The organism is Acinetobacter sp. 8I-beige, from assembly GCF_902505955.1.
Taxonomy (GTDB): domain Bacteria; phylum Pseudomonadota; class Gammaproteobacteria; order Pseudomonadales; family Moraxellaceae; genus Acinetobacter; species Acinetobacter johnsonii.
This window is the reverse complement of the sequence record NZ_LR732790.1, coordinates 1,610,499-1,663,611: the sequence shown is the minus strand read 5'-3', so window position 1 is coordinate 1,663,611 and position 53,113 is coordinate 1,610,499. Positions and strand designations below refer to the sequence as shown.

73 protein-coding genes (2 of these 73 only partly in view) are annotated in these 53,113 nt (G+C 41.1%); 41 read left to right on the top strand and 32 right to left on the bottom strand.

Features of this window, described 5'->3' with window-relative positions; genetic code table 11:
- Both purL and GVX98_RS16985 read left to right on the top strand, forming a co-directional pair.
- On the top strand, positions 1-1,030 hold the final stretch of the coding sequence (gene purL, locus GVX98_RS07970; RefSeq protein WP_159127756.1) for a phosphoribosylformylglycinamidine synthase. 2,807 nt of this gene lie to the left of the window's left edge; only the last 1,030 of its 3,837 coding nucleotides appear in the window; its start codon lies beyond the left edge, outside the window; the stop codon is at positions 1,028-1,030.
- A 223-nt stretch (positions 1,031-1,253) separates the two neighbouring features.
- Positions 1,254-1,382: a KGW motif small protein gene (locus GVX98_RS16985; RefSeq protein ID WP_004693854.1), complete on the top strand. Its 129-nt coding sequence runs from the start codon at positions 1,254-1,256 to the stop codon at positions 1,380-1,382.
- Between the two features lie 282 nt (positions 1,383-1,664).
- Here GVX98_RS16985 and GVX98_RS07965 read toward each other — a convergent pair whose 3' ends face one another.
- On the bottom strand, positions 1,665-2,297 hold the full coding sequence (locus GVX98_RS07965; RefSeq protein ID WP_159127755.1) for a hypothetical protein: 633 nt from the start codon (positions 2,295-2,297) through the stop codon (positions 1,665-1,667).
- Between the two features lie 57 nt (positions 2,298-2,354).
- Here GVX98_RS07965 and GVX98_RS07960 point away from each other — a divergent pair, with 57 nt between their 5' ends.
- Positions 2,355-2,669, top strand: coding sequence for an NGG1p interacting factor NIF3 (locus GVX98_RS07960; protein ID WP_159127754.1), 315 nt, complete (start codon positions 2,355-2,357; stop codon positions 2,667-2,669).
- Positions 2,670-2,901: 232 nt separating this feature from the next.
- Here GVX98_RS07960 and GVX98_RS07955 read toward each other — a convergent pair whose 3' ends face one another.
- Together GVX98_RS07955 and GVX98_RS07950 are read right to left on the bottom strand one after the other, a co-directional pair.
- Entirely contained in the window at positions 2,902-3,657 is a 756-nt protein-coding gene (locus GVX98_RS07955) for a nitroreductase family protein (protein ID WP_159127753.1), read from the bottom strand.
- A 103-nt stretch (positions 3,658-3,760) separates the two neighbouring features.
- A complete protein-coding gene (locus GVX98_RS07950) occupies positions 3,761-4,561 on the bottom strand; it encodes an enoyl-CoA hydratase-related protein (protein WP_159127752.1) in 801 nt (266 codons plus the stop codon).
- A gap of 104 nt (positions 4,562-4,665) precedes the next feature.
- Between GVX98_RS07950 and GVX98_RS07945 the strand changes: the two genes are divergently transcribed.
- Complete coding sequence (locus tag GVX98_RS07945; RefSeq protein ID WP_159127751.1) at positions 4,666-5,235, top strand: nicotinate-nicotinamide nucleotide adenylyltransferase; 570 nt, start codon at positions 4,666-4,668, stop codon at positions 5,233-5,235.
- A 43-nt stretch (positions 5,236-5,278) separates the two neighbouring features.
- Positions 5,279-5,875, top strand: a complete 597-nt coding sequence (locus GVX98_RS07940) for a YceI family protein (protein ID WP_159127750.1) — start codon at positions 5,279-5,281, stop codon at positions 5,873-5,875.
- 38 nt (positions 5,876-5,913) lie between these two features.
- Here GVX98_RS07940 and GVX98_RS07935 read toward each other — a convergent pair whose 3' ends face one another.
- Positions 5,914-6,804: a LysR family transcriptional regulator ArgP gene (locus GVX98_RS07935; RefSeq protein WP_159127749.1), complete on the bottom strand. Its 891-nt coding sequence runs from the start codon at positions 6,802-6,804 to the stop codon at positions 5,914-5,916.
- 118 nt (positions 6,805-6,922) lie between these two features.
- Between GVX98_RS07935 and GVX98_RS07930 the strand changes: the two genes are divergently transcribed.
- A complete protein-coding gene (locus GVX98_RS07930) occupies positions 6,923-7,522 on the top strand; it encodes a LysE/ArgO family amino acid transporter (RefSeq protein WP_004980584.1) in 600 nt (199 codons plus the stop codon).
- A gap of 72 nt (positions 7,523-7,594) precedes the next feature.
- Here the strand turns inward: GVX98_RS07930 and GVX98_RS07925 are convergent, their stop codons facing one another.
- The 6 genes from GVX98_RS07925 to dapD all read right to left on the bottom strand — a co-directional run bounded on the left by GVX98_RS07925 (position 7,595) and on the right by dapD (position 11,591).
- On the bottom strand, positions 7,595-8,053 hold the full coding sequence (locus GVX98_RS07925) for a peroxiredoxin (protein ID WP_004693838.1): 459 nt from the start codon (positions 8,051-8,053) through the stop codon (positions 7,595-7,597).
- 9 nt (positions 8,054-8,062) lie between these two features.
- Positions 8,063-8,755, bottom strand: coding sequence for a diphthine--ammonia ligase (locus GVX98_RS07920; RefSeq protein WP_159127748.1), 693 nt, complete (start codon positions 8,753-8,755; stop codon positions 8,063-8,065).
- 72 nt (positions 8,756-8,827) lie between these two features.
- Positions 8,828-9,235 (bottom strand): hypothetical protein, encoded by a 408-nt coding sequence (locus GVX98_RS07915; protein ID WP_004980581.1) that lies wholly within the window; start codon positions 9,233-9,235, stop codon positions 8,828-8,830.
- A 16-nt stretch (positions 9,236-9,251) separates the two neighbouring features.
- Positions 9,252-9,920, bottom strand: a complete 669-nt coding sequence (queC, locus tag GVX98_RS07910; protein ID WP_004980579.1) for a 7-cyano-7-deazaguanine synthase QueC — start codon at positions 9,918-9,920, stop codon at positions 9,252-9,254.
- 43 nt (positions 9,921-9,963) lie between these two features.
- Entirely contained in the window at positions 9,964-10,674 is a 711-nt protein-coding gene (queE, locus tag GVX98_RS07905; protein ID WP_004980577.1) for a 7-carboxy-7-deazaguanine synthase QueE, read from the bottom strand.
- Positions 10,675-10,769: 95 nt separating this feature from the next.
- Positions 10,770-11,591 carry a 2,3,4,5-tetrahydropyridine-2,6-dicarboxylate N-succinyltransferase gene (gene dapD / locus GVX98_RS07900; RefSeq protein WP_159127747.1) on the bottom strand — a complete coding sequence of 274 codons (822 nt, stop codon included), beginning with the start codon at positions 11,589-11,591 and terminating at the stop codon, positions 10,770-10,772.
- Positions 11,592-11,893: 302 nt separating this feature from the next.
- Here dapD and carO point away from each other — a divergent pair, with 302 nt between their 5' ends.
- Positions 11,894-12,625 carry an ornithine uptake porin CarO type 4 gene (gene carO / locus GVX98_RS07895; RefSeq protein WP_159127746.1) on the top strand — a complete coding sequence of 244 codons (732 nt, stop codon included), beginning with the start codon at positions 11,894-11,896 and terminating at the stop codon, positions 12,623-12,625.
- A gap of 62 nt (positions 12,626-12,687) precedes the next feature.
- Here the strand turns inward: carO and GVX98_RS07890 are convergent, their stop codons facing one another.
- The 7 genes from GVX98_RS07890 to GVX98_RS07860 form a co-directional block, all read right to left on the bottom strand.
- Positions 12,688-13,896 (bottom strand): outer membrane protein transport protein, encoded by a 1,209-nt coding sequence (locus tag GVX98_RS07890; RefSeq protein WP_159127745.1) that lies wholly within the window; start codon positions 13,894-13,896, stop codon positions 12,688-12,690.
- A 119-nt stretch (positions 13,897-14,015) separates the two neighbouring features.
- On the bottom strand, positions 14,016-14,939 hold the full coding sequence (locus GVX98_RS07885) for a CysB family HTH-type transcriptional regulator (protein ID WP_159127744.1): 924 nt from the start codon (positions 14,937-14,939) through the stop codon (positions 14,016-14,018).
- 57 nt (positions 14,940-14,996) lie between these two features.
- Positions 14,997-16,058, bottom strand: coding sequence for a sulfate/molybdate ABC transporter ATP-binding protein (locus GVX98_RS07880; protein ID WP_004693820.1), 1,062 nt, complete (start codon positions 16,056-16,058; stop codon positions 14,997-14,999).
- 12 nt (positions 16,059-16,070) lie between these two features.
- Complete coding sequence (gene cysW / locus GVX98_RS07875) at positions 16,071-16,952, bottom strand: sulfate ABC transporter permease subunit CysW (protein WP_159127743.1); 882 nt, start codon at positions 16,950-16,952, stop codon at positions 16,071-16,073.
- Positions 16,949-17,782 carry a sulfate ABC transporter permease subunit CysT gene (gene cysT / locus GVX98_RS07870; protein WP_004693816.1) on the bottom strand — a complete coding sequence of 278 codons (834 nt, stop codon included), beginning with the start codon at positions 17,780-17,782 and terminating at the stop codon, positions 16,949-16,951. The genes cysW and cysT overlap by 4 nt, the downstream gene beginning before the upstream one ends.
- An 85-nt stretch (positions 17,783-17,867) precedes the next feature.
- Positions 17,868-18,473, bottom strand: a complete 606-nt coding sequence (locus GVX98_RS07865) for an alpha/beta hydrolase (protein ID WP_159127742.1) — start codon at positions 18,471-18,473, stop codon at positions 17,868-17,870.
- 37 nt (positions 18,474-18,510) lie between these two features.
- Complete coding sequence (locus GVX98_RS07860; protein WP_159127741.1) at positions 18,511-19,521, bottom strand: sulfate ABC transporter substrate-binding protein; 1,011 nt, start codon at positions 19,519-19,521, stop codon at positions 18,511-18,513.
- Between the two features lie 164 nt (positions 19,522-19,685).
- On the opposite strand from GVX98_RS07860, the gene pabC reads away from it, so the two are divergent.
- The 4 genes from pabC to GVX98_RS07840 all read left to right on the top strand — a co-directional run bounded on the left by pabC (position 19,686) and on the right by GVX98_RS07840 (position 22,659).
- Positions 19,686-20,498 (top strand): aminodeoxychorismate lyase, encoded by an 813-nt coding sequence (gene pabC, locus GVX98_RS07855; protein ID WP_159127740.1) that lies wholly within the window; start codon positions 19,686-19,688, stop codon positions 20,496-20,498.
- Position 20,499: 1 nt separating this feature from the next.
- Positions 20,500-21,555, top strand: coding sequence for an endolytic transglycosylase MltG (mltG, locus tag GVX98_RS07850; protein ID WP_159127739.1), 1,056 nt, complete (start codon positions 20,500-20,502; stop codon positions 21,553-21,555).
- Positions 21,556-22,155: a dTMP kinase gene (gene tmk / locus GVX98_RS07845; protein WP_159127738.1), complete on the top strand. Its 600-nt coding sequence runs from the start codon at positions 21,556-21,558 to the stop codon at positions 22,153-22,155.
- Between the two features lie 87 nt (positions 22,156-22,242).
- Positions 22,243-22,659 carry a PaaI family thioesterase gene (locus tag GVX98_RS07840; RefSeq protein WP_159127737.1) on the top strand — a complete coding sequence of 139 codons (417 nt, stop codon included), beginning with the start codon at positions 22,243-22,245 and terminating at the stop codon, positions 22,657-22,659.
- A 47-nt stretch (positions 22,660-22,706) separates the two neighbouring features.
- On the opposite strand, the gene nadB is transcribed toward GVX98_RS07840, so the two are convergent.
- Complete coding sequence (gene nadB, locus GVX98_RS07835) at positions 22,707-24,341, bottom strand: L-aspartate oxidase (protein ID WP_080543904.1); 1,635 nt, start codon at positions 24,339-24,341, stop codon at positions 22,707-22,709.
- A 229-nt stretch (positions 24,342-24,570) separates the two neighbouring features.
- On the opposite strand from nadB, the gene GVX98_RS07830 reads away from it, so the two are divergent.
- The 3 genes from GVX98_RS07830 to GVX98_RS07820 all read left to right on the top strand — a co-directional run bounded on the left by GVX98_RS07830 (position 24,571) and on the right by GVX98_RS07820 (position 28,186).
- Entirely contained in the window at positions 24,571-25,950 is a 1,380-nt protein-coding gene (locus GVX98_RS07830) for a Do family serine endopeptidase (protein ID WP_159127736.1), read from the top strand.
- 112 nt (positions 25,951-26,062) lie between these two features.
- Positions 26,063-26,539: a thioesterase family protein gene (locus GVX98_RS07825; protein WP_010326440.1), complete on the top strand. Its 477-nt coding sequence runs from the start codon at positions 26,063-26,065 to the stop codon at positions 26,537-26,539.
- A 423-nt stretch (positions 26,540-26,962) separates the two neighbouring features.
- Positions 26,963-28,186, top strand: a complete 1,224-nt coding sequence (locus tag GVX98_RS07820; protein WP_159127735.1) for a site-specific integrase — start codon at positions 26,963-26,965, stop codon at positions 28,184-28,186.
- Here the strand turns inward: GVX98_RS07820 and GVX98_RS07815 are convergent.
- The 9 genes from GVX98_RS07815 to GVX98_RS07770 all read right to left on the bottom strand — a co-directional run bounded on the left by GVX98_RS07815 (position 28,175) and on the right by GVX98_RS07770 (position 32,731).
- Positions 28,175-28,426 (bottom strand): hypothetical protein, encoded by a 252-nt coding sequence (locus tag GVX98_RS07815; protein WP_087010847.1) that lies wholly within the window; start codon positions 28,424-28,426, stop codon positions 28,175-28,177. The two genes, GVX98_RS07820 and GVX98_RS07815, sit on opposite strands and share 12 nt — an antisense overlap.
- Before the next feature lie 181 nt (positions 28,427-28,607).
- Positions 28,608-29,207, bottom strand: a complete 600-nt coding sequence (locus tag GVX98_RS07805; RefSeq protein WP_159127733.1) for an HNH endonuclease signature motif containing protein — start codon at positions 29,205-29,207, stop codon at positions 28,608-28,610.
- Between the two features lie 3 nt (positions 29,208-29,210).
- Positions 29,211-29,453: a hypothetical protein gene (locus GVX98_RS07800; protein WP_148826331.1), complete on the bottom strand. Its 243-nt coding sequence runs from the start codon at positions 29,451-29,453 to the stop codon at positions 29,211-29,213.
- Positions 29,450-29,692 (bottom strand): hypothetical protein, encoded by a 243-nt coding sequence (locus GVX98_RS07795; protein WP_159127732.1) that lies wholly within the window; start codon positions 29,690-29,692, stop codon positions 29,450-29,452. The genes GVX98_RS07800 and GVX98_RS07795 overlap by 4 nt, the downstream gene beginning before the upstream one ends.
- Before the next feature lie 130 nt (positions 29,693-29,822).
- Entirely contained in the window at positions 29,823-30,995 is a 1,173-nt protein-coding gene (locus GVX98_RS07790) for a hypothetical protein (RefSeq protein ID WP_159127731.1), read from the bottom strand.
- 18 nt (positions 30,996-31,013) lie between these two features.
- Entirely contained in the window at positions 31,014-31,709 is a 696-nt protein-coding gene (locus GVX98_RS07785; RefSeq protein ID WP_159127730.1) for an ERF family protein, read from the bottom strand.
- A 13-nt stretch (positions 31,710-31,722) separates the two neighbouring features.
- Positions 31,723-32,028 (bottom strand): hypothetical protein, encoded by a 306-nt coding sequence (locus GVX98_RS07780; protein ID WP_159127729.1) that lies wholly within the window; start codon positions 32,026-32,028, stop codon positions 31,723-31,725.
- Positions 32,025-32,303 carry a hypothetical protein gene (locus tag GVX98_RS07775; protein ID WP_159127728.1) on the bottom strand — a complete coding sequence of 93 codons (279 nt, stop codon included), beginning with the start codon at positions 32,301-32,303 and terminating at the stop codon, positions 32,025-32,027. Before GVX98_RS07775 ends, GVX98_RS07780 begins: the two co-directional genes overlap by 4 nt.
- Entirely contained in the window at positions 32,303-32,731 is a 429-nt protein-coding gene (locus GVX98_RS07770) for a hypothetical protein (protein WP_159127727.1), read from the bottom strand. The genes GVX98_RS07775 and GVX98_RS07770 overlap by 1 nt, the downstream gene beginning before the upstream one ends.
- A 185-nt stretch (positions 32,732-32,916) precedes the next feature.
- Here GVX98_RS07770 and GVX98_RS07765 point away from each other — a divergent pair, with 185 nt between their 5' ends.
- Positions 32,917-33,093, top strand: coding sequence for a hypothetical protein (locus GVX98_RS07765; RefSeq protein WP_159127726.1), 177 nt, complete (start codon positions 32,917-32,919; stop codon positions 33,091-33,093).
- Here the strand turns inward: GVX98_RS07765 and GVX98_RS07760 are convergent.
- The 5 genes from GVX98_RS07760 to GVX98_RS07745 form a co-directional block, all read right to left on the bottom strand.
- A complete protein-coding gene (locus GVX98_RS07760; protein ID WP_159127725.1) occupies positions 33,090-33,740 on the bottom strand; it encodes a hypothetical protein in 651 nt (216 codons plus the stop codon). The two genes, GVX98_RS07765 and GVX98_RS07760, sit on opposite strands and share 4 nt — an antisense overlap.
- Positions 33,741-33,821: 81 nt before the next feature.
- Positions 33,822-34,214: a putative four-helix membrane protein gene (locus GVX98_RS17035; RefSeq protein ID WP_369412401.1), complete on the bottom strand. Its 393-nt coding sequence runs from the start codon at positions 34,212-34,214 to the stop codon at positions 33,822-33,824.
- A 59-nt stretch (positions 34,215-34,273) separates the two neighbouring features.
- Positions 34,274-34,453, bottom strand: a complete 180-nt coding sequence (locus GVX98_RS07755) for a hypothetical protein (protein ID WP_159127724.1) — start codon at positions 34,451-34,453, stop codon at positions 34,274-34,276.
- Positions 34,454-34,606: 153 nt separating this feature from the next.
- Entirely contained in the window at positions 34,607-34,915 is a 309-nt protein-coding gene (locus GVX98_RS07750) for a hypothetical protein (protein WP_159127723.1), read from the bottom strand.
- 80 nt (positions 34,916-34,995) lie between these two features.
- The gene (locus GVX98_RS07745) at positions 34,996-35,751 is read right to left on the bottom strand and encodes a S24 family peptidase (protein ID WP_159127722.1); all 756 of its coding nucleotides are present in this window, start codon (positions 35,749-35,751) and stop codon (positions 34,996-34,998) included.
- A gap of 116 nt (positions 35,752-35,867) precedes the next feature.
- Between GVX98_RS07745 and GVX98_RS07740 the strand changes: the two genes are divergently transcribed.
- The 26 genes from GVX98_RS07740 to GVX98_RS07620 form a co-directional block, all read left to right on the top strand.
- Positions 35,868-36,068 carry a Cro/CI family transcriptional regulator gene (locus GVX98_RS07740; protein WP_159127721.1) on the top strand — a complete coding sequence of 67 codons (201 nt, stop codon included), beginning with the start codon at positions 35,868-35,870 and terminating at the stop codon, positions 36,066-36,068.
- A complete protein-coding gene (locus GVX98_RS07735; protein WP_159127720.1) occupies positions 36,065-36,340 on the top strand; it encodes a hypothetical protein in 276 nt (91 codons plus the stop codon). The genes GVX98_RS07740 and GVX98_RS07735 overlap by 4 nt, the downstream gene beginning before the upstream one ends.
- 320 nt (positions 36,341-36,660) lie before the next feature.
- A complete protein-coding gene (locus GVX98_RS07730) occupies positions 36,661-36,924 on the top strand; it encodes a hypothetical protein (protein ID WP_159127719.1) in 264 nt (87 codons plus the stop codon).
- Positions 36,921-37,229 (top strand): hypothetical protein, encoded by a 309-nt coding sequence (locus tag GVX98_RS07725; RefSeq protein ID WP_159127718.1) that lies wholly within the window; start codon positions 36,921-36,923, stop codon positions 37,227-37,229. Before GVX98_RS07730 ends, GVX98_RS07725 begins: the two co-directional genes overlap by 4 nt.
- Positions 37,226-37,516 (top strand): hypothetical protein, encoded by a 291-nt coding sequence (locus GVX98_RS07720; protein WP_159127717.1) that lies wholly within the window; start codon positions 37,226-37,228, stop codon positions 37,514-37,516. The genes GVX98_RS07725 and GVX98_RS07720 overlap by 4 nt, the downstream gene beginning before the upstream one ends.
- Entirely contained in the window at positions 37,513-37,869 is a 357-nt protein-coding gene (locus GVX98_RS07715) for a hypothetical protein (RefSeq protein WP_159127716.1), read from the top strand. The genes GVX98_RS07720 and GVX98_RS07715 overlap by 4 nt, the downstream gene beginning before the upstream one ends.
- Positions 37,866-38,789, top strand: a complete 924-nt coding sequence (locus tag GVX98_RS07710; protein WP_159127715.1) for a hypothetical protein — start codon at positions 37,866-37,868, stop codon at positions 38,787-38,789. Before GVX98_RS07715 ends, GVX98_RS07710 begins: the two co-directional genes overlap by 4 nt.
- On the top strand, positions 38,786-39,532 hold the full coding sequence (locus GVX98_RS07705; protein WP_159127714.1) for an ATP-binding protein: 747 nt from the start codon (positions 38,786-38,788) through the stop codon (positions 39,530-39,532). The genes GVX98_RS07710 and GVX98_RS07705 overlap by 4 nt, the downstream gene beginning before the upstream one ends.
- A complete protein-coding gene (locus GVX98_RS07700) occupies positions 39,529-39,876 on the top strand; it encodes a hypothetical protein (RefSeq protein ID WP_159127713.1) in 348 nt (115 codons plus the stop codon). Before GVX98_RS07705 ends, GVX98_RS07700 begins: the two co-directional genes overlap by 4 nt.
- On the top strand, positions 39,873-40,139 hold the full coding sequence (locus GVX98_RS07695; RefSeq protein WP_005400124.1) for a hypothetical protein: 267 nt from the start codon (positions 39,873-39,875) through the stop codon (positions 40,137-40,139). The genes GVX98_RS07700 and GVX98_RS07695 overlap by 4 nt, the downstream gene beginning before the upstream one ends.
- A gap of 254 nt (positions 40,140-40,393) precedes the next feature.
- Complete coding sequence (locus GVX98_RS07690) at positions 40,394-40,774, top strand: hypothetical protein (protein ID WP_159127712.1); 381 nt, start codon at positions 40,394-40,396, stop codon at positions 40,772-40,774.
- Complete coding sequence (locus GVX98_RS07685) at positions 40,771-40,974, top strand: hypothetical protein (RefSeq protein ID WP_159127711.1); 204 nt, start codon at positions 40,771-40,773, stop codon at positions 40,972-40,974. The genes GVX98_RS07690 and GVX98_RS07685 overlap by 4 nt, the downstream gene beginning before the upstream one ends.
- Positions 40,974-41,378, top strand: a complete 405-nt coding sequence (locus GVX98_RS07680; RefSeq protein ID WP_159127710.1) for a DUF559 domain-containing protein — start codon at positions 40,974-40,976, stop codon at positions 41,376-41,378. Before GVX98_RS07685 ends, GVX98_RS07680 begins: the two co-directional genes overlap by 1 nt.
- A 4-nt stretch (positions 41,379-41,382) precedes the next feature.
- The gene (locus tag GVX98_RS07675) at positions 41,383-42,054 is read left to right on the top strand and encodes a metallophosphoesterase (RefSeq protein ID WP_159127709.1); all 672 of its coding nucleotides are present in this window, start codon (positions 41,383-41,385) and stop codon (positions 42,052-42,054) included.
- 11 nt (positions 42,055-42,065) lie between these two features.
- Positions 42,066-42,620, top strand: a complete 555-nt coding sequence (locus tag GVX98_RS07670; protein WP_159127708.1) for a hypothetical protein — start codon at positions 42,066-42,068, stop codon at positions 42,618-42,620.
- 1,474 nt (positions 42,621-44,094) lie between these two features.
- Positions 44,095-44,268 (top strand): hypothetical protein, encoded by a 174-nt coding sequence (locus tag GVX98_RS16760; RefSeq protein ID WP_171503308.1) that lies wholly within the window; start codon positions 44,095-44,097, stop codon positions 44,266-44,268.
- A 265-nt stretch (positions 44,269-44,533) separates the two neighbouring features.
- Complete coding sequence (locus GVX98_RS07665) at positions 44,534-45,010, top strand: hypothetical protein (RefSeq protein ID WP_159127707.1); 477 nt, start codon at positions 44,534-44,536, stop codon at positions 45,008-45,010.
- Entirely contained in the window at positions 44,970-45,611 is a 642-nt protein-coding gene (locus tag GVX98_RS07660) for a putative metallopeptidase (protein ID WP_159127706.1), read from the top strand. The genes GVX98_RS07665 and GVX98_RS07660 overlap by 41 nt, the downstream gene beginning before the upstream one ends.
- A gap of 52 nt (positions 45,612-45,663) precedes the next feature.
- Positions 45,664-46,170, top strand: coding sequence for a DUF2280 domain-containing protein (locus tag GVX98_RS07655; RefSeq protein WP_159127705.1), 507 nt, complete (start codon positions 45,664-45,666; stop codon positions 46,168-46,170).
- Complete coding sequence (locus GVX98_RS07650) at positions 46,167-47,843, top strand: terminase (RefSeq protein WP_159127704.1); 1,677 nt, start codon at positions 46,167-46,169, stop codon at positions 47,841-47,843. The genes GVX98_RS07655 and GVX98_RS07650 overlap by 4 nt, the downstream gene beginning before the upstream one ends.
- Before the next feature lie 12 nt (positions 47,844-47,855).
- Positions 47,856-49,322 (top strand): DUF935 family protein, encoded by a 1,467-nt coding sequence (locus GVX98_RS07645; RefSeq protein WP_159127703.1) that lies wholly within the window; start codon positions 47,856-47,858, stop codon positions 49,320-49,322.
- Complete coding sequence (locus GVX98_RS07640) at positions 49,323-50,528, top strand: phage minor head protein (RefSeq protein ID WP_159127702.1); 1,206 nt, start codon at positions 49,323-49,325, stop codon at positions 50,526-50,528.
- A gap of 223 nt (positions 50,529-50,751) precedes the next feature.
- A complete protein-coding gene (locus tag GVX98_RS07635; protein WP_159127701.1) occupies positions 50,752-51,183 on the top strand; it encodes a hypothetical protein in 432 nt (143 codons plus the stop codon).
- Positions 51,184-51,237: 54 nt separating this feature from the next.
- Positions 51,238-52,206, top strand: a complete 969-nt coding sequence (locus GVX98_RS07630) for a hypothetical protein (RefSeq protein WP_159127700.1) — start codon at positions 51,238-51,240, stop codon at positions 52,204-52,206.
- Complete coding sequence (locus GVX98_RS07625; RefSeq protein ID WP_159127699.1) at positions 52,206-52,589, top strand: hypothetical protein; 384 nt, start codon at positions 52,206-52,208, stop codon at positions 52,587-52,589. The genes GVX98_RS07630 and GVX98_RS07625 overlap by 1 nt, the downstream gene beginning before the upstream one ends.
- A gap of 3 nt (positions 52,590-52,592) precedes the next feature.
- A protein-coding gene (locus GVX98_RS07620) for a major capsid protein (RefSeq protein WP_062034622.1) crosses the window boundary here: on the top strand, positions 52,593-53,113 show its start. 556 nt of this gene lie beyond the right edge of the window; 521 of the gene's 1,077 nt are visible here — the first part of the coding sequence; its start codon is at positions 52,593-52,595; the stop codon falls past the right edge of the window.

Here is a 53,113-nt window from a genome sequence, read left to right as displayed (position 1 = left end):
TACATTACGCGATGCAATTGCGGTGATTGGTACGGTAAACAACACCGATCAATTGACGGTAAATGGCTTGGTGCTTGAACGTGCAGACTTGCAAGTGGCGTGGACTGAAGTGTCACATCAAATCCAACGTCTACGTGACAACGTAGAAACAGCGGATCAAGAATTTGCATTGATCACGGACAAATCACATGCTGGTATTATTGCAAAACCAACATTTGATTTGAATGAGCCAATCGAAGCGCCGTACATCAACGAACGTCGTCCAAACATGGTGATCTTACGTGAACAAGGCGTAAATGGTCATGTTGAAATGGCTGCGGCATTCGACAAAGTTGGTTTCAACACTGTAGATGTGCACATGAGCGACTTGCTCGCAGGTCGTATCAGCCTAGATGACTTTGAAGGTCTTGTGGCATGTGGTGGTTTCTCTTACGGTGACGTCATGGGTGCTGGTGGTGGCTGGGCGAAATCAGTTTTGTTCAACCCAAAACTTCGTGACCAATTTGAAAAATTCTTCAACCGTGACGAAACGTTCTCTCTTGGTATTTGCAACGGCTGTCAAATGTTGTCGCAATTGGCTCCACTGATTCCGGGTGCTGAAGCTTGGCCGCGTTTCCACCGTAACACTTCTGAGATGTTTGAAGCGCGTGCGGTCAACGTTCGTGTTGAAAAATCGAACTCTGTATTGTTAGAAGGTATGGAGGGTTCAATCCTGCCGATCGCAGTTGCACATGGTGAAGGTCGTGTGGTGACAAGCACGGATAACTTAGCGGCATTAAATGCAGGTAATCAAGTGATCTTGCGTTATGTCGATAGTCAAGGGAATCCAACTCAACACTATCCAATGAACCCGAATGGTTCACCAGAAGCGATTTCAGGTGTCACATCGAAAGATGGTCGTGCAACAATTATGATGCCACACCCTGAACGTAACTTCCGTGCTGTACAGCATTCTTGGAAGCCTGAAGAGTGGACGGAAGACGGTGCATGGTTACGTATGTTCCGTAATGCACGTAAGTTCATTGGTTAATCTGAAGTCTGTGTTTTGAAAAGCCACCTTCGGGTGGCTTTTTTATTGAATTGTCTTTTTGTTTTTTAAATTTTTATTTCTCCCGTTGAAGTTGGTTTAGATTTTGCTTTTATATTTATGTGAAAGTGATATTGTGTAATAAATGCACAAATATCGTGCAAAATAAAAGAAAGATGGATTACTAAACAATTTCAGTATCAACACTCATGTATGAGGTGATGACATGATTAAAACAGTTACATACGAAGCAGTGGATAAGTCTGCATTGCGTAAAAAAGGATGGAAGTTGTTTGCTGTGATTTTGAGCTTGCAATTGATCTTTTTGATTTTGGGTTATGCATTGCAGATGTGATTTTGATAATTAAAAAACCGCCATGTGAACTGAACCCTTCAAATTAGATGAGAGTGTCTAACTTTCGGGGTGCAGTTCAAAGAGGCGGTTTTTTTATTGAATTTACTTTTATATAGAAAAATAGAGTGCACTTTTAGTTGGCGTAATTTTAAACAAAATTTATATCTATATGATTTTACTTTTCATGGACGAAAAGTAACAAAAGCCCTTTTTTAGACTGATGGGACGTCCTGTCCCACAGTCTAACGTGCGACATCCATGTCGCACGTCATGTGATTGAATTTAGTCTTTGAAAATGTTTTCATAAAAGTAGTAAAAGTCACTGGTCTTTTTAAATTGAGAAATTTGTGTTGAACCAGGATAAAGTTGTGACGGTACCTCAATTAAAAAACCAAAGTTTACTAATTCCATATTGGGATTTTTAATATCATATTCGAATTCAGGATCATCACGATTGGTTTCTATGGTGTAAATTTCCTCTATTAGGTAAATTAAATGGCTATTTAATCTAGTAATAATATATGCATATTTATCAAAAATTCGCTTTGAAATACTAAGGTTTTTAAACAGTATAGAAGCACGACCTATCATTCTTGCTTGTTTTTCTAGGTAGGTTTGATCAAGTATTCCTAAAATTTCAATGCCTAATTCTAAATTGTCTTTGTCTTTAAAAAACTTTTCGATAAACCCAACATTTATATTTTCTGCTTCTTGAATAAAAGCTAATAATTGTTTTTGTTCTTTCAAAGTACGAAATTTAGTATAGCTTTCAATTGAACCTGTAATTAAAGATGCAAAAGGGATAGATTTAATTGTGTCTTCTAGCAGAGTATTGGCTGTTTTAAAGATAATTTCATCTGCTAAATTTTCAGTTGTTGTTAAAGCAAGTTCACGGGCAATATTTTTATTAGACATAGGTGCTGTCGATCAATATGATTGATGTGATATTAATAAAATCTACATTAAAGCGCTATGCTCAAACTCATCTACTATGTCCCCGAATCTCATCTTGAATCCACCAAACTTGCGATTTTTGAAGCAGGAGCAGGTGGTATAGGGAATTATGAACACTGTGCTTGGCAGGTCTTAGGCACAGGCCAATTTAAACCTGTAAAAGACGCAAATCCATTTATAGGTGAGTTGGATGCTTTGGAGCGAATTCCAGAGTGGCGGGTGGAAACCATTGTTCCAGAGGGAAAGGCTTCTGCTGTGGCAAAGGCTTTAACATTAAGCCATCCCTATGAAGAACCCGCTTTTGAGTTTATTCAGATGGTCGATGTACTTTAATGATGAACTTGAAAATATATTTGATACACGTTAACGGCATTCGCAACGGTTTGAGGCAGGACTTAATTGATCAGATAAAGTTTCTGCGACTAAATAGATAAACGACGGAATAGAACTAGTTTTACGAATGACAATGGTTTTGCCTACTTTTCCCGAAAGAAAAGTAGGTCGAACCGAAGGTTAATCCTGAAATTAAAACTTTAATGAAAGGATTCCATTGAGAAAGCTAATATTAAACCTTCTGAATAAATAACTCACGATCAAAACGGTACTGCGGGAAAAATACACCGTCTTCTGCACGCTCACCTGCACCAATCACCATCACAGGGTATTGCTGATCATTCAGATTTAACAGTTTACGCACCAAAGGCTCATCAAAACCTTCCATCATACAACTATCAAAACCATAAGCACGTAAAGCTAGCACTAGGTTCTCGCAAGCTAAAGCTGTGGTTTTACTTGCCCAAAGTTTTGCATCCGCTTGATTAAATGCAGTTACAGGCAGTTGTTTATCTAAGCTACGTGCAATTTTGAAAGCCACTTTCTTAAAGTTACCCAGTGTATTTAAGTAACCTGTCTTATAGTTATAAGGAATGAATTTATAATATTTCTGTACAGCCGCAGGCGCTTCAGGAAAAGGGAACTCTGTAATGTTGCGTTTTGCCATTTCATCATTACGGTCTGTACGCGCGACACACACGATCAGTTCGGATGCCGTTTTTGCCGCAAGCTGATTTAGGCAAGCTTTGACTAGCTGTTTTTTCTTAGTGGGATTCTGCACCACATAAAAAGTCCAAGGCTGTAAGTTAGATGAGTTGGGCGCAAGCAGTGCCAAATCTAAACAGTCATCAAGCACATCAGCTGGAATTTCTTTCTTGGTAAATTTGCGAACCGAACGGCGGCTTTGGATGACTTTTTTAAAATTTTCGACATCGATGTCTTGTGGCGCAGGCTCAAAGTAACGCTTTTTTTCTGTAGTATTTGACATAAGAAGTTTTCCGAATGGGTTTTTAAATATGTTGGGACGGAAAATAAAAAAACCACTGTGTAATATGAAACACAGTGGTTTTTAGTCATTCAACGATCAATGATTAGTTGAACTGGGTGAAATCAGGTTTACGCTTTTGCATAAATGCTGATACAGCTTCCATCATTTCTGGAGAGCCGACACGATCCATGAAAATTTCAGCTTCATGATCAATCCAAGCCACAGTTTCATTTACATTGTGCTTCATCAATGCCTTAGACTGCACTAAAGAGGCTAAAGGTAAAGCAGACAATTGTGCTGCTTTTTTAGCTGCTGTAGCATACACATCATCTTCAATACTGTTGACAAGGTTTGCAGCAACTGCAGTTGGACTGTCAAACTTCTGAGCGGTCAGCAGTAATTCAGCAGCTTTGTGATAACCTGCTTGTTCTACCAATAATTTGCTTGAAGCACCTTCTGGAGATAAACCAAGGCTAACAAATGGAATCTGGAATAGAGCAGTATTGTCGCTATAAACCAAGTCACAATGTAACAGGATTGTTACCCCAATACCAATCGCCACACCACGTACAGCCGCAATCAACGGTTTAGAAAACTTTGCCGCAGATTTAAGTAAAATAAATGGAGGGCCTTCTGCCGCAGGTGCTTGACCTTTTTGCGCAGCAGATTTCATGAAATCCTGCATGTCGTTGCCCGCGGTAAAGTCCGCGTCTTCACCACGTAGAATGACAGCACGAACGCTATTGTCTAGATCTGCTTCATCTAAAGCTTTTGCGATCCATAAATAAAGTTCGCCATACAACGCATTCTTTGCTTCAGGACGGTGAATGGCTAATGTCAGTACGCCATTGTCTAATTTTGCATTCAAATGTTGATGAGGTTGTTGAATACAGCTCAGTGTCATCGTACTATCCTTGCTAGAAAGTTTGGTTTAATTTTATGGGCTCATTATGTCGCATAATTTTATGATCGACACAACTGACCAGTTCATAAAAAAGTAAAAGATTTATGCCATATACATTTGATTATCTCGTATTCATTGGTCGCTTCCAGCCATTTCACTTGGCGCATATGCAAACCATTAAGATTGCTTTAGAGCAAAGTCAAAATGTAATTTTGGCTTTAGGCTCTGCGCAAAATGAACGAAATACGAAAAATCCATTTTTAGCATCTGAACGTGAAGAAATGATTTTATCGAACTTTTCAGAAGCACATCAAAAACGGATTCACTTTGTACATGTAATTGATGTTTATAATGATGTTAAATGGGTGCAATTGGTAAAAAAATTAGTGAATCATGTAGTCACACCTGATTCTAAAGTTGGACTCATTGGCCATTTTAAAGATGATTCCTCCTATTATTTACAGCTTTTTCCTGAATGGCAAATGGTTGAACTCGATAGCCTACAAGATGCGATGTCTGCAACACCTGTTCGAGAAGCTTATTATCGAGGTGATATTTTAGAGCAGGCGTTTCCACTGGGAACCAGTGATTTTTTACATAAATTCCAACAAAGTGAAATATATAAACAGTTACAACACAAATTTTTAACTCAGGACTCATCCAATTTAGACTAAGGTTCTCAGTCGAATAAAAATATTTCGACGAGGATCGTGTTCAATGGATAGAAAACAACAGATGAAACAGATTGTAAGTCATGCGGTCATTAGAAATGCTTTGATGATTGCAGGTACTACATTTGCATTCAGTACTCAAGTGCAAGCCCAGTCATGGACATTGACGCCTCAGAGTAATGTAGGCTTTGAAATTAAATCCTTGGGTGTGACTGTTGTAAGAGCTAAGTTTAATCGTGTGCAATCCAGTATGCAGTTTGATGCCAAAGCACCACAGCATGCTTCGACGCATTTTGTCATGGATGTAAATAGCCTAAGCTTGAGTAAACCTTCACTGAAAAATATGATTTTGGGTGAAGATTTGTTTTATGCATCCAAGTACAAAACTGCTAGCTTTAAAAGTACCAGTTTTAAAGATTTGGGTGATGGTCAATATAATATTGTTGGAAACTTAACACTTCGCGGCATTACCAAGCCTGTTAGCTTTAGCACGACCTTAAAACCGAGTGCCAATAATACCAATCTACTGGATGTCCAGTCCTCTACCGTGATTAACCGAAGTGACTTTGGCATGAAAAAAGCCATTGGCGGTGTAGGCGAAAAAGTGAATATTCAACTGTCGGGGCAGTGGAAAGTGCAATAGAGACTCTATGATCTCAAAGACCTATATTCAGGGCTTTATTAATTCATCGCTGCGTGAGCCTGTTCAATCAAGAGATCTGTTAGCAGATTTAACTGCAGCGACTGCTGTTTCCAATGATGCCAATACAAAGGTAAATCAATATTAAGTTGAGGATCTAACTCAACCAATGAGCCATCCTGAAAACGCGGTTTGGCTTGATAATAGGGCAACCAACCATAGCCGAGTCCCATCGTAACCGCATCAAAAAATGCACTGGAAGATGGAATAAAGTGATGTGGATATTGAGTTGGATTGAGTCCAAACTTTTGTTGGATATACGCGGTGTGGAGTTGGTCTTTTGCATTAAAGATCAGTGCAGGGGCTGTACGTAGAGACTCTCGGTTGACACCTTGTTTAAACCATTGCTGCGCAAAAGTTGGCGTGGCGACAAAACGATAGTTCATATCGCCAATGTATTCCGCTACGCAGCCTTTCATGGCTTGTGATTCATCTGTCACGCAGGCATTCACCAAACCGGCTTCAAGTAAGTGATGGGTTTGTGATTGGTCATCGACCTGAAAATGCACCACGATCTTTTTTTCAATTAATGTTGACTGTAGCAAGGGCAACAGCCATGTCGCTAAGGAGTCGGCATTGGTTGCAATGTTGATTTGATAAAAAGCAGAGGTGTTCATATGACCTGTGAGGTTCTGAATGAAACTTTGCTCTAACAGTCGGCTATGTTGCAAATAATGTAGCAGCGATTGACCTGCTTGTGTCGGGCGGCAAGGTCTTTCCCGCACAATCAGTAAATGCCCGAAGCTTTTTTCTAGGCTTTGTACGCGTAAAGTGACGGCAGAAGCAGTAATGCATAGCTGTTCAGCAGCAAGGTCAAAACTTCCTGTTTCTGCCACTGCTAAAAATGCGTCGCACTGTTTATGATTCAGCATATCGGGACTCACTTTAAACTAAAAATATTTTAGTTATATTGATATTTTCTAAATAATACTTAATTTAATTAAAAATGAAAGATAATCCTGACATCATCAATTAAGTTGAAAAGTCAAAATGTTAAGTACATATGTACAAGGGCTTGCAGTTGGGATGAGCCTTATTATTGCCATTGGGGCTCAAAATGCATTTGTGCTAAAACAGGGGCTTAAAAAGCAGTTTGTTTTTTGGGTATGTTTTGTCTGTGCACTGTCGGATTCGATTTTAATTGTCTTGGGCGTTTCTGGTTTTTCAAAAGTGCTTCAGCACTATCCTGAAATTATTCAGTTTTCCAAATGGGCAGGGGCAATTTTTTTATTTTGTTATGGATTTCAACATTTGCTACGGGCATTTAAATCACAGCAGGGCTTGGAGGCAAGTCCCATTGAAAAGCATCATCTAGTGAATATTGTTTTGCTGTGTTTGGCGCTGACTTGGCTTAATCCGCATGTTTATTTAGATACGGTTATTTTACTGGGTTCTATTTCAACACAGTTTGAGCAACCTGCGTACTTTGCTTTAGGGGCTGTGTGTGCATCTTGGTTGTTTTTCTTTGCTTTGGGCTATGGTGCTCGTGTGCTTATCCCCATTTTTGCCAATCCGAAAGCGTGGAATGTACTGGATGGGATCATCGCGCTGGTGATGTGGGGAATCGCCATTTCACTGCTTGTGAAATAAAAAGCGCGTACAATAAATCTATGAAATAAAAAATCATACAAAACAAAGCCCGCATTTGCGGGCTGATGTACATTAAGCCTGTAATGCTTTTAAGTCCTCTAAAACTTGTTCAGCATGTCCCGCAGCTTTTACCTTACGATACTCTTTAACCAACTTACCGTTATGAAAAATAAAAGTTGAGCGCTCAATGCCCATCACTTTTTTACCATACATATTTTTTTCTTTAATCACATCAAAGTGTTTACACAGCACTTCTTCTTTGTCGCTAATTAAATTAATGGTTAAAGCCTGCTTTTCTGTAAAATTTTGGTGTGCTTTAACCGAGTCACGGGAAACACCAATGATTGTGGTTTGTAGGGCATCAAACTGATCTTTTAAACATGAAAAACCAACGGCTTGAGTGGTGCAACCTGGCGTTGAATCTTTCGGGTAAAAGTACACAATCAGCCACTCAGTCGGCACTTCAGTTAAGTTCACTTCACCTGTTGTGGCTGGAAAGTTCTGATTTGGAAGTTGGATCGTATCAGTCATGTTCTATCCTTAAATGTCGCATTGTTCTAATTCAAGTGGTAAAAAGGCATAATTTTCGTGATACAGAATATCACCTTTAACAACTGAAAGTGGATGTTTGAAAATTGGGCCATCAATCACCGTGGTATGGAATTCACCCGCTTCGCCGCATGGATCAATGCCTCTTGCAACAAGTTCATCTACATAGTCAAGGCTAAGTACTTGACCTAAGTCTTCAGCCTTCATGCCTAAGTTTAAGTTGACCGTAACGATGATGCTTTGAAAACCAAGCTGAATAAGCTCATGCACAATGTCTGAACGTGGACGTTGCCACAATGGCATACATAAACTGAGCTCACTTTTATCGCAAACGGATTGATTCCATTCAGCATGTGCCATTAAATCAATATCACCTGTGACTAAACTTTCTGCTCCAAGAGCTTGAGCTTTTCGTAACAGTTGAATGAACTGGTTTTCATAGTCTTGCCATGTCGCAGAGGCACTGTAGATGGGAAGTCCAATTGCTTTTGCCTGTGCATGAATAATATCGAGAGACATTCCATGTGAGCGTGATTTCAGACCTTGCTCTTCTAACATGACAATTAATGCAACAGGTTCACCCATTTGCATCGCTTGGTATAAAGCAAGGCTGCTGTCTTTTCCACCACTATATGACGCAACAAATTTGCGATTTTGGGCGCGTGTATTCCATTGGGTGAGCATATTTTCAAGTTCTATCTATTTTGAACATATAAAAAAGCCTGCATAGAGCAGGCTTCATTCACATTCAGTGAATTATTTTTTCGGAGCAGCTTTCATTGCTTCTTCAGTTAAAGATTTTAATTTACCTGTTAACTGTGGACCGAAACATGTTTGTAAGTCGTTATTTTGCTTTTGTACAAAAGCTAAAGTAGACGGGCTTTTCTTTTGGTTGATCGCACTTTGGATTTCCCATTTTTGTGCATTGGTCAACTTACCATCAGCTTCAACTGCACAAGTACAGTATTTGCTTACTTCTGCTGCACTAAGCTTTTTGCTTTTTGCAGTTTCTTCTTTACAAACATTAATCAATGCCGATTTTACATTGCTGCTTTTATACGCTTCTTGTAATTTGTTCGATTCAGCAGCATTTGAAGCTGTAGCGAACAATGCAGCTGCAGACACCAATGTAGAAAGCAAAATGTTTGATTTTAAATTTTTCATAAACTGTACCTTGTCGTTACGGTATATAACGCGTTGGGTCTGCTACGCCAGCATCTGCAAAACCTTCTTTACGAAGACGGCAACTGTCGCATTTCCCACAAGCACGTCCTTGGTCATCTGCTTGGTAGCAAGACACCGTTTGACTATAGTCTACGCCATGTTCTATACCTAAGCGAATAATATTTGCTTTGGATAAATGTAACAGAGGTGTTTCAAATTTAAGAGGTTTTCCTTCAACGCCAACCTTGGTTGCAAGGCGAGCCATGTTGGCAAATGCCTCAATAAATTCAGGTCGACAGTCAGGATACCCTGAATAATCAACAGCATTAATACCAATCACAATGGCTTCGGCATCTAAAACTTCTGCTGCTGCTAGGGCATAAGATAAGAAAATCGTGTTACGTGCTGGAACATAAGTTACAGGAATACCGACTTGTTCATGATCTGGAACATCAATGCTATGGTCTGTTAACGCAGAACCACCCAAATTACCTAAGTCGATATTAATGACACGATGTTCTACGCCTGCTTTTTTCGCAAGTTCGCGTGCAGCATCGAGCTCAGTGGTTGAGCGTTGACCATACATAAAGCTGAGCGCTGTACAGTCATACTGTGCTTGCGCCCATGCTAAACAAGTTGTTGAGTCTAAACCGCCAGATAACAAAACTATGGCACGAGGGCGCATACAACTTTCTCCAAATATAAATTAAAGATGAATAGGCAATGTATTAGCGACCAGTTTCGTCATTCCAAAGCAACTTGTGGAGTTGGAGTTGGAAGCAAACAGGGAGATGGTCTTCTAATATCCATTGCGCTAAGTCACGCGCAAGTTGAGGTAAACGAGCAGCACCTTTCTCAACGGCAAAAGCAGGAGAGAACCATACTGTGCTGACTTTTTCATTGAGTTTATAGTCTTCAACTTGCTGTTTTGACCACTCATAATCCTCACGGTTACAAATTACAAATTTGATTTGGTCGTGCTGGGTTAAATGGTCGAGATTCGAAAGCAAATTTCGTGCAACTTCACCTGAAGTTGGGGTTTTCAAATCTAATACTTTTGAAACACGTGGGTCAACCTTAGACACATCTAAAGCGCCACTGGTTTCTAAAGAGACTGCACAGCCAAGATCTGCAAGACGTTGCATTAGAGGTAATGCATTGGGCTGTGCAAGGGGTTCACCACCTGTCACGCAGACATAAGGGGTTTTAAAATCAAGCGTGGTTTGAATAATCTGATCTAAAGATTGACGTTCGCCACCTTCAAACGAGTAGGTCGTATCGCAGTAGGTACAACGTAGTGGACAACCCGTTAAACGAATAAAAACTGTTGGCAGTCCTGAGGTGTTGGCTTCTCCTTGCAAAGAATAAAAGATCTCCGTGATACGTAGACCCGCAGAAGGATCAGAAACAGGGATAGCAGAAGATCGAAGCGTATTCATAGCAAAATTAAACCACAGGTTAGAAAAACAAAAATCTCTACGGCTAGTCTTAACCGTAGAGATGAGGAACTTGAGTTCCGCACGACAACTAAAAATTATTCGTCGCGTAGTAAATCGTTCAAGCTCGTTTTAGAACGTGTTTGTGCATCTACTTTTTTCACGATGATTGCAGCATACAGGCTGTAAGTACCGCATTTAGAAGGTAAGCTACCTGCAACTACAACAGAACCTGCTGGTACACGACCATAGTGAATTTCGCCAGTTGCACGGTCAAAAATCTTAGTCGATTGACCAATGAACACGCCCATAGAAATTACCGAACCTTCTTCTACGATCACGCCTTCTACGATTTCAGAACGTGCACCGATGAAGCAGTTGTCTTCAATAATCGTTGGGTTTGCTTGAAGTGGCTCAAGAACACCACCAATTCCTACACCACCAGATAAGTGAACGTTTTTACCAATTTGAGCACATGAACCAACAGTTGCCCATGTGTCAACCATGGTGCCTTCGTCAACATATGCACCAATGTTTACATAAGAAGGCATTAACACCACGTTTTTCGCTTGGAAAGAACCTTTACGTGCAACCGCAGGAGGAACAACACGTACGCCAGCAGCTTTAAACTGTTCCTCAGTCCAACCTGTAAATTTGGTATCTACTTTATCGTAGAATTGAAGGTCACATGACTCAATTGGTTTGTTGTCATTTAGTTTGAATGATAAAAGCACAGCTTTTTTCACCCATTGATGAACAACCCACTCACCATCAATTTTTTCAGCAACACGTAATGTCCCGTTATCTAAACCAGCAATGACTTCTTCAACTGCTGCACGAACTTCAGCAGGACAGTCCGCTGCTGTAAAATTCGAACGGTCTTCAAACGCTTGTTCAATAATTGTTGAAAGCTGAGACATGATCTTCCTTCCAGAAAAAAAATTTTCCTGATTTTACACTAAATTGTGCAGAGAATAGATGAAAAAACAGCATAGGATCGGAAATAATAATGAATGATTGGAAATAAGACTTTTAGAGCTGTTTGAGTAGAGGCATTAAGTAAAGAATTGCGATTTACAACAACAAGAAAGTATAAAATGTATCAAAAAATAACAAAAACAGCCCAAATCTAGAATAAAAAACAGTTAGAGGGTGTTTTAAGATGGGCTCATCAAAAAATTGTAAATGATGTAAAAAAATCTTTAATTGGAGGAGAAAAAACATGAAATCATTACGTTTAGTTGCAATCGCAGCAGCAATGTCAGCAGTCGTAGGTACAGCTTTTGCTGATGATGCAGTCGTAAAAGATGGTTATGCTTTTGACCAGAATAAATTAATTCCTACTGGTGTTCGTGCTGAAGTTGGTACAACAGGTTATGGCGGTGCTTTGTTGTGGACAGCTAACCCATATGTGGGTTTAGCTTTAGGTTACAACGGTGGTGACATTTCATGGACTGATGATGTATCAATTAATGGTACAAAATACGATGCGGATATGGACAATAAGTTAGCTTATTTAAATGCTGAAGTTCGTCCATGGGGTACAAGTACAAATCGTTGGGCTCAAGGTTTATATGTTGCTGCTGGTGTAGGTTATGTCGATTCTGAGTACGACCTGAAGAAGCGCTCAAGTGATGGTACGATTAAAGTAAATGGTAACAACTATAACTTTAATGGTGAAGTTTCAGGAAAAATGGGTTACGAAAATAATATTGCTCCCTATGTTGGTTTAGGTTTGGCACCTAAGATTAATCAAAACTGGGGTGTATTTGGTGAAGTAGGTGCTTACTATACAGGCAACCCATCTGTAAACTTAACGTCGAAAGGTAACTTTGTAAACGTGAATGGCGCTGATTTTGACAGAGATTTAGCTGCTGAAGAAAACAAAATCCGTAACGATGATAAATATGAGTGGATGCCAGTTGCAAAATTGGGTGTAAGTTACCATTGGTAATTAACACATAAAAAAAACGAGCTTCGGCTCGTTTTTTTTATGTCTGATTTTAGCTAAAGTCTTTAAAAGTGATGCGCAAATTTGAGTCCAAAGATCCATGCATCATTGTCATTCAGCGCAGAAAGTCCTGTAATGTTTGCCAGTGGGCTTGAGTCTGAAGATGTTTTGGATTTATTAAAACGCAAATAATAAAGACCTGCTGCAACATCGAACTGAGCGTTATATATGTACATGCTGCCTAGGCCAATGCCTTGATAACCATCACTTGGGTTAAGGGTAGATGCAGGATTATTAATCCCCGAGTCCCAGAGCAGTTCCATAGTACTCAGCCACTTTTTGTTCCATACGTGTGCTAAGCCGAGTTTTGCAGACCATTGATCTTCATTGTACTGAATAAGTTTGACGTCTTTGGCTTCAGGGTAAAATATCGCAATATAATCGATCACAGCTTTAAATTTGGGTGGCTGAATGACAAAGTCTTGCCAATTTACCCAGCGTAGCGTCCCATACAAGATATTTTGATAGGGGAGTCCTGTCATGAAATCAAGGTTTACCGATTGTGGTGTTTTCACTTCCATCACATTGGGTGTATCTACGCCGACTTCGATAGACTCTGTTGTGGTGATTTCATGCTTAATCGCAGAGCGATAGGTCAAAGATGTTCTAAAATAATATTCAGGGATTTGATAACTAATACCTGCTAACCAGCCCAAGCTTTCATCTTGTTTAAACTCGGCATCATAGCCATCAAACACAGAATAGGCCTGACCTTTCGCTTTTAAAGAGCCTGCAAAGCTTTGATAGCTTAAACCGCCATAGATTTCCCATTGTGGGTTGAATTGGTAGCCTAAAAGCGAGCTGAGATTATGACTTTCAAAGTCGATATCGGCAGATTCAACCTCATAACTTTCACCGTAAATCTTTGGGCGATAGCGATAATCGATGTCTACAGCAAAAGGCTGGTCATAAATGACAGCAAATTTGAACTGAGGGTTTAGTTGTAGTTTTAATGCAGCTCCCAGCATTACTTGTTCATTGCTTAAATTGCCTGTTGAAAAGTCAGTGATGCCAAACTGTTGTAGTGTCTCGACCTGTTGAACTTGGCCAGAAATATCTGGATCAATATAAGCCAAAGAAATTTCTGCATAATTTCCATGTTCAAAAAAGAGTTGTATCGTTTGACCTGAACGTTCAAAAGCAGCAGCAAAGCATGATCCCGACGAATAGAAACATAAACAAAGTAATGGAGAGCCCAACAGATTTTTATTCACTGTTATTGCTCACTAGTATTTTTATCGTTTGATCAAATAATACACTATGTCCATTTAAAGTATATGGGTTTAAAAATAAAAAAGAGGCACGGAGGCCTCTTTTTTAGAATAAGAATGGTTTAGTCTTCAGGATATGCCACTCTTTTCAGTGCTTTAATGTCTGCATCTGGTGAGCACAACGAGATAAATTCATAGCCATAACCACGCAGGAGGTGACCTTTACGCACTGCAATCCATGTGGTATTGAGACCAAAAATATCAGTTGGAATTTGTTTTAAACGATAGTCACGTTCGACGTCATACGCCACATTATTGACAATACCAACGCCCATATTCAGTTCAACATAGGTTTTGATGACATCGGCATCTAAAGCAGACATTACGATGTCAACATCCACACCTGCATCTTCAAAAGCTTTGTCAATTTTTGAACGGCCTGTGAAACCGCCGTGATAGGTAATCAGTGGATATTCCGCCAAGTCTGCAATACTAATATTTTGTTTGTTTGCCAGTGGATGATTTTGTGGGGTAATAATACTGTGCTGCCAATTATAGAACGGCACGCTAGCCAGATTATCTTCTGTGGTCAGTGATTCAGTTGCAATACCAATATCAGCTTCACCTTGCAGAAGCATTTCGGTAATTTCAACAGGACTGGCTTGTTGCAAAATAAGATGAACTTTTGGAAACTCTTTTTTGAATTGATTGACAATCGGCGGTAGTACATAACGCGCTTGCGTATGTGTAGTCGCAATCGTCAAGGTACCTTCATCGACACGGTTAAAATCATCTGCAAGACGTTTAATATTGTCCGCGTCGACCAACATGCGTTCAACAATGCCCAGTAGTGCTTGACCTGGTTCAGTTAAACCGAGTAAGCGTTTCCCTTTGCGAATAAAAAGCTGTACGCCTAATTCATCTTCTAGGTCTTTGATGTGCTTACTGACGCCTGACTGAGAGGTATACAGTGCAGCAGAGGCTTCGGTGAGGTTGAAGTTTTGTCTCACCGTTTCTCGAATAATTCTGAGTTGTTGAAAGTTCATAGTCTTGGATCTCTTTTATGATGAATGAGGCATTCAACATGCCCCATTCAATTGGTCTTAAGCCGCAGGTTTTGCAAATAAATGCAAGTTTGATGGGCTTAACCATACCGTTTGATTAGGTCTAAATTGGTGTAATTTTGCTTCTTCAGAAGTCAGTGAGATTTCAATCAGTTTGCCTTGGCGATCATGGAGTTCTGCAACCACTTTGCCCGCGATCCATAATTCTCGTACGAACGTTGCTTGGATGGCGTTGTCTTGCGGTTGTGCATGAATACGTAATTCATCTGGACGGGCAAAGGCAATCACGTCACCCGAAGGCGCATTGCGTAAAGAGTCTAATTGAATGCGGTCTTCACCAATTTGGATCGTCCCTGCGTTATTTTGACCTTCGAAACGGTTCGCTTGACCTAAGAAGTCAAACACAAAAGGCGTTGCAGGCTTTTCATAAACTTCACGGGGAGAACCAATTTGCTCGACGTTCCCTTTATTCATCACAATGATTTGATCCGCGACTTCTAAAGCTTCTTCTTGGTCATGCGTTACAAAGATTGAGGTGATATGAAGTTCATCATGCAAAGTACGTAACCAACGACGGAGCTCTTTACGTACTTTTGCATCCAAAGCACCAAAAGGCTCATCTAGTAACAGTACGCGTGGTTCAACCGCCAAAGCACGTGCCAGAGCAATACGTTGACGTTGACCGCCAGAAAGTTGTGCTGGGTAACGATCTGCCAAGAACCCCAATTGGACTAAGTCCAGCAAACGTGTGACACGTTTTTTAATTTCAGCTTCAGATGGGCGTGTTGCACGTGGGCGAACGCGGAGACCAAAGGCGATATTGTCAAATACGGTCATATGGCGAAATAAGGCATAGTGCTGAAATACAAAACCAACTTCACGCTCACGTACGTGTACATTGGTTGCATCTTCACCTTCTAAGATGACTTGACCGCCATCTGCGGACTCAAGTCCCGCAATAATACGAAGCAGGGTGGTTTTACCACAGCCTGATGGGCCGAGTAATGCAACCAATTGACCATCAGGAAAATCGAGAGAAATGTTATTCAGCGCATGGAACGCACCAAAGTGTTTTTCAATATTTTTAACTTGAATACTCATGAGGTCATTCCTTTAAACTGTTGAATTATTATGTTTGTTTTGCTTTTCTTGGCGAAGCTCAACCCATGTTTTTAAAACAAGAGTCACAATCGCTAAAAGCGCCAAGAGTGAAGACACAGCAAAAGCCGCACTGAAGGTATATTCGTTATAGAGAATCTCGACATGTAAAGGCAAAGTATTGGTTTCACCACGAATATGACCTGAAACTACCGATACCGCACCAAACTCACCCATGGCACGTGCATTACACAGAATGACGCCGTAAATTAAACCCCATTTGATGTTGGGTAGGGTTACTTTCCAGAAGGTTTGCCAGCCTGATGCACCGAGTACAATCGCAGCTTCTTCTTCTTCCGTACCTTGAGCTTCCATGAGCGGAATAAGTTCACGTGCAACAAAAGGAACGGTGATAAAGATCGTTGCTAATACAATGGCAGGAACGGCATACAGAATTTTGATGTCGTTATCCATAAGCCAACTACCAAACCAACCTTGCGTACCAAAAATCAGCACCAGCATTAAACCCGCGATAACAGGTGATACTGAAAATGGCATATCAATAATCGTGGTTAAGATGGATTTACCACGGAAGTTAAATTTGGCTACACACCAAGCTGCTGCAACACCAAACACGACATTCAGAGGAACTGCAATCACTGCGGTTAATAAAGTGAGTTTGACTGCGGATAATGTGTCTGGATGAACCAAGGCTTGTGCATAGACACCGACCCCTTGTTTAAAGGCCTCAACGAACACCAAAATCAGCGGTAAGATCAAACAGCTTAAAAAGAACAGCAGAGCAATCGTAATCAGGGTGTAGCGAACCCAAGTTGGCTCACGTGTTGCATCACGCGATTGTAGCTTTTCAGCCAGTGCATTACTGTTGATATTCATCGTGCTGTTCTCCCTGTACGACGGCTTGCCCATGCTTGTAACAAGTTAATCAGGAATAAAATGGCAAAAGACAGTACTAACATGACGACTGCAATCGTGGTTGCACCTGCATAGTCATATTCTTCTAAGCGTGAAATAATCATGAGCGGCGCAATTTCTGTTTTAAACGGTTGGTTCCCTGCAATAAAGATCACTGAACCGTATTCACCGACGCCACGAGCAAAGGCAAGTGCAAAACCTGTGATGAGTGCTGGAAATAAAATCGGCAAAATCACTTTGGTCACAATCTGTAAACGGTTGGCACCTAATGCTGATGCTGCTTCTTCTAACTCTGTTTCCAAGTCACTGAGAACAGGTTGCACAGTCCGTACCACAAAAGGAATACCAATAAAAATCAGTGCCAATGTAATACCAATTGGGGTATAGGCCACTTGAATCCCTAAAGGCTCAAGATACTGACCGATCCAACCTGTAGGCGCATAAAGCGAGGTGAGTGCAATACCTGCAACCGCGGTGGGTAAGGCAAACGGCAAGTCGACCAAGGCATCTACAATGCGTTTACCCGGAAAACGATAACGAACTAAACACCATGCCAGAAGGAGACCAAAAACCACATTAATAAACGCGGCGATCAGGGCTGTACTAAAACTGAGCTGCAAAGATTTTAAAATACGTTCTGAACTTAAAATTTCCCATAAACCATCCCAACCTATGCCTAAAGATTTAATAAAAACAGCGGACAACGGAATAAGAACGATTAATGACAAATATGCTAGGGTAAAGCCTAGAGAAAGACCAAATCCTGGCAGCACTCGGGATCGCTGCGACATGATTACTCCTCAAAGAGAGAAAGCTGACCTAAAAAGAGTCAGCTCAAATAAAACTGAATTTCGGCACAAGTATTATTTACAGCGTTTAAATTGCAAATTTAAATAAATACTTGCTTTCATTGTAAAAACTAATGTTTTTTAGCACACTTTCTGAAATCAAAAAATCATAAATTTCAGGGAATGGCCCAAAACCTGAAGCAACATTAATATGTCCGACTTGCCCCAAGTTCTTAGGCCTAATTTTCCATGCTTTTGCCAGTTGCAGCGCATCTTGAAAATTAAGCCAAGGATCATTTTCACTGATGATCATTTGGGTGGGAACTTGCAGCTTGAGTTGGTGGAAATACTGTTGATAGTCATTTTGACTCTCACGAGCAAAACCAGCATCACCAAAGCGAGCAGGGTTGGCCGGTGCAACCAGAACTAAATTTTTAATGTTTTGATTTAGTTCAGGATACTGTGCTAAAGCAGCGACTGTCGTTAAACAACCAAAGCTATGCGCCACAATTTGAATCGGTTCCTGAATGGATTGAACCGTTTTGATAAATTGTTCAATCCACTCATGGAGTACGGGTTTATTCCAATCCTGCTGCTGTACACGAGAGCATGACTTGAGCTGACGTTGTAACCACGATTGCCAGTGGCCATGTTCACTTCCACCCACGCCCGGTACAATTACAGTATGAATCATGTCGATGCTCCCTTACAGCTATTTACTGGACTCGGTTTTATTTCGTCGTATTGGCTTTCACAATTTGGTCAAATACACCACCATTTTCAAAGTGCTGTTTTTGTACCTTGGTCCAACCGCCAAATTCTTTATCAATGGTCACCAACTTCAACGGTTTGAATGTGGCTGCATATTTTTTCAAGACAGTTGCATTACGTGGGCGATAGAAGTTTTTCGCCGCAATTTCCTGTCCAGCAGGTGAATACAAATAGTTGAGATATGCTTTCGCCAGATTCAGATTGCCGTCTTTTTCCGCATTTTTTTCAACAATGGCAACGGGTGGTTCTGCCAAAATAGATAGCGAAGGCGTCACGATCTCAAACTTACCCGGTTGTTCACGAATTGCTAAGTGTGCTTCGTTTTCCCATGCTAAGAGAACATCACCGATACCGCGCTCAGCAAAGGTTGTGGTTGCGCCACGTGCACCTGAATCCAGCACTTTGGTATTTTTATAAATTTTACGCACGAATTCTTGTGCTTTGGTATCGTTACCCGCAGGTTGATGTTTCGCCCAAGCCCAAGCGGCTAAATAGTTCCAGCGTGCACCACCTGATGTTTTGGGATTTGGTGTAATAATGCCAACACCCGGCTTAACAAGGTCGCCCCAGTCTTTAATGCCTTGAGGGTTACCTTTACGGACGAGGAATACGATAGTTGAAGTATATGGTGTCGAGTTATTGGGTAATTTCTTTTGCCAGTTTGTCGGTAAAAGTTTTGCTTTTTCAGCAATCACATCGATATCTGCTGCAAGAGCAAGGGTCACCACATCCGCACCTAAACCATCAATCACTGAACGAGCTTGTTTACCCGAGCCGCCGTGAGACTGTTTAAAGTTGATGTCTTGTCCTGTGCGTTGTTTCCAATAAGCGCCAAACTGTTTGTTGACATCTTCATAGAGTTCGCGTGTTGGATCATACGACACGTTAAGGAAATCTTTTGCTGCAACACCAAAAGATGTGACTGAAACTAGCGCTGCTAGTACCCCAATTTTTAACTTAGATAAGCTCATGTGAGACCTCAAATTTTAAACGTTTTTAAACATGAGGCAAGAATACTGTGAGTCTTATTGCTAAAAAAATAATAAAAAATGAATTTTATATGAATAAAAAAGAAAAAGAGTTCAGCTTAGAATTCATTAAACTAAAGCAGAAAATTGTTTCAGGGTAGATTGGCATGCATTGCTATAAAAATGCACAAGAAATCAAACAAATAGAATTATTAGATCGTGCATTTCACTATGGAGATGGTTGTTTTAGTACAGCGCGTATCCGTGACAGTGTGATCGAACTAGAGCCTCTACACATAGCACGCTTGAAATTGGCCTGTGAAAGACTGTTGTTGTCAGCAGATTTAGCCTTTATTCAGCGCAGCATCGTACAATTAAAACAAACCTATGCACACTTAAACGGCACTCTGAAAATTATTATTAGTCGGGGTGAAGGGCAGCGTGGTTATAGTTTGCCCACACATCCTGCTGACGTTTGGGTGTTTTTCTATCCGCAAGCATCAGAGGCTTTGACATACAGTGAAATTGATTCAGGCGTACTGCAACATGCGATTGGGCTGAATATGCCGCAAATGGTGGGTGTGAAAAGCTTAAACCGTTTAGAACAAGTTTTACTTAAGCATGAGGCAGAACAACACGGTTGGTTGGAAGCTTTGGTCACAGATGTGCAAGGTTCTGTCGTTGAAGGTGTGAGCAGTAATTGTTTCATTCTGCTAAATGATCGATGGATTAGTCCCGAACTTCGTTATAATGGCGTACATGGTGTCATGCGTGCCGAAATATTGGCACGGATGCAGCAACAAGGAATGAGCTGTGAGCTGAGAATGATTGATATGGAAGAAATTCCACGCTTTCAAAGTTTATTTTTCTGCAATGCCTTGAGTCCTATGAAAATAGCCAAAAGTTTGAATCATCAGCATTTAGATGTTCAGCCGTGTATAGATTTGTTCCATCGTCTTCAACTTAATCAGATGCAGTAGTATGTCCGCAGCCAAAACCAAATCGAAAAAGAAAACACAACTACCCCAACGTAAAATGAAAGGGTTGTTATTGATTGCTGTGAGCATCATTGTTTTATTGATGATTGTACTGTGGTCGAGTTTATTTAAATCCTATCCTGTCGAGGGTAAAAAACAGTTATTGGCAATTAACTCTGGTGATACCTATTCCGGTTTTATTGACCGCTTAGCCAAAGAAGACATGGCTAGTTTTCCTATTATTTTAAAGCTGTACCAAAAAGTATTTATTCATGACACCTTGAAAGCAGGTGTTTATGAAGTGCGTGAAGGTATGAGTATTCGACAAGTTTTGGATATGATTTCCAATGTCGATAATGCTGAGATGAACCGTATATTGGTGATTGAGGGTACGACCTTTAAACAGCTGATCGAGGCGTTGAAAAAGGATGCGTTGGTTAAAAAGGAAGTCTCCAATTTACCCATGGATCAGCTTTTAAAAGCATTAGATATTCCGTATACGCATGCTGAAGGGCTTTTTGCCCCCGATACATACTTCTTCGCCAAAGGTGAGTCAGACAAAAAAATCTTAACGGATTTATACAAACGCCAAATGAAAGCATTAGATGAAGCGTGGGCAAACCGTGCGGCAAATTTGCCGTATAAAGACAAATACGAAGCCCTGATCATGGCCTCTATCATTGAAAAAGAAACCAATGTTGACCGTGAACTGGAGCAAGTTTCGGGTGTGTTTGCGCGTCGCCTTCAACTTGGCATGCGTTTGCAAACGGACCCAACGGTGATCTATGGTATGGGCGATAAATATACAGGCAATATTACCCGCCAAGACTTGCGGACCCCAACAGCCTATAATACCTATACCATCAATGGCTTACCTCCTACGCCAATTGCTTTACCAAGTAAAAAAGCCATTGAAGCCACCATGCATCCAGACAACAGTAAAAACATCTACTTTGTCGCAACGGGCAATGGTGGTCACACATTTAGTGAGACTTTAGAGCAGCACAACCAAGCTGTAAAAGAGTATCTCAGTGTTTTAAAAACCAAGAAGGATGAATAGATGTTTATTAGTTTTGAGGGCACAGAAGGTGTGGGTAAAACCACACTGATTTGCAAAATTTATGAGCATCTAGAACAACAGGGTCAGCAGGTTGTGTTAACGCGTGAGCCAGGTGGTACACCGATGGCTGAGCAAATTCGCTCGCTATTATTGTCAGTCAATCATGAAGAGTCGATGTCGAATGATACTGAACTGCTGCTGATGTACGCGGCTCGTGCACAGCATTTACAACAAGTGATCGTGCCTGCTTTAACGGAACATAAAACCGTATTGTGTGACCGTTTTACCGATGCCAGCTTTGCTTACCAATGCGCAGGACGTGGTTTAAGCCAGTCAAAGTTGCAACTGCTGAATGAGAACTTTGTCAGCCATATGCCGAATATTACATTTTGGCTCGATGCCCCGATTGAGACAGGCATGTCTCGTGCGCGGGAACGGGGGGCTTTGGATCGTTTTGAACAAGAAAAAGTCACTTTCTTTGAAAAAGTCAGAGCAGGTTATCAGCAGTTATGGGAACAATATCCTGAGCGGGTTAAACGCTTGGATGCAACCCAGTCACCAGAACAGGTTTTTGCGCAAGCGTTGCAATATTTAAACTAAAAATATGCCTGAAATGTTATTTCAGACTGTAGTGAAATACATTTTTCTTTTATAGTCAGTGACAAAGGACTGTATGTTGAAGGAAAAATGAAAAGTAACTTAAATGAGATTGTGGCTTTTTTAGAAAAGGAATTTCCGCAAAGTTTAGAAAAATGTCATATCGAATCTGTCACTGAGCGCGCAGCAACAGTCGTGTATCAGGTCGATGAGCGCGATTTGAGACCGGGTGGGACGGTTTCAGGCCCAACCATGATGACTCTTGCAGACTATGCATTGTATATCGCTATTTTAGGGGAAATTGGGCTGGTCGGTTTAACCGTGACCACCAATTTATCGGTCAACTTTCTAAGTAAACCCGCAGCTTCAACAAATATCCGCGGTGAATGTAAGTTAATGAAAGTTGGCAAAGCATTGGTGGTTGGGGAAGTGTGGTTGTATTCAGTGGGTAAGGATGAACCCATTGCACATGTGGTGGGAACTTATTCTATTCCACCTAAATCCTAAAATAGTGATTGAATAAAAAAAGCCTGACGAATCAGGCTTTTTTTAAATTAGTTATTCACTAAAGGGGTTTCAACTTTAAAATTTAAAGGGGTGAGTACTGTTTTACGCAGTTCATTCGACAGTTCTGGGTAATCTAAAGTGTAGTGTAGACCGCGCGATTCTTTACGCTCCATAGCACAACGCACGATCATTTCAGAGACTAAAACTAAATTACGTAGCTCAATCAGATTTTTGCTGACTTGGTAATCTTGGTAATACTCGGTAATTTCTCGCTTCAACATTTCAATGCGGTGTAGCGCACGTTCAAGACGTTTTGTAGTACGCACAATGCCGACGTAGTTCCACATGGTTTGACGTAGTTCATCCCAGTTTTGCAAAATCACCACATCTTCATCAGGATTCATCACTTGTGAGTCATCCCAAGACGGAGCAGTTGGGGATTGGTAACTTGAATCAAAACTTTTTTCGATGTGCTCTGCTGCACTCATGCCATACACAAAACACTCTAAAAGTGAGTTACTGGCCATACGGTTGGCGCCATGCAAACCTGTGTAGGAGGTTTCCCCAATCGCATAGAGACCTGTAATGTCAGTTTGACTGTGTTCATCAACCACCACACCGCCACAGGTATAGTGCGCAGCAGGAACAACAGGAATCATTTCCTTGGTAATGTCGATGCCGAGTTCAAGTAAGCGTGCGTACAGGGTTGGGAAATGTTCTTTAATAAAACTTTCGGGCTTATGGCTAATGTCGAGCCAAACGTGACGAATACCTAAACGTTTGATTTCATAGTCAATAGCACGCGCCACAATGTCACGTGGAGCCAGTTCTGCACGTTCATCAAAGCGCAACATAAAGCGTTCACCATCGGGTAAACGTAAATAAGCACCTTCACCACGCATTGCTTCAGTAATGAGGAACGAGCGTGCTTGGGGGTGATATAAACAGGTTGGGTGGAATTGGTTAAACTCCATATTCGCCACGCGGCAACCCGCACGAAACGCCATGGCAATACCATCGCCCGTTGCAATGTCGGGGTTCGAGGTATACAGATAGGCTTTCATTGCGCCGCCGCAAGCCAGAGCGGTGAAAGGGGCTAAAAAGGTATGTACTTTTTCAGTCTTTTCATCAAGTGCATAGAGACCTAAGGCACGATTTTGTTCTTCTAAGCCCAGTTTTTGAGAGGTAATTAAATCGATGGCGATGTAATTTTCAAAAATGGTGATGTTGTCTTTTTCAATCGCACGTTCCACTAAGGTAGTTGAAATGGCACGACCTGTAGCATCTGCGGCATGAATAATACGGCGTTGAGAATGTCCACCTTCACGTGTTAGATGTAATTGCTCTTGATCATCAAGGGTAAACTGCACGCCGTGTTTCAATAGAAAATCAACAGAAGGTTTACCGCCTTCAACGGTTTGCTTTACGGCTTCGGTCTCACATAAGTGAGCGCCCGCAATCATGGTGTCATCAATGTGCTGTTCGATGGAATCCGTTTCATCTAAAACAGCGGCAACACCACCTTGTGCATAGAATGTACTTGCATCGGTCAGGTTTGATTTTGCAAGAACAGCAATATTGAAATGTTGAGGCAACGATAAGGCTAAGCTCAGGCCTGCACCGCCACTTCCCACAATAATCACATCAAAATGATGTGTTGTGTTTAAATTAGACATGTCCATCAGCTAATTTGGAAAAAGTTCGCTAATGACAGCGCTTTTTTCACGAAAAGGCAAGGGTAAAATCTCTACAATTGATGGGAAATATAAATAAAGAACGTATTTTTTAAGCAAATTTTAAGCTCTTGTTTATACAAACATAATAGAACATATTATTACCCAAGATAGACAAAGATTATGCTAAAAACGCTAATACATAAATTGATAACAAACATATAGGTCAATACTTGATATGAAAAGTCGCGCGATACAAACTGGTTTTTTTGCTGTTGCATGCACAATGGCTACGGTGCAAACACAAGCAGCACCTGTTGATTTCTCAAACTTGGTTGAGCAAGTCAGCCCTGCTGTAGTTAGTGTAAATGTGGTTAAAAAGATGACTCAAGAAGAGTTACTGCAGCAGCAAATACCTGAGATTTTGAAGCGTTTTTTTGGTAATCAAGTCATTATTCCGCAGCAGCAAGCGCCGCAAGAAAAAACGGCTTATGGCAGCGCATTTTTTATTAGTAAAGATGGTTATTTACTGACAAATCACCACGTCGTAGAAGATGCATCGAAAGTCACGATTATGTTTAATGACCGTCGTGAACTGGATGCAACTGTAGTAGGTAGTGATGAACGAACTGATGTGGCCTTGCTTAAGGTGAATGGTACGAATTTTCCGTCACTGCGTACAGGTAATGTTGATCAACTGCGTGTAGGTGAACCTGTGCTTGCGATCGGTTCACCGTTTGGTTTTGATTACTCGGCTTCAGCGGGAATCGTGAGTGCGAAAATGCGCAATATGATGGGGGAGACATCGGTACCCTTCATTCAAACCGATGTGGCTCTCAACCCAGGAAACTCAGGCGGTCCGTTATTCAACCAACAGGGTGAGGTAGTTGGGGTGAACTCGCGTATCTTCAGTGGTACGGGCGGTTATATGGGGCTGTCTTTCTCGATTCCAATTGATGTCGCAATGGATATTGCTGACCAACTTAAGAAAACAGGCAAAGTTACGCGTTCTTATTTAGGGTTTAATCTACAAGATCTAGACCGCAATTTGGCAGAGTCTTATAATTTGCCAAAACCAGAAGGTTCATTGATTACCAATGTTCAGCCGAATTCACCTGCGCAGAAAGCGGGACTAAAAGCAGGCGATATTATTTTAAAATTCAATGGAACGCCGATTTCACGGACCTCTGAGTTATTGAACTATTTAAATCGTACTATGCCAAATCAAACGGTACAGCTTGAAGTATTGCGTGATGATAAAAAGCGTAATATATCGGCAACATTAACCACTGCACCGGATGACACACCTGCAAAATCAGATACAGTTACACAAAGTAAAGGGCCTGTCTTAGGTATTGCTATCCGAAATTTAGCACCTGCTGAATTGTCACAACTCAATGTGAAAGGTGGTGTGTTGATTCAAGAAGTGAAACGTGGCGGCGCAGCAGCACAGTCAGGTATGGCGGCTGGTGATGTGGTCACTCACATTAATAGTAAAGTCGTAAAAGACACCAATGATTTTGTCCAAGCGGCATCTGAATTGAAAAAAGGTCAGGTTGCCCGCGTTGGAATTATCCGACAAGGCACACCAGCCATTTTAGGGATGCGCATCCAATAAGCGAGAAAAAGCCACTCTTCGGAGTGGTTTTTTATTTTTTGCAATTTGATGATGTCTGTTATTTGCGTACACTGCCATCTTCATAGGGATATTTAGATTCAATAGAGTGTTTATGAGTAGTATTTTTGACTTAAGACTTCAGGTGCAAGCAGAACATATCGACCAGTTAGGCCATGTGAATAATGTGGTTTATATGCATTGGATGCAGGATGTTGCAACAGCACATATTGATGCACTGGGTTTAGGCTTAAAAGAATATATCGAGTTAAAACATGCAATGGTTGCGGTTGAGCATCATGTGCAGTACCGAAAAGCTGCATTTAAAGAGGATGAAATAATCCTACGTACATGGTTTGACGATATAAATGCATTATATTCTTCACGCCAATATGTGTTTTATAGACCCAAAGACAATAGCATTTTATTTGTTGCTCAAACCAAGTGGGCTTGCGTAGAGATTGAAACCGGCCGTGCAAAACGTATGTCACCCAGTTTTACCCAAGCTTACCAACCGCTTGCAAAAGATGTGAATGCCTTAGATTTTTCAATGGATTACTCAAAAAGCCCAGTGAAAAGCGAAAACACGTAAAAAAGCGTCAGAGTTGTGAAAAGGAAGCGTATTAATATGGATACTTTAAAAAAACCATCTGTTATAATCCTTCGCAATTTCTATTCGGCTTTTGTTGTGCATCGAAATTTGTCTGCATAACGCTTCATTTTGTTCAAGGTAGCCCATGGCGCAAGCTAAAAAATCTGTTGATATTAAAAATATCCGTAATTTCAGTATTATTGCTCACATTTATGACTGACATTAAGAAGCTATAAGACACAACTCGACGCATTAAGCCATGAAACTCAATAAAAGCCTTTAATTAGGCTTTTTTTATGCGTCACTATAAGACACAATGAAACACTAATGGAAACTATGAGCCAACCTAAATATGTACACAACCGTGTACATATTTAGCAATATGGCACAAGTTTGGCGGATCTAGTGTGTACATGGTGATATATGGCGATTTCAGAGGCTTGGCTAAAAGCTCAACTTGGTAAAGACAGAGAAAAAATAGAAGAGTTCGCCGATCGCGATGCCATGAGTGTTCGTATTACTCCAAAAGGTAAAATCGTCTTTCAACTACGCTACAGGTATAACGGCAAGCAGCATCGACTGGATCTTGGTTCATATCCGAACTTATCATTAAAAAATGCACGCGTAGAATCAGATCGGCTTAGAGCAGAACTTGAAAAAGGGCTTGATCCAAAACAGGTAAGATTGAAAGAGAAGGTGAGTATTAGAGATGCATACACACTAGAGACTTTGTTTTATGAATGGTATGAGAAATTCTGTGTACCCAATAAATCTAGTCATAATGAGATAAAGCGCTCTTTTGAGATATACGTGCTTCCAAATATTGGCAAACAGAATAGTGATGATGTAAGCGCATATCAGTGGCTGTCATTACTGGAGGATGTAGCAAAGAAATCGCCTTCCATTTCTGCCCGTCTTTTGATTAACGCAAACCAGTGCCTCAAGTGGGGACAGAAGCGCGGCTTAATCTCAGTCAATCACCTAATGAATGTTTCAGCCAAGCATGACCTGCGTATTGAAAAAGGCGTAAAAGAACGAGCGCTGAGTGACAAGGAAATCTATTTAACTTGGTATGCCCTAAAGCGAACCAAGATGACTTATAAAAATAAGCTGTTTCTAACACTCTTGATTATCTACGGCTGCCGTGTGGGTGAGCTTAAGCTTGCTAAAAAATCTCATTTTGATTTAAAAGAAATGATATGGACGGTTCCTCCTGAAAATCACAAAACAGGAAAGAAGAGTAAAAAGCCGATTTTAAGACCAATTACGGAAAATATTAAACCCTACTTACTGGAAGCAATGGAATTCAGCCAAGGTTCTGAGTACTTGTTTACAATTGATGGGACTACAAGGCCGCTAGGTGAGACATCCCATCTCACAATGCCTAACAACATTTTCCAATGGCTTAAGAGGCATAAAGGTGTTGATTTGGAGCACTGGTCTGTACATGACCTTCGTAGAACTATGCGTACCAATATGTCTACAATTGCACAGCCTCACGTATGTGAAATCATGTTGGGGCATGCGCTTCCAAAGATATGGGGTACATACGATAAGCATGATTATCTATCTGAGCAGACTGAAGCGTACGAGAAGTGGGTGGATAGGCTGGAATCAATTTGGAAGAATGAAGCGCTAGATAACTAGCGCTTTTTTTTGTAGTGGCCACGACTCATACCAACCTAAAAGTTTGCCAGAATCATAGTTATTTCCTGCGCCTCTGCATTCAGAAAACGGTTTAGGCATAGGGTTTTCGTAAAGTTTGCCATCTTGCCAACGGTTCAGAGTTCGTGACGACCTGCCAAATATTTCCTCTAAGTCCGGAGTTTTTAGTACTGGACGAGAACAAAGTGCCTCTTTAATTGTCATTCCTTCAAACTTATTCATAAAGCCTCCTTATGTTTAACTGATACCAAGTTTGATGTTCTGTCTTGATATCCGAAATGAACAAGACTGTGATAAAGGGCAGAGGCTTGCTCCGCCGTGAATGTTTGGGTTGTGCCTGACTGGCCTATGACAAATGGTGCAAATTCTTCAGCAAGGTCTTGGGCGATGTGTTGGAGATGCATCAATACACCTCCTTGAGAAGCTGATGCTTCATGTTTTTGACTTTGGCCATTAACAAACAAGACTCATTATTTTCAGGATTAGCCAATTTTTGATAACTCTGGTTGTATCGAACCATGTCAGTTCTGCTCATCAGAATTAAGTTTTCTAACCGGCAATCTGTTTTATCCTGATTTTTAAATGCCAATACTTGGTTCATGGGAACGGGGCCATTTTCTTTTTCCCAAATTACCCGGTGTTTCAACTCAAAGATATTCGGCTCTGCTGTTTTGATAAGAACATATCCATCTTTAGAACAAATACGCTCGTAACCAACAGGTTTTTTATTCCAGGATATTTGGCCTTTTTTAAAGTTTCCTGAGTTTGGTTTGCAGACACCTTTAGTGCCTGTATTCCAAGGTTTTGAGCCTTTTTCAAAACAACCCGTTCTTCCAGATTTCCATTTGTTCCTGGTGCACAGGGATTTAATCTGATCAACTGAAAATTCACTTCCAAATACACCATTAACCTTTTCAGTGAGATCCTTGCGACTTAATGTGCAGTTGGTTTGTATGAAGTCCAGTTGCTCTTGGCTGTAATGAATAGCGCTACCTTTAGCCATAAATCACCCAATTAAGTTCTGTGGAATTTCTACTGAATCAGCGTTTTTAAGCCCACGATATTCAGCAACCAATTTTGCGGCGTTTAAACGCATATTATTGTTCTTGATGACCTGCTCACTGATTTTCTCAATGGCTTCTGCCTTTTGAATTTCAGCCTCAAGCTCCCCACCTTTTAGATTAGGATTACTTAGGCGATCGAGCTGAGCAAATAGAACAGCATTAAGATCCATTGGTGTATTGTTCATCCCGCCACCTTCATATCAATATAATTAGACTCTTGGTAATTCACGTATTCTTCATACAGTGACTGGCACGCCGCATTACCCGTTAAATCATTCTTTACGAACACATAGCTCAGCGACTTCTTTGTACCTTTGCCTGAGAACGTGCAGCTGCCATCGGCCAGAACTTTCTTTACATAGCCCAGCAATTCAAGCCAAATCATGAAGGCAAGGACATGCTTGTTTTTAATTCTAAAGATCATCGATACCCCCACGTATTAACAAAGTTTTGAATACAGTCTTCAATCCCGAAGAGGTTAATGTCTCTGTAAGTTCTTTCCCGCCCGTTGTGCTGAATTAACAGCACACGGGTAATAGAAGAGTAGGTGTAGCTCATAGAGGTGCTCCCACTGGACCAGCCCCATTTTTCAACTCAAAGCGACGTCGCTTTACAAAGTCCATTAGCTTGGGTTGGATGTCGGGATGGCGATTGAATACTTCGACCTCCAAACACTCCAACTCATTTAAATCTTTGGCATTTTGGATTTGCGCCATCAATGAAGGTGGTTGTGTTTCAGTGGTTGTGAATGCACTGAGATCCTTCAAGCGATTGTGAATAGCATTAAGCAGCGGCTTACGTTGTTCTTCAGTCCATTCACTGGTGTATTTAATAAGTGCATTTGCTTCCGCCGGTGTTTGGGAATTCGAGGCACGTTCAAGCAAGTCGTTCAAAAGTGTTATATGATTTTCATCTGCTTGTACTTGTTCATTAACACCTTTAATTTGATCTTCCGCATCCTGCTGTAACTTTTTGAGTGCATCTATAGTTAGGTCTTCAGTTTCCGCTTTTGGCGTATATTGCTCTGGATCTAACTCAATCAACTTAGCTTCTACCAGTTCAAATAAATGCTGAACATGTTCTCGTTCAAGATAGCCGTTTGCAGAGAATGAGTAGCGTAGTGATAAAACAGATTCAACTTTTACACATTCATTGATCTGAGTGGTGAATGACTCAACAATTTTCACTGGATCTGTTTCAATTTCATCACTGGAAACATCACCCAGCTTTTCACTTGAAACTTGAGCCGGTTCAACTTGTTCTATTGTCGCCTCTCTCTTTTTACGCGAAGCGCGTTGTTTCTTTGGCTCTTCACCAAGGCGGACTATACTTGGAACACTATCAAGATCTCGTCCAAGCGATTTAGATAGTGCTTTTAATTGAAGTTCGGCATTCTCAGCATCACGTTGGACAAAGCCACTGTTAATGGATTCTTCAAGCGCAGCAGTTTTAAAATTAACTACGTAAATAGATGGAAGGTATGTATTGATGACAAATACATCTTGGCCTTCTTGATACTCATCGATAGTCAAAGGTTTTGTAAAAGTAATGCCCGCAACTTCGATAGTATCGATCTTGATACAAAACTCATAACCGGGTTTAGAAAAGATGGTTGCAGGGAACTGTTCCAAGTCATCAAAAGCGATTAATTCACCTGCAGCTCGGCACAGGATATTTCGACCAGCCATCATTGCCTCAAAAGCTTCAGTACCATTTAAAATGTTCATATTCTTATCCTTCTAAATTTAGTGGTGTAAAGCTTGCTGTTGGTTTTGATTCGCTGGAGTCCAGCCCATTTGGTCAGCTCTTGCTTGGCATGCTTTTGAAATACCTGCAAAGTACTGAGTGCCATTAAAGGTCTCTAAAGCTTTATCAAGTGTGGCTGCTTTCTTAGCATGACGAATAGACTCTAAGGCTGCGTTATAGCGAACGTGCAGACTAGGTTGCTGAGCATTGTTATTCTGCGACTGGTTGGCTTGTTGTCTGTTTTGTCCTTGCTGCTGCGTCCGCTGCTGGTTGTTGGTCTGATTCTGATTTTTGGTGCTGTTGTTAACTTGGTTATGATATTCATCCGAGTCATAGTCTTTAGTGTCGTCAATCAGGAATAGACCATTCAAAGCATACTTCCGAGCATATGAACTGGAAGCACCAAAGGTCTGTGCTACATCCATTCCTTTCTTGCTAATTTCCACACCTGCATGGGCTTTAACAATGGTCTGTTTGCCGTCTGCATCAGTAAAAACTACATTGGCAGTTACAATCACTACACCGCCAACCTCTGTCACGTCATCGGTGATGACCAGTGTGGCATTGTACTTTTGTAGCAAAGGCTTAACTGCTTCAAGAATGTCTTCGCAGTTTCGGTAGTTGTAGTTACCAAAAGTATTGCGTTTGCTCTTTGGCGCTTTTAGTTCAAGTTGAATCTGTTGAAGTGTAGACATATCAAATTTCCCCTTATGCCCAGAACAGTGAGCCTTTAGCTCGTTTAAATGATTTTGGATAAGAACGTGTAAGTGACTTCTGAAGACGAATAGCCATAGTTTTTCTTTGTTGGAAAGCTCGTTCACATTCAAAGTTTTCGCGGATCCAAGACTTGGCTGCATGCACCTCAAGCGTAATTAGCTGTTCGGTACCATCCTTATTCACTACATAAATATGGCGACCTTTTTCAAAGTAGGTTGAATGGCCTAGACGCATACGAATGTTGCCTTCATGATCTTGGCTGATGAACTCAGAAAACTTTTGAGTAGAAGTAGTCATGCTGCTTCTCCTTGTTTGCACCGAACACCACAAAAAGGACAGAAAGTAAAAAGAACACTGGTCTTTTCCTTCTTTACCCGATCAACACCTGTCTTTTTATTTTTCACAGTGTGTTTGATTTCCACAGGCATATATCCACGCAATTCCATACGGTTACCATCAAGAACAAACGAATAGGCTGTCATTTCAAGACTGTGGTCGGTGGATTCAGGGAGGTCAGCCTTAACTTTCTCAAGGAACTTTTCTGAAATCTCAGTTTTGCAGTTACAAGTCATTAGCCTGCCTCCACTAAACGATGTTTTTCGATATAGCCTTTGATGAGGGCATTGAAGTTCTGATGATCGATGTGATTTGTGAAGTCGTTGTATGGATTGCCTAGGGCATCTGAAACGGCTACTTCATCTAGATTGGTTACGTCGACAGCGGTAAATTCACTACCCGGTACGCCGTAACTGTCTTTAAATGCTTCAACTTCAAAACGTGCAGTAACACGGAAACCATCTAAGCGAATAATAGCTTCGCCGTGGTTTTCACCAGTCATTTGCAATGCAAGGAGTTGATATTCAGATGGGGCAACGTTGGCAACTATTGGTTGTGCAGCCTTTGGTGCAGTTTTAAACCCACAGCTAAGCACGCCCATTGTTACAGTAGCTACAACAAGAGTTATCTTGATGGTATTGAAAGGGGTTAAGGTTTTGTTCATAATTGATCTCGCAATTTGCAAAAGCCCTGATAGCCGTCCAAAGTCATCAGGGCTTTTTGTTGTCTGTGAGATAAAGCATACTTAACAATATTTAATGTGTAAAGTGTAATTAACAAATATTTTGTAAGGTGTATTTTATTTATGTTTTAATAGACAAAAGAAAACCCACCGCTGGGGTGGGTTGGATGGATGCAGCCATGCGAAAAAAGTCAATAAATTATGCTCAACCTAGTAATACCCCTCAAAATAGAAGAATTGAATCCGAGTCAAAGAAGATTGAATTGCGTTTAGATGAAATTACAATTAAAAAAATTCTGTCTGCTGGAGCCTCATTAACAAGTGGGGTGTTAAGTAAACGCTAGGAGTTTCGATTTAATCTTTTGATTTGCTGGCCCAGCAAGATATCAAGCTCATCTTTCTTAGATAAAAGTGGTGATATTGACTGAATGCAAGCATTCACACTTGGTGACAAGGTTATATCATCATCTCTACCCTGAGCGCTTAACCTCTGGTATTCACACCTATACCCAGATTGCCATAATTTATCACTCATTTCGCTCATTAATGATGTTTTGATTGAATATAGTTTTATGAATTCATCAAACTTAACTTTACTGTTAAGTATGTAAAAATGATTATGAATACAAGGGGTTTTATCGATATCAACATCTAAAGAATCATCTAATAGAAAAAGGCTATGCTTTGCCTTTAAACCTACTGGATGTGTTGTAACATCAATTAACTCACCCTCAGGAGATTCCCAAATAGCATGGTGAACTGCTTCAATGCATACACCTGGCCACAAGAGTATTAACCAGCCAAATTTAACCGCCCCGCCATTGCTGATAGAGTAATATTCAGAATTCCAATAGCAGTTACCAAGTGGTAGAGGGTTATTTAAAATAGGCACCTCAGCAAGACTTACCGATGGATTTATTTTTTGTGCTAAGTTGACTGCAAAAATGTTCTGTAAATTAGTTTCACGATATTTAGGTGTTATTTCACCCATATTTCTCTCCATCTAAACTGTGTTAGAGCACTGCGTCGGGTTTGCAGCTTTATTTAGTATTAAGTTTTTTCAGTTAACTACTTATGTACATCTTGTAAAAGTAAGCAAGCCAAAAAGAGCGAGAAAAACAATATACCAAGTGTCTCTTACTAGATCTTTTCCACCATATGCGTTAAGAGTTTCAAAAATTGGAAAACATGCAAACAATGAAAGTAATGCGTATACACCTAATGCCCAAAGCCAATCGGTGCCATAAAGTGGATCTGGTTTCTCTCCGTTGTTCTTGCGTTTCACCCAACCCCTGATTGAAATATAGAAAAAATATAGAGCTGCAAGGCCTTGTAGGAAGAAAACAAGGGCTATGAGTGGATTATTGCCATCTATGCTTCCAGCTCTTGACCCCGTGTATACGTAAGCAAACGCTTGCATAGGCAGTGGTAACAAAATGAAAAATGAAATTATATTTTTAAGCATAATAATGGTTTAAGGTTTTACCAACTTTAAAGGGTTTGTGAAAGGCTCGTAGTTTTAAATTAATTTTCAGGTATAAGTCGATTAATTACTTCTTCTATTTCTTTTTCAGCTTCCAAATAACTCTCAATCCAAAATTCTGCTTTTGTTAGATTGGTATTGGTAGGGTTGTCGATATGTTGTTTACCAACCTTTGCTTTAGTGAGCTCAAGAATAAGAGCTTCTTTTGTATTTTGATTCATATATTTCTCCATCCGATGTATGTGAAAGAAATGGCTTCGGGTTCGCATTTTAAAAAATCATAGAAATCCAACAAAGAGTTACGACTACACAGAGTATCCCTAGTTTCATATAGTCAAATTTATTCATCTTAGATTCTTCTTATCAACCTCAAGTCATGTTTGGGGTTTAGAATACTTTCCTAAAAAGTCATCAATCCAACCTTGTGCTGTATCAAGATTGGTTATATCAGCTAGTTTTAGATTAGTACCTTCCTCTTCATTAAAGCCGTCAATAATCGCTTCAAAGATATTTACTTCACCAATAACCTCACTTGCTATTTCCACAGGGTCATAGCTTTGTTTGGCTTTATTGAGCGAGGCTATTTGTTTATCAATTCCAGCTCCAATTTTTTCTAATGCCAATTTAAATTCTTGACGGTTAATTGTTAGCGCAGTTTTGGATTTATTAAGTGTTGCGATCATTATGTTTTCCTCTTACAAGAATTTTCTTCAAGGAGCATCTTGATTGATATCGTATTGAGTTTTTTATTTAAGAAATACTATTAAATCTCACCATCATATGAGTGAGAAACATACTTACCAATAATGCTTATATGCTCTAACTGACTAGGATCAACTACTTCTCGATCATAGAGGGGGTTGTCACTATCAATAATTAGCGCGCCATCGAATCTTTTGGATAGGCGCTTAATCTTTAGCTCGGCACCATAGCGAATAGCATAAACCTTGCCGGATTGAACCTGATCTAGAGTGTTAATTGACTTATCAAGCATCACAACACTCCCGTTAGGTATTCTCGGCTCCATGCTATCGCCATCAATATCTACGGTGATTAGATTTTTAGGGGAAACCTTTTTCTTGTGAATCCAATCTATTAGCTGAGCTGTTCCCAGCTCTCTTTTAGTGGGTTCAAATTCAGCCATATATCCATTTCCCGCGGAAAACTTTACGTCAACATGCGGAATGATGACATATGTGTTTGGGTCTAAATCTTCTGGAGCCTCCCAAGCAATAACAGGTCGATGGGGGATATCTGGAGTAGAGTTATTGAGGGGAGTTGCATCTTCCAACATTGATGGACTTAAACCATTAAGCCACCTGTGGTTCACACCAAGAAATCTAGCCGCTTTTTCAGCATTATCTTGCTCAAGTGTCTGGACATTCTTGTCAATCCACTCAGAGACCGCAGGGCGACTTACGCCGCAATAATCTGCCAAATGCGCTTTAACAAACCGCTTACCAGAGGTTTTTTCATAGTGCTTTATAGCTAGAGAGAATCTTTCCTGAAGTGTGCTCATGTTTTGTTTACCTTACAAAGTAAAGCTAGCTTAACGATCAATAAGTTAAGTATGCTTGATAGTTTAAATAAATTATGGTTAACTGTGTTTAACAATGCTTTATTTTGGATCTTGCTATGGAAGTAATTATTAAAACGGTAGATGCCATCGCTTTTTACAGCGATGCAGCAAGTCTTGCCAGAAATCTAGGGGTTTCTAGATCTGCCATTAGTCAATGGGGTGAGTTCGTTCCAGAGGTCTCTGCCAGAGGGCTTCTAATTCTTGAGCCGAGCATCCCACATGAAATCAAGAAGCCGACAACACAGGTAACCTCATGAGTCTTGATAAAAAATCCACACATGTTCGGTTGTCTCCTGAAAACCATGAAAGAGCAAAAGCTCTTGCCGAAATTAAAGGGAAAGATTTAGCCCAGTATCTTGCATATCTTTTAGAAAAAGAAATTGCGGGTGAGTGGCATGTACTTAATTTACAAGCAAAAACCTTTGAGCGCTTGGGAGTATCAGCTTTGTTGCGGGATTTAAGCACAGAGGTTGAATTTCGAGAGGGATTTGAAGGGATTGAGCATAACTCAAGCAAAGAAAAAGCCTGATCTTGGGGATCAGGCTTTTCGATTCATTACCCTAGAGGTGGAAATAATGAACAGTTCAAATTTAGCACAAATTGTAATCAAAAAAAAAGCCTGAGTTCGACGTCAGGCTATCAAATATATCCAACCATGCGGGGGTGGATATGTATTTGAATCTAACACATAAATTAGGCAAAAAAAAGCCTGAGAGTGAGCTCAGACTTTTAGTTCAAAAACATTCTAGTGGAATTGAACATAGATCTGAATCTAACACACCAAACAGGCAAAAAAAAGCCCGAGAGTTGAGATCGGGCTTTAGTATTCAATTCAGAGGGTACACTTTCATGAATGACGCAAATGTAGCACAACAAGTCATTGAAGACAATACAGATTTTTTAATCGGCGATGCTGTTGTACTTAATGAAGTCATAGGTAGCTTCGATGAAATTTATAACGTCGTGGAAGTCTATGAAAACACCGTGGATGTATATATCGGTATTGGCATCTTAACCCTAAACAAAAAGTTTGTTCGTAGTGCCTCAACTACTGAGCTCAATGCAAAACGCCGTCTTACTAAAGCCGAACAAGCCTTAGCGGAGGTTCCATGATTACCAACAAGGTCATTCAAAAGAAGCCTGAGCACAAGCAGGCCATGGAACTTCAATCATGGTACGAGCCAGCACTCCGCACATTAGAGGGATTGCTGGAGATCCGTAGGGCGAACCTACGCAAAGTAAACGGTGATGAAAAGAATGCTGCCGTCACGCGTGATGAGTTTATGGAAATGCTGATCAATGATCATCGTATTTCAGCTTGGTATGCAGGTGAAATCATTTCAAGCCTGCATCGAGCAGGTCAGATTTTTATGTTTGGACGATTCATTCAGATGAATGAAAAGGTAGGTGGGGTATGACACTTGATGACGTGATGAGCTTCATAAGCGAAGCAGATGAAAGTGATCTTGAATCGATTGCTGAAGAGCTGACAGATCGTGGTGTTGATTTTCACTGTTCTGAATGTGAAGACCATGAGTGTGAATGCGATTGTGACGATGAAGATGGTGATCATGAAAAAAATGAATTTATTCGCCACCTCATCAATCGAGCAAATCAATTTGGACTACAAGACTTGCTCGATGAGCTGAAATATGAGGGCGACAGAGTGGGTGCTTATTTAAATATCAAAGGTGGTGCATTATGAAGAAAATCACCAAAAAGAAACAAGATATCACCGTTTCTCCAGCACCTATCGAAGCAATTATCCCTTTACTTGATCCAGTGAAGATCTACACACCTAAAGAGCTTGCGGCTATGCCTTTGTCAGTCATGAACAAAGCTATTGAGGCGCAGGAAGCTTATTTCATTCTTGAGCATACAACCCAAATGGGGGGACAAGCCATAGCGATACGTCGTCAAATGCAGGAAGGTACCCAACTTGTTCAAGTGAAAGAAAAGTCACGTACCCGGTACAAAATCAACAACGAATTTGTCGAACCTCGAATTATTCGTCAGTTGGAAAAGCGCGGCTTAGTCAAATTGGAGTGTGCTAAATGAGTTTATTCAGCACTGGCCATGATGTCGTGGATCAGGTTGGTAGTGTTCACCTTGAGGGTAACATCTTACCAACCAGTTGGTTTAGTACCTTCGTTTTAGAGAGTGGAAAACCCGATTTAAACGCTATCGTTGTGCTTTCAGAAATCGTTTATTGGCATCGACCTACAGTGGTACGAGATGAGTATTCTGGTCAAGTTGTGCGCGTTAAAAAGAAGTTTAAATCTGATCTTTTGCAGCGTTCTTACCAGAGTTTTTCTGATCAATATGGCTTCTCAAAACAGCAAGTCAAAGAGGCATTTGATCGTCTCGAGAAATGTGGGGTGCTAAAACGTCATTTTCGCACAATTGAAGCTAACAATCAGAAATACAACAATGTTTTGTTTGTTGAGCTCATTACCCCTGTGCTTTTTGAAATGACCACCCTCCCACTTTCAAAAGGGGGAGGCTCCCCATTTGAAAAGGCAGACCCTCCCCATTTCAAAAAGGGGACAAATACAGAGACTACTACAGAGATTACTACAGATATAAACACACAACAGGAATTGCCTGAAAATTCAGCTCAGGATGATTCATGGAAACCTGATCAGAATTTCCTAAGCACAATTTTGCTTCAAACGAAATTCAGTCATCGGGTAAACGAAATTTTAACCATGCCTGATTTCCAGTTTCACTTGGGTAGTTTTAATGCGCACTGGGAAAACAAAATCCATCTCACCGAAAACCAAAAAACGAGAAAGTTCGCAGCTTGGTTGGTGCAGGAGTTTGAGAAACAAGTGACCAAGGCAGAACGCGAAGGAAGAAAACCAACACGCAAACAATCTTCTGAAAAACCAAACAACCGCAACGTGAATGATCCTTGGGGGGAGGTTCAGAACTATGAACCAGCAACAGGTGATGTGGATACAAGGGGGCTCCTATGAACGCAATCGCACCGCTTAATTTCGATATTCAGCAATCGACAGAGTTCTGCCAGTTGCACCAGGTGCAAATGGTTTCTTTCCGTGGTAAGTCGTTCTGCAAGCAATGCTCAACAGAAGCGCTTAACAAAGCTCAAGCAGAACACCACAACGCCGTGAATGCCATGGTACGTGAAAAGCACTTCCAAGGCGCAAAACTTCCAACCCGTCATGCGAACAGTGGGTTCAGAGAATACTTGGTCGCGAATAGCGGTCAGCAAAATGCAAAAACTCAATGTGTCACGTTTGTGAAAGATTTCACGAAGGGGATCAAGCGCAACCTAATCATGATTGGTCGTACCGGTACTGGGAAAACACACTTAGCTTGCGCCGTGGCTCGAAACATTCTTGAGACTCAAAAGTATGCCCGCTATGTGACTTCTGAAGACATGGCCAACGAAATAGCGAATGCATGGACCAAGGCTGATGACAGTGAGGTAAACGCAGTTCATCGATTCACTGAATACGATCTATTGATTCTTGATGAATATGGATTGCATGACCGTCATGAAAACCGTCTCCAGCTGGTGCACAAAGTTCTTTACTCACGATATGACGCTGGCAAACCAACCATGTTGATTTCAAACATGACAGCACATGAATTAGAGCAAGACTTGGGCGATCGCCTCTGGTCTCGTTTTCAGCATGATGGGTTGGATGTGGTTGAGTGTAATTGGGCAGATGAACGTGTTGGGGGTGAAGCGTGAAAAAGCGTCAAATAAAAAAGAATAGCAACACAGCTAAGGCGCTATTGATGGCGCTTGCCCCTCAGCGCTATCCAGAGAAGGTGTTTACCAAAAACACTGATAGTGAGTGGGATGACACACCAAAAGGCACTTGGGAAATTTGGAGTCGCACAAGTTACGAATATGATGAATGGGATGCTAAATCAGCTTATGACATTCTTCAGGAGCATGTTTTTTGTGAGCTTACGATCGAGGAGTTTGATTGTGATAAATGTGAGTTGATTCAAATTTTCACCCCAAACCTACGAACCGCCAAAAAGCTATTCGATCTTACTAAGAAAATGATTTGTCGAGGTGGTAAATGAATGAACGCCAAGTGGACTACAGCAAAGCCGCAGTTCTAAATCGCGGTATTGATGTCTTGATCGTTATTAAAAATACCAAAATTGCCACTTCTAGGGAAATTCAAGCACAGGCATTACCCCATTTAAGTATTCGTTCAGTGCAGCGTTACTTAAGTGGCTTGGTTGTAATGGGGTTGGTCAGTGTGATTCAAGGTGGAAAGAATGATGATTTTCGCTACTTCCTCAGCGGTAAAGCAAAACAGTTATTTGGGGTGACAGAATGAAATTAACTATCGAACGCGTATGCGAAGTTGTGAATAGTGCGCCAGAGGGGTCGGGGATTTTCCTTGAGGTTGATGACCGAGACTGTACGTATTTTGCTAAAACCTCAGAATTTTTTGATGAGCCTGCAATGGTTTGGTGTGTGAGTGCTTGGGAGAGTGTTGATGATGGATATCCACACAATGGTCGACTTAATCACAAGCCATATATTCCGATTGAGACACTAAGGGAATTAATAGCTAGACAGAAATCTAAGATGCATTCGCATCTTACTTCTGGTGTGTTTCAGGATGATGACCACACAGATCATGTAACCGATATCCGCCACATTAGCCCGAATACGAGAGTTTCAGAGCATAACAATATGCATTGCCAACACGGTTGCGACGTTGCCTGTCTAATTTGTGGTTTCGGTACCGTTGATGGTAAGCGCGTTTGGCACAACAAAACAGAACCTAAAAAAGGCGACCGCGTAAAAGTAGATTTTATTGGTGAATCAGCAACGATTTACTCAGGCAAACGCTTCACTGGATACGGTGTATTGGATCGAGTTGAAGATGGTCGGGTATATGGGCGCTTGGATGATGGAACGCCGTTTATGTGTCTATGTGCGGATGTTGAGGTGGTTGAGGGATGAGTAATGAAGACTTTCTACTCTGTCTACTGCTTAGTGCATTTGTGTTTTTCGCAATCAAGTTTTTTTGGAAGTGGGTAAACGGCGGTTTTAATAATGGCGCTGTTTGGGAGTGGATGAATCGTGGCTTTAGTTTTGGACTAGGATTTTGCTCTGCATTGGTTGTAGTGATTTTGGTGATCAAGTTGATTTCGGGTGACTGATGACTAGCAGCTACTCCATTGCTGAATACAAAAAGATGATCGGTACTAATAGACCTAAAAGAGGATCTAAGCGCCCAAAGGTAAAAGGTCAAAAAGTACAGAGTGAGGGTGAGGTGATATTGGCGACTGCACTTAGAGCTTTAAAAATTGAGTTTGAGCAGGAGTTTCAGTTTCACCCTACACGTAAATGGAGAGCTGATTTTCATTTGAAGGACAAAAAGATATTGGTCGAAGTGGAAGGTGGAATCTGGAGTAATGGCAGACATACAAGGGGTAAGGGGTATTTAGGGGACTTAGACAAATACAACGCAGCAACAATGATGGGTTATCAGGTAATACGGTTTAGCACCGAGCAAGTGAAAAGCGGCAAAGCGATTGAGCAAATTTTTAAATTAATAGGGTGATGAAATGGCAATGGTTAAGGTTTGGGAAAAAGAGATAACAGGCAAGCTTTATGCGGTTGGTGATATTCATGGCTGCTACAACTTGCTTATGAGTCGTCTAGAAGAAATTAACTTTGATTTTGAAAATGACTTGCTTGTTGCTGTTGGGGATTTGGTGGATCGAGGTACCCAGAATATTGAATGCATCGAGCTATTGTCTAAGCCGTGGTTTACATCGGTGCGCGGCAATCATGAGGATTTGTGTATTTGGGGATTAAAAGATCGCGCTGCAGTGAAATGCCACATGGAAAATGGTGGTGAATGGTTTTACGAGCTGAGTGTTGAAGATCAATTTCAAATTGCTAAAACCTTTTCTGAATTACCTATTGCATTGGAGGTTACACATCGCGGTAAGAAATTTGGATTTGTTCATGGGCACATTGAAGAAAATGACTGGGAAAAGTTCAAGCTTAGTTTTGATTTGCCTTCAATAAGGGATGCAGGTCAATTAGCAATGTGGGGACGTGACCGACTAGATGAGGAGAAAAAGCAGTACACCAATGTATCCGGAGTTGATGCGGTAATCATGGGACATACAGTTACCCAAAAACCATGCAAGCGTGACAACTGCTATTGGATTGATATAGGTGCGGTTCACTGGGGAACTATGACAATTTTAGATTTGAGTTTGATTTGAGGGGATTTGGGATGAATGCAGTTATGGCAGATAAATTTGAACAATTTGAATGGTTGACTCATGGCATTACTGCAAAGTCACCAAATTTTGAGCCACAAGCTCATGGCACTGGAGAAAAGCCTTTGAACCACGAAGATCGTTTAGGTGCCATTGCTACAATGGATACGCAACTGGCGAAGTCGGTTACTTCATTAATTGTCTTTGAGGGCAAGTGTCAAAGTGATTATGAATATGTGCGTATGCACCTGGTAAATATTATGCTTCAGAACGCCGTGGCTGATAAGAAGCGAGAGCCTGAGCAAATTACTATGAATCACTTGGCTTACTTAATTGCGCGCATGGTTATAGATTTCTCTTTAGATCCCCAGCTTGAGAATAATATTACTGCTCAAGGGCGTTTGTATTATGCAGGGATTAATACCATGCAGATGACAACAAATGTCTACCGTCTAACTTGGAAGCAGTACGAAAACTTAATGTCATTGGCTTTGGAGTCCGCTATAGACGAAGCTTCAAAATCAATTGAAAAATACAAGAAAGAAACCTACAAAGATTTAAAGGCGTAAGGTCTATCATTATTCTGATAACTAAGCTATAGTTTTACTATACTGGTCGTATTACGGTTTATCCGAGACCAAGACTTTAAAGCTCATCACACGATGGGCTTTTTGTTGCCTTGAGAAATGTTCTGTGAAAGCAATATCAAGGCACCCAATGGCGGCTTAACTTTATTCGTAGTGGTTTAAAATTTAATGCCGCCACCCAGATTTTACATACATTAAAGCTCGGTCAAATGATCGGGCTTTTTTGTTGCCTGAAATATGGCAATCATATCCTGCGAGTATGCCAGCTTGCAGTACATGCCTTGAGTAAAAGCCTAGATGCTTTAGGCGATTCCAGCTAGGGTTTGGCAACCCGACCTTAAAGAGAACGAAAGCAAGTGAAGTTGACCGTGCATGTAAGGTTGATGTGATTGTGAGTAGCGTTTGGCCCCGCGGAGAGGGCTTTCCTATCGCTATAATTTCTTAAAATGTATTTTAAATACATATAATGAAAATAAATTAGCATTTTTATTAAATCAATTTATTCTTTTTCCGTTGTTATATAGCGACACATTTACCCAAATCAGCGCAAATGATAAGGGAGCCCATATTAACACTCATAATGTGGGCTTTTTTTATGTCTTAGGTAAACGCAAATAATTCAATCAAACATCATATCCTTTGTGAATTAAACGTGATATTTATCAAAAATATACGAAATAAATTGATTGACTGAATAGCAAATATCGAGTAATTTTTTCATTAGGTTAGATGTTGTTATAGACCATCTAACTAGGTAAATCGATTGACACTCGGAAAGACGAGAATTACAACAAATGCTCACAGAAATGTGGGCATTTTTAATGCTCCGAGAAATGTTTTTTGTGTAAGCAATATTGGGGCTCGTATGGTGGTTTCTTTATTCCTAGTGGTTTGTATTGAATGCCGCCACCCAGATTTCAATTAAAGTTAATTCATAAAATATTGATTTATTCTTAATTCATTTTTCACAAAAAATTCACGAATAAGTATGCATGATTGCTGCTAGAAACAGCTGTAGTTTCTGAATGACCTTCCAAGGTCCTTAGTTTAAGCCCACATCAATCTACTGCTGAGGTGGGCTTTTTTTTGCATGGAGAAAAGTAATGCTCCGATTGTTAATGTGTTTATTTGGCCTTCATGGTGCAATTGAGATAGATCACACGATTGATGGTGATGAGATCAAGGTGTGTCGTGATTGCTTGAAAGAAGTTAAGTGATATTTAAGAAATTGAGTGATTTATTCATCATAGTGAAACAATGGGATTATATTCTGTGAAAAATAAAGATGAATTAAAGAATTAGTAATAAAGCGCAAATTTAACCCGCTTACTTTGGGAGAGGTAAGCGGGTTTTTTATTGAGCAATTTACATTTCCTTTTAGCCGAACGGATTACGGCACATAAACCCCGCTCAATATGAATTATTGGCGGGGTTTTCTTTTCTATTCGAGGTAATCATGACAGATAAAGTACAAGCGAAAAAAGACTTAGAATTTTGCAGTGCTGAGCTGTCTAAGTATCAAAATTTAAGCCGTTCTGGTTTGACACGTGATGAGATGCTGGCGATTGACGGCATCATGATAAAGCTCAAAAAGCGAATTAAAAATCTAAAACTAGGTCTCTACGATTAATTAACAAATAAACTGTTCATGTATAATTTCTTACATTTCTATCACTGTAAATTGTGAGAAATGTATTCTTTTAGTGTTGAAAATATTTCTAGTTGTGAGAGTATAAAAAAAGAACAATAAAGGGAGATAAGTATGATTTCACAAGATGTGCTTGTAATCTCGGTTTCGGCTCTTGCCCTTACATTAATTATTTATGAGTTTGGGCAGATGTCGATGTTGTTTTAAACTAAACCACCTTCGGGTGGTTTTTTAATGGGCGCAATATATGAATGCAGACGACTACTTCTGGAAAACCAAAAAGCGCCCACCTAAAACCAAACCACGCTCTAAACCTTTGCCAAAAGCCAAAGAAGCATACTTAGAAGCAGAAGAAGAATTTGAACATGCTTTAGGTGTACTAGGCATCAAATATGAAAAGAAATTCCAATTTAATTCTACTAAGCATTGGCGTTTTGACTTCCATTTAATTGAGCATCGAATCTTGGTTGAGATTTCAGGCGGCCCTTGGTCTGGTGGGCGAGGTGGGAAATTGGCAAATAAGGCTTGGGGTCTAGACCGATACGATGACGCTGCAGAGATGGGGTATACCGTTGTTCGTATTGAGTCAGCCAATCGTTACAAGATTGATGAGGTTGGACCACTGCAGATTGAAGCTAATTTCTCATCACAATGGCTGAAAAACTTAAAGAGACAGATATTCAATGGAACAGATCAGACCATTCCCACCGACGGATCTCATTGATCAGGCTGAGGAAGAAGAAGCAATTCGCCTTGCGCCCGCCGTGGAATTAAAAGAATGGGTGATTAAAAATTATTTAACCATTGGTGGCCATCTCCATAATCCAGATCATGACCATATCTCCGAGCTGCTACACGATGACGAAACCTTTTTAGCATTTGCATGGGCATCATCTGCATGCCAGTCAAAAAAGCGCATGGTACTAGGGCAATGTGAAAAAGTGATGTTCAACCAAGGTGGATGGAAGAAAGCCCGGCAAGAACAGCAGATGCGGGACTGGTTTGGTTGTGTACCTGTTTATCTAATCACTATAGATGCATCATTCTGTGAGCAAGCTTCAGATCATGACTTCTGTGCCTTGATCGAGCATGAGCTTTATCACATTGGCGTTGAGCGTGATCAAGACGACGAAATCATTTACAGCGACAATACTGGCTTACCAAAGCATTACTTGGCAGGCCATGACGTTGAAGAGTTCTATGGCGTGGTCAAACGTTGGGGTGCAAGCGACAGTGTTAAGCGCTTAGTCGAAATCACCAAGAATGCGACGTTTGTATCTGATTTTAATGTGTCTGCGTGTTGTGGGAACTGTGTAATAGGTTAGTTTCAAATTTTTTTGCCCACTTACCTTGATGTACCTTGATGGATGGTGAGTTATGGCAAGGCTTAAAAAAGCAGAAAAAGTCTTTATTGTTCGGTCGCTTGCGCAGTTTATGACACCTACTGAGGTGGTAGCGTCCATCAAGGAAAACTTTAAGATAGATGTTTCCCCACAACAGGTGGAATCATATGACCCAACAAAGACTGCAGGTGCGGATCTTTCGCAAGAGTTAGTGGATTTATTCCATGAAGCACGGAAGAAATATATTGAACAGCCGATCTACAACATCATCGGTGCAAACGACATTATTCAATTGCAAATCTTAAGTGACCTTTTGGTTTCGAAGAAAGGCAATGTGGTGATGTCGATTAAGTTGATTGATCAAATTCAGAAGATTGTGAAAGGCCACTATGAGCGTAAGTTAGAAATTACGGGCAAAGATGGTGGAGCGATTAAAACTGAAACAGAGCACAGTCAACGCCCTGCCATGTATACCCCTGAGCAGCTTGCTGGGATGTCAGCACAAGAGCTATCTCGCTTAGCAATTAATGGCAAATTATGAGTTACGCAATAGAAGAAATAGCACCCCTCATTAAAGAGTGGACAATTAATACACGCTTGCCTGAAGTCATTGCTGAGATGACTAGACGTTACTATTATCGAGCAGTAATAGAGCAAAGCGAACTCAGCATTCAGGCTGAGATATACAAGTGTAAGAATGATCCAGCACATTGGTTTAATCATTGGGTGTGGACCTACGATCCAAGAGGTATGCCTTTTGGATTACCGGCAAATATTCCGTTTGTGCTTCGCCCTGGACAAGTTGAATTGGTCAATTGGTTGCTTGAGCGTGAAAGCACTCAAACCCATGGCCTCATTGAGAAGAGTCGTGATGAAGGTATGAGCTATGTTGTTCTTGGTTTCTACCTGCATAGATGGTTATTTGTAGAGGGCTTTGCTGGTGGTGTGGGTAGTCGTAAAGAGGATCTAGTTGATAAGAAGGGTGATCCTAAAACCCTGCTGCATAAGTTCCGAGATATGTTCTCAAAACTTCCTGATTGGATGAAGCCGAAAGGATTTGTCGAAAAGGTCCACGACAACTACATGCGTATTATCAATCCTGATAATGGTGCGACCGTTACGGGCGAGGCTGGAGACAACATTGGCCGTGGTGGACGTACCACAATGTACTTTCTTGATGAATGGGCATTCGTAGAGCGTCAAGAAGCTGTAGATGCAGCTATATCGCAGAACACCAACGTTCATATCAAGGGATCAACTCCAAACGGTATCGGGGACAAGTTTCATCAAGATCGATTCAGTGGTCGTTACGCCGTGTTTACGATGGCATGGCGGGACAACCCAGATAAAAACTGGACTGTCTCACTACATGGGAAGCTGATTCATCCGTGGTATGAAAAGCAAATTGCGACGCTTGACGACATTGTCTTAGCCCAAGAAGTTGATATTGACTATGCCGCTTCAGTTGAAGGTGTGTTGATTCCATCGGCATGGGTTGAGGCAGCTGTAGATTCACACCTAAAACTCGATATACAGCCATCGGGTGAGCGTAATGGTGCACTTGATGTGGCGGATGAGGGTAAGGATAAAAACTCCTTTGCCGCACGTCATGGCATTGTTCTGCAGTATTTGGATACATGGTCAGGCATCGGTGATGACATCTTTGGAACAACCCAAAAGGCAATCGATATTTGCTTAGAGCAAAAACTGAATTTGTTCTTTTACGATGCAGATGGCTTGGGAGCTGGTGTGCGCGGTGATGCCCGAGTCATTAACGAGCAGAACAGTGCTAAAGGAATTGATGAAATCCAAGCAGATCCGTTCAGGGGATCGGGCGCAGTTCATAACCCAGAGCTTGAGATGGTAGAGGCTCGGAAGAATATCGATTTCTTCGCAAACCTAAAAGCTCAAATGTGGTGGAGTTTGCGTATGCGCTTCCAGAACACGTACAGAGCACTACAAGGCATGCAATACGATCCTGATGCACTTATCTCACTATCGACTGAAGATTTGGATAAGCGCGAACTAGAGCAACTCAAGCGTGAGTTATCACAGCCGACCTACAGTAAAAACGGTGCTGGCAAAATCCTCGTAAATAAGCAACCTGATGGTGCCTTGTCACCTAACCGGGCTGATAGCGTCATGATCTGTTTTAGTGATATCAAGCCGCCTGCACGATTAAGACCAGGAGGGGGAGGTTCACGAAGTTTCTAAAAGGTTTTTAAGATGGCAAAGAAGTCACAAAGTAAGAAAACAAAGCCTAAATCAGCTGGCTTAATGACAGAGGTTGCTGTTGAGAACCTTGCATTCACTTTGGGTCGCAAAGCTGATATTGACGAAGTACTTCGTCAGGCTGGGCTAACCCGGCAACGATTATCAGTCCTTATGGTAGATGATGAGATTGCACAGGCCATGGAGACACGCCTTGATGCAGTTCTCAATGCGCCGTGGCGATTTGTTGAAGATCATGGGGAGCAAACGGTTTTTCTAAAGGATTTATTCACTCGTTGGCATGCTGAGATCGTCTCAGGTGCATGGGAAGCTTGCCCTTACGGTTATTCGGTTATGGAGGCTAACTATGCGCTTACCAGTGACAGTAAATTTACCTTAAATGAGATTGTAGTTAAGCCTCTAGAATGGTTTGAACCTAAGAATGATGGACGCCTAATCTACCGACAAAATGCTACCGAAGTTGATGTGAATGCCAAATACCCACTCAAGTTCTTTTTGACACGCCGTAAACCTACATTCAAACAGCCTTATGGTGATCCATTACTGTCGAAGCTTTATTGGCTATGGTTCTTCCGTACCAATACAACAAAGTTTTGGGTCAAGTTCTTAGAACGTTTTGGTACGCCAATCTTATTGGGGAAAGTGGGTGGTAAAGATCGTAAACAGGATGATATTGATGCCATGACATCGGCTTTGCTCAATGCACATGCTCAATCAGTTATGTCTATTGGCGCAGAGGATTCTGTAGAAACTATTGGTGGAAGCTCTTCCAATGGTGGCAGCACAGCATTTGAAGCTTTTGACAATGTATTAACCCGCCGTATTCAAAAGGTAGTCTTAGGTCAAACGCTCACAAGTGGGACTGATGGTGTTGGAAGTCGAGCTTTGGGTGAAGTGCATAACGATGTTCGCTTAGATAAGCGTAATTCAGACCTACGCATGATCACGCCTACGATTCAAGAGCTCATAGACGCACTCTGCCTGCTGAACAACTTTGAAAAGCACACAATTGTCTTGGGTGGTGAACAGGATCTTAAGGTTGCTGTTGTTGATCGTGATATTAAGCTTAAAACATTAGGTGTTGAGTTTAATGATCAGTATGTGATTGAGACATACGGCATTAAGGCTGAGCATTTCAAGATGAATACCGGTGATGCAGTCCCTAACACCAAATTCTCAGCACTACCTCATCAAGCATTCAGTTTTAAGGCATCAGTGCAAAAGCAGTCACCTGAGCAGCAAGAGGTGGATGAGCTGACCGATGCCCAAGATCAACTTGTGCTATTGACCCATGAGCAAATTAAACAGTTAGCATTTGAATCTGAGACACCAGAGGCGCTGCTATTCAATTTGTCTCGATTAATACCTGATGCAACAAAGTCGCAATTTGCAGCGAATCTAGATCAGGCTTTATATGCTGCAGATGTATTGGGGTATGCAACAGCTGCTAAGGGGAAATAGATGCAACCAGTCACGTTTCTTGAAGCGCTGCAGTATGCGCATAGTAGGAAAGTGGTGCTGCCTGATGAGTTTTACTCAATGGATCTTAAGACACGGCAGATGGCGACCACGGTTAGTTTTTTGTCGAGTATTGAACAAGCTGAGTCAGTGATTAAGTCACTTAACAAAACTTTAGCTTCAGGTGGCACCTTCAACGATTTTCAGAAGCTTGTAGCTGAATCCGAAATCATTTTACCTAAGCATTACCTGGACAACGTCTTTCGGACCAATATCCAAAGTGCCTATGGCCATGGACGTTGGCAGCAACAGCAACGGAATAAAGATAAACGTCAGTATCTGATGTATTCGGCCATCAATGATTCACGTGTGCGTCCTGCACATTTGGCATTGAATCGAATTGTATTACCGATAGATCATCCGTTTTGGCTAACGCATTACCCTCCATTGGGTTTTCGTTGCAGATGCACCGTTATTGCTTTGACTGAGAGGCAAGCATTGAAATACGGCATTACACCAGATGACAAGTTGCCCGAAGTTGCAGAAGCATTGGACTGGAGTTCACATCCTTTGCAATTTGGAGAGTTTGAGGCTTTGGTTGATCAGAAGATTTCTAAGTCATTACTGGATAAGGAGTATCTACTGGAGCAAAAGGAAGCGATTAAAGCTGAATGGACTGCATCTAAAAAGCTAACAAGTCTTTTAGCTCCAATGAATGATAAATCGAGAGATCTATTCAACACGGTGGCCAACAAGGTTATTCCTTTAGATCCATCCATTAGACCGAGTGCAATCAAGACATTCTTGGATTATGTGCAGGGCAATGATGCTGCAATCACGAACTATCTAAATGCGTCAGTGAGCTCGAAAGCGGACGATGTTTTAAAGCAGTGGCTCAGACAGGACATGCAAGCCTTAAGCGCCGTGGCGAGTAATTCTGCTTCAATCGTGACAGGTGGTGTGACCTTGCAGCATGTAGTGGCTTATGAGATTGGCCAAACGATTCAATTTAATTCGCCATTGCTGTTAGCCGAAAATGCTTCCGATGTGGTGTTGCAAATTGAGAATGCTAAAGGCTTAGGGGTTGACCTAAGCGAATTGAATGCTGGTCATGGCGTATTGATGCCAATGGGTTTGTCATTTGAGGTTGTTTCGATTGCAACGCTGAATGGCAAGATGATTTACACACTTAAAGCATTGGTAAATTAATGACTGAAAAATGTGAATCGTGTCGACATGGTTTGAATGGTCGAAATGGTAATGGTTATTCGCCATGCGGATGCGGGAAAAAAGTAGTTGTGATTGGTAGCCCCTCAAGAGTGAATAATCTTGTACGAGCCATGTGCTGCGTTTTATCTCGACCACCAAAGAAACCATGATTAAAAATTAACTGAAGCCGCCTAATGGGCGGTTTTTTATTGAGGAAAATAAAATGCGTGTAATAGGTATTGATGATTCAAACTCTGTCGTGGTTGAAGAAGGCGCGAAGCTACCTAAGTTCATCCGGACATTAAAAATTGAAACTGCAGAAGAAGAGCAACAGTTACGATTATTTTTAACAGGTGCCTTAAAAGTTGATAAAGACGGCTGCCATTCAATGGGGCGTGACTTTGGATCAAATGCTTTATGTCAAAGTTCAGATGTGTCAAATGGAAATGTGGCTTTAGGTGTTGAGTCTAATGGGAGTAACGCATCAGCGGATAGTAATACTTCAGAAGCTATCCTTAAGCAAGATTATTCACTTGAGGAGAAGCTGCGAATCATTGATACATTGGCATCAGCTCTTAAGAATGAAAGATCAGTATTTTATGACCACACTAAAGATACTGAAGAGAAGCTTTTAGCCTTAATCCACAGTATTTAAAACACAAACATTCAAGACCACCTTTGTAGGTGGTTTTTTTTATGGAGCATGAAAATGCCTGAACTTAATGAAGTGCAGGGCAAGTACCTATTCTCACTATCCGCCGTGGACATTGTTCCTCAGGTTGAAGGGGATAAGAAGCGAACCTTTAAAGGCACGGCTTATGGTGGTGGTCGTGTTGATGGTCATTGGTTTTGGGGTCGAAATGGTGTTGTTTTCGATCTTGAAGGAATTGAGATTCCAACCCCAACACCTTTACTAGAAGAGCACTTCAGTACCAGCCGTGTCGGTGTGGTGAAAGAAGTTGGTATCAATCAAAACATCACAGTGACTGGCGACTTTCTACGCAATGCGAAAGCACGTGAAGTAGTAGATGACGCAGATGATGGTTATCCGTTTCAGATGTCCATGTTCATTGATCCCGGATCTGTTGAGGAAGTGGGGCAAGGGGTGAATGTGGTTGTGAATGGACAGACATTCACAGGGCCAGTCGCAGTATTTCGAAACAACCGTATCCGTGAATTTACGATCTGCTCTACAGGTGCGGATCGAACAACGTCGGTAAATGCTTTCTCAGCAAAACCCGGCACAGCAAATCAACCTACAGAGGACACAGACGTGACCGAATTAGAAAAGGCGCAAGCCCGTATTCAAGAGCTTGAGACTAAAAACTCTGAGCTTGAAGCCCAAAACAAGCAGTTTGCTGCAGCAAAGCGTGAAGCAGAAATTACCGCTTTAGGTAAAGATCTGGGCAAAGAGTTTAGCGCGGAAGATATTACCGAGATGAAGGCATTAGATGACTCTGCATTTGCATTCTCAGCTAAACAACTTCGTCAATTCTCAGCAGGTACTCAGCCAGCAGCTGGCCAACAACAGCAACAAATTCCATCACACCTTAATCATTTGTTTAGTCACCAAGCTACAGGTGGTCAGGGTGGGCAAGGGCAAGGCGGTAATCAAGGTTCAGCACTTGATCAGGCATTTAACCAATTTGCTGCAGCTCAACAGGGAGCAAAAAATTAATGAGCACAATTACTCAAACAATCACCACAACACAACTTGTAGTTGGGGATGGTGTTCGCACAGAAAATGCAAAAGTAAAAACGGCCACAGCGTATAAGCGTGGTGATCTGCTCAAGATTGGAACAAATAACTTAGCGGATCACCCTACAGTCACTGAAGGATCGGTAGGTGATTGGAATGCGATTGCAAATACAGATATGACTGTAGAGCAAGCAACCTACCATGCAGCGAATGGTCTAGAAATGCCGATCTATGTGCAAGGTGCATTTGATATTGCTGTAGTGACTGTAAACGGTACCCCATTAACAGTTGGTCAGTACGATGCTGTGCGTGCACAGGCATTGGTCAACAAAATCGAACTTCGTAAACTATCAGGGAATTAATTCATGAGTCAGACATTTACATTTCAAAATGCACCTGTGGAATTGTTGGATGTACCACAGTTGGTACTTCTTACTGATACAACCCAGAAAGTTGATACATGGCTAATGGATCGCTTCTTCCCACAACGTGTTTCGTACACGAAACAAGAAGTGCCAGTTGGTGAATTAAATACAGCTACTCCATTAGCACCATTTGTGACCCCGACGGCTGCAGGTCGACAGATTAAAGTTGGGGAATCAGGCAAAGTGAACTTCGTTAAACCTGCATACTTAAAGCCAATGATGACGGTTATGCCGAGTGAAGTACAAAACACTGCTTTGATTAGTCAATTGCGAAAATTCGGTGTCATTGCAACTGGTTCAAATCGTTTAAGTGACGCTGATCTTCTTTTGATTGACCAAGCACAAAAGGCTGTATATCTGCGTCAGTCTATTGAAAACCGTAAATTGCTGATTGCGCGTGATGTTTTGCTTTATGGCAAGACAACTTTCGCTTCTGCAGACTTTCCAATGTATGAAGTAGA

What these genes read in the sequence shown, in the direction of transcription:
- GVX98_RS16985 (WP_004693854.1), top strand. Translation starts at nt 1,254, where the DNA reads ATGATTAAAACAGTTACATACGAAGCAGTGGATAAGTCTGCATTGCGT.
- GVX98_RS07965 (WP_159127755.1), bottom strand. Translation starts at nt 2,297, where the DNA reads ATGTCTAATAAAAATATTGCCCGTGAACTTGCTTTAACAACAACTGAA.
- GVX98_RS07960 (WP_159127754.1), top strand. Translation starts at nt 2,355, where the DNA reads ATGCTCAAACTCATCTACTATGTCCCCGAATCTCATCTTGAATCCACC.
- GVX98_RS07955 (WP_159127753.1), bottom strand. Translation starts at nt 3,657, where the DNA reads ATGTCAAATACTACAGAAAAAAAGCGTTACTTTGAGCCTGCGCCACAA.
- GVX98_RS07950 (WP_159127752.1), bottom strand. Translation starts at nt 4,561, where the DNA reads ATGACACTGAGCTGTATTCAACAACCTCATCAACATTTGAATGCAAAA.
- GVX98_RS07945 (WP_159127751.1), top strand. Translation starts at nt 4,666, where the DNA reads ATGCCATATACATTTGATTATCTCGTATTCATTGGTCGCTTCCAGCCA.
- GVX98_RS07940 (WP_159127750.1), top strand. Translation starts at nt 5,279, where the DNA reads ATGGATAGAAAACAACAGATGAAACAGATTGTAAGTCATGCGGTCATT.
- GVX98_RS07935 (WP_159127749.1), bottom strand. Translation starts at nt 6,804, where the DNA reads ATGCTGAATCATAAACAGTGCGACGCATTTTTAGCAGTGGCAGAAACA.
- GVX98_RS07930 (WP_004980584.1), top strand. Translation starts at nt 6,923, where the DNA reads ATGTTAAGTACATATGTACAAGGGCTTGCAGTTGGGATGAGCCTTATT.
- GVX98_RS07925 (WP_004693838.1), bottom strand. Translation starts at nt 8,053, where the DNA reads ATGACTGATACGATCCAACTTCCAAATCAGAACTTTCCAGCCACAACA.
- GVX98_RS07920 (WP_159127748.1), bottom strand. Translation starts at nt 8,755, where the DNA reads ATGCTCACCCAATGGAATACACGCGCCCAAAATCGCAAATTTGTTGCG.
- GVX98_RS07915 (WP_004980581.1), bottom strand. Translation starts at nt 9,235, where the DNA reads ATGAAAAATTTAAAATCAAACATTTTGCTTTCTACATTGGTGTCTGCA.
- queC (WP_004980579.1), bottom strand. Translation starts at nt 9,920, where the DNA reads ATGCGCCCTCGTGCCATAGTTTTGTTATCTGGCGGTTTAGACTCAACA.
- queE (WP_004980577.1), bottom strand. Translation starts at nt 10,674, where the DNA reads ATGAATACGCTTCGATCTTCTGCTATCCCTGTTTCTGATCCTTCTGCG.
- dapD (WP_159127747.1), bottom strand. Translation starts at nt 11,591, where the DNA reads ATGTCTCAGCTTTCAACAATTATTGAACAAGCGTTTGAAGACCGTTCG.
- carO (WP_159127746.1), top strand. Translation starts at nt 11,894, where the DNA reads ATGAAATCATTACGTTTAGTTGCAATCGCAGCAGCAATGTCAGCAGTC.
- GVX98_RS07885 (WP_159127744.1), bottom strand. Translation starts at nt 14,939, where the DNA reads ATGAACTTTCAACAACTCAGAATTATTCGAGAAACGGTGAGACAAAAC.
- GVX98_RS07880 (WP_004693820.1), bottom strand. Translation starts at nt 16,058, where the DNA reads ATGAGTATTCAAGTTAAAAATATTGAAAAACACTTTGGTGCGTTCCAT.
- cysW (WP_159127743.1), bottom strand. Translation starts at nt 16,952, where the DNA reads ATGAATATCAACAGTAATGCACTGGCTGAAAAGCTACAATCGCGTGAT.
- cysT (WP_004693816.1), bottom strand. Translation starts at nt 17,782, where the DNA reads ATGTCGCAGCGATCCCGAGTGCTGCCAGGATTTGGTCTTTCTCTAGGC.
- GVX98_RS07865 (WP_159127742.1), bottom strand. Translation starts at nt 18,473, where the DNA reads ATGATTCATACTGTAATTGTACCGGGCGTGGGTGGAAGTGAACATGGC.
- GVX98_RS07860 (WP_159127741.1), bottom strand. Translation starts at nt 19,521, where the DNA reads ATGAGCTTATCTAAGTTAAAAATTGGGGTACTAGCAGCGCTAGTTTCA.
- pabC (WP_159127740.1), top strand. Translation starts at nt 19,686, where the DNA reads ATGCATTGCTATAAAAATGCACAAGAAATCAAACAAATAGAATTATTA.
- mltG (WP_159127739.1), top strand. Translation starts at nt 20,500, where the DNA reads ATGTCCGCAGCCAAAACCAAATCGAAAAAGAAAACACAACTACCCCAA.
- tmk (WP_159127738.1), top strand. Translation starts at nt 21,556, where the DNA reads ATGTTTATTAGTTTTGAGGGCACAGAAGGTGTGGGTAAAACCACACTG.
- GVX98_RS07840 (WP_159127737.1), top strand. Translation starts at nt 22,243, where the DNA reads ATGAAAAGTAACTTAAATGAGATTGTGGCTTTTTTAGAAAAGGAATTT.
- nadB (WP_080543904.1), bottom strand. Translation starts at nt 24,341, where the DNA reads ATGGACATGTCTAATTTAAACACAACACATCATTTTGATGTGATTATT.
- GVX98_RS07830 (WP_159127736.1), top strand. Translation starts at nt 24,571, where the DNA reads ATGAAAAGTCGCGCGATACAAACTGGTTTTTTTGCTGTTGCATGCACA.
- GVX98_RS07825 (WP_010326440.1), top strand. Translation starts at nt 26,063, where the DNA reads ATGAGTAGTATTTTTGACTTAAGACTTCAGGTGCAAGCAGAACATATC.
- GVX98_RS07820 (WP_159127735.1), top strand. Translation starts at nt 26,963, where the DNA reads ATGGCGATTTCAGAGGCTTGGCTAAAAGCTCAACTTGGTAAAGACAGA.
- GVX98_RS07815 (WP_087010847.1), bottom strand. Translation starts at nt 28,426, where the DNA reads ATGAATAAGTTTGAAGGAATGACAATTAAAGAGGCACTTTGTTCTCGT.
- GVX98_RS07805 (WP_159127733.1), bottom strand. Translation starts at nt 29,207, where the DNA reads ATGGCTAAAGGTAGCGCTATTCATTACAGCCAAGAGCAACTGGACTTC.
- GVX98_RS07800 (WP_148826331.1), bottom strand. Translation starts at nt 29,453, where the DNA reads ATGAACAATACACCAATGGATCTTAATGCTGTTCTATTTGCTCAGCTC.
- GVX98_RS07795 (WP_159127732.1), bottom strand. Translation starts at nt 29,692, where the DNA reads ATGATCTTTAGAATTAAAAACAAGCATGTCCTTGCCTTCATGATTTGG.
- GVX98_RS07790 (WP_159127731.1), bottom strand. Translation starts at nt 30,995, where the DNA reads ATGAACATTTTAAATGGTACTGAAGCTTTTGAGGCAATGATGGCTGGT.
- GVX98_RS07785 (WP_159127730.1), bottom strand. Translation starts at nt 31,709, where the DNA reads ATGTCTACACTTCAACAGATTCAACTTGAACTAAAAGCGCCAAAGAGC.
- GVX98_RS07780 (WP_159127729.1), bottom strand. Translation starts at nt 32,028, where the DNA reads ATGACTACTTCTACTCAAAAGTTTTCTGAGTTCATCAGCCAAGATCAT.
- GVX98_RS07775 (WP_159127728.1), bottom strand. Translation starts at nt 32,303, where the DNA reads ATGACTTGTAACTGCAAAACTGAGATTTCAGAAAAGTTCCTTGAGAAA.
- GVX98_RS07770 (WP_159127727.1), bottom strand. Translation starts at nt 32,731, where the DNA reads ATGAACAAAACCTTAACCCCTTTCAATACCATCAAGATAACTCTTGTT.
- GVX98_RS07765 (WP_159127726.1), top strand. Translation starts at nt 32,917, where the DNA reads ATGGATGCAGCCATGCGAAAAAAGTCAATAAATTATGCTCAACCTAGT.
- GVX98_RS07760 (WP_159127725.1), bottom strand. Translation starts at nt 33,740, where the DNA reads ATGGGTGAAATAACACCTAAATATCGTGAAACTAATTTACAGAACATT.
- GVX98_RS17035 (WP_369412401.1), bottom strand. Translation starts at nt 34,214, where the DNA reads ATGCTTAAAAATATAATTTCATTTTTCATTTTGTTACCACTGCCTATG.
- GVX98_RS07755 (WP_159127724.1), bottom strand. Translation starts at nt 34,453, where the DNA reads ATGAATCAAAATACAAAAGAAGCTCTTATTCTTGAGCTCACTAAAGCA.
- GVX98_RS07750 (WP_159127723.1), bottom strand. Translation starts at nt 34,915, where the DNA reads ATGATCGCAACACTTAATAAATCCAAAACTGCGCTAACAATTAACCGT.
- GVX98_RS07745 (WP_159127722.1), bottom strand. Translation starts at nt 35,751, where the DNA reads ATGAGCACACTTCAGGAAAGATTCTCTCTAGCTATAAAGCACTATGAA.
- GVX98_RS07740 (WP_159127721.1), top strand. Translation starts at nt 35,868, where the DNA reads ATGGAAGTAATTATTAAAACGGTAGATGCCATCGCTTTTTACAGCGAT.
- GVX98_RS07735 (WP_159127720.1), top strand. Translation starts at nt 36,065, where the DNA reads ATGAGTCTTGATAAAAAATCCACACATGTTCGGTTGTCTCCTGAAAAC.
- GVX98_RS07730 (WP_159127719.1), top strand. Translation starts at nt 36,661, where the DNA reads ATGAATGACGCAAATGTAGCACAACAAGTCATTGAAGACAATACAGAT.
- GVX98_RS07725 (WP_159127718.1), top strand. Translation starts at nt 36,921, where the DNA reads ATGATTACCAACAAGGTCATTCAAAAGAAGCCTGAGCACAAGCAGGCC.
- GVX98_RS07720 (WP_159127717.1), top strand. Translation starts at nt 37,226, where the DNA reads ATGACACTTGATGACGTGATGAGCTTCATAAGCGAAGCAGATGAAAGT.
- GVX98_RS07715 (WP_159127716.1), top strand. Translation starts at nt 37,513, where the DNA reads ATGAAGAAAATCACCAAAAAGAAACAAGATATCACCGTTTCTCCAGCA.
- GVX98_RS07710 (WP_159127715.1), top strand. Translation starts at nt 37,866, where the DNA reads ATGAGTTTATTCAGCACTGGCCATGATGTCGTGGATCAGGTTGGTAGT.
- GVX98_RS07705 (WP_159127714.1), top strand. Translation starts at nt 38,786, where the DNA reads ATGAACGCAATCGCACCGCTTAATTTCGATATTCAGCAATCGACAGAG.
- GVX98_RS07695 (WP_005400124.1), top strand. Translation starts at nt 39,873, where the DNA reads ATGAATGAACGCCAAGTGGACTACAGCAAAGCCGCAGTTCTAAATCGC.
- GVX98_RS07690 (WP_159127712.1), top strand. Translation starts at nt 40,394, where the DNA reads ATGCATTCGCATCTTACTTCTGGTGTGTTTCAGGATGATGACCACACA.
- GVX98_RS07685 (WP_159127711.1), top strand. Translation starts at nt 40,771, where the DNA reads ATGAGTAATGAAGACTTTCTACTCTGTCTACTGCTTAGTGCATTTGTG.
- GVX98_RS07680 (WP_159127710.1), top strand. Translation starts at nt 40,974, where the DNA reads ATGACTAGCAGCTACTCCATTGCTGAATACAAAAAGATGATCGGTACT.
- GVX98_RS07675 (WP_159127709.1), top strand. Translation starts at nt 41,383, where the DNA reads ATGGCAATGGTTAAGGTTTGGGAAAAAGAGATAACAGGCAAGCTTTAT.
- GVX98_RS07670 (WP_159127708.1), top strand. Translation starts at nt 42,066, where the DNA reads ATGAATGCAGTTATGGCAGATAAATTTGAACAATTTGAATGGTTGACT.
- GVX98_RS16760 (WP_171503308.1), top strand. Translation starts at nt 44,095, where the DNA reads ATGACAGATAAAGTACAAGCGAAAAAAGACTTAGAATTTTGCAGTGCT.
- GVX98_RS07665 (WP_159127707.1), top strand. Translation starts at nt 44,534, where the DNA reads ATGAATGCAGACGACTACTTCTGGAAAACCAAAAAGCGCCCACCTAAA.
- GVX98_RS07660 (WP_159127706.1), top strand. Translation starts at nt 44,970, where the DNA reads ATGGAACAGATCAGACCATTCCCACCGACGGATCTCATTGATCAGGCT.
- GVX98_RS07655 (WP_159127705.1), top strand. Translation starts at nt 45,664, where the DNA reads ATGGCAAGGCTTAAAAAAGCAGAAAAAGTCTTTATTGTTCGGTCGCTT.
- GVX98_RS07650 (WP_159127704.1), top strand. Translation starts at nt 46,167, where the DNA reads ATGAGTTACGCAATAGAAGAAATAGCACCCCTCATTAAAGAGTGGACA.
- GVX98_RS07645 (WP_159127703.1), top strand. Translation starts at nt 47,856, where the DNA reads ATGGCAAAGAAGTCACAAAGTAAGAAAACAAAGCCTAAATCAGCTGGC.
- GVX98_RS07640 (WP_159127702.1), top strand. Translation starts at nt 49,323, where the DNA reads ATGCAACCAGTCACGTTTCTTGAAGCGCTGCAGTATGCGCATAGTAGG.
- GVX98_RS07635 (WP_159127701.1), top strand. Translation starts at nt 50,752, where the DNA reads ATGCGTGTAATAGGTATTGATGATTCAAACTCTGTCGTGGTTGAAGAA.
- GVX98_RS07630 (WP_159127700.1), top strand. Translation starts at nt 51,238, where the DNA reads ATGCCTGAACTTAATGAAGTGCAGGGCAAGTACCTATTCTCACTATCC.
- GVX98_RS07625 (WP_159127699.1), top strand. Translation starts at nt 52,206, where the DNA reads ATGAGCACAATTACTCAAACAATCACCACAACACAACTTGTAGTTGGG.